Raw genomic sequence first — 57671 nt, forward strand, 5'->3', positions numbered from 1 at the left:
TATCGCTTCTGCCAGCGGCCACTGCTTCAGGTAGATTGCCCGTTGCAGCAGATCAGTACGCAGTGTTTTCCCTTCCGGCGATGCGGCAAACGCGGCATCGTCCAGTTGTGCTCTGGCGACAGGCAACTGTGCCAGCCGCAGGGCATTTTGCCCAACTTCACTGCGGCAACGCGGAGTAGGGGAGGCATCGCACGCTTTTTGCTGGGCAAGCAGATCTTCAACGGTTTTAACCGTTTTGACGTCTTCAGGAATAGCGGCGAGGCTACGCTTAAGCCTGGTGTCGCCAGGATGACGTTTCAGTTGATCCTCAAGCAACAGTCGTGCGCGGTCATCATGATTAAAATGGCGATAGGCTTCCGCCAGATATAATGTCAGCGGAATATTATCCGGCACCTGCTGATGAATATATTCAAATTCACGAATGGCGGTTGCTTCGTCGTTATTTTTCTGTGCTTTCAGCGCCTTATCGAGACGTGGATAAATAACAAAATGGCGATAGTCGCTAAGCCCCAGCTCTTCTGCGCTGGTGCTGATGTTGTCTGCGAGTGCGCTGGTACTCAATAAAGACGTTAGCAGCAACCCAGACCATCCGATGACGCGATTAAGGTTATTCTCCTTCATTTATTCGGACTCCAGTTCCGCAACCTGTTCTGTGGTTAAACCTGCTTTCAGTAATAATGAGTGCATTGAAACTTGTCGTTCGCGTTGAATTGTCAGTACACGATCGAGCGTTTCCGGGCTGATCACGCCTTCTGTAACCAAAAATTTGCCAAGTGGCAGATTACTGCGTTCATGGCGTAGCAACAGGACGTTAATCGCTGAACGGTTAATATGCCCGAGCGTGGTCAGTATTTCTGCGAACAAGAACTGATGCGGCACATATTGCCGCCAGATATCGTTAGCCTGTTGTTCCGTGAGCCAGTTGCGCTCAACCGCATTTTGCAACATTGCGCGGGGATCATGACCACGTCGGCGTGCATACCAGTGACGTAACCCGGTCACGATTTGTCCACGCAGGACGATAACGTAACGTACTTTGCGCCCAACCTTGCGCGTCAGGGCCGCCAGTGAAACCGGATCGATACCGTCTTCACTACCGACAATTAGCGTTTCATTTTCCAGGCGCAACGGCAACACCGCATAATGCAACGCCACAGAGGCAGGCATTTCCTCAATTAGCGAAGAAGGGATTTTCCAGGCATCAATGGATTCCCATGCCACGCCATTTTGTTCTGCCAGCGCCTGTGCCAGTTGTTCTGCGCTAATCAGCCCTTGCATCAGCATCGAGCCGCCCAAACGTAAACCTTCGACGCGATTACGTAGCGCTGTGTCCAGTTGTTCTTCGGTGATGACGTTATTTTCCAGCAAAATTTGACCCAGTGGGCGTAACGAACGTGTATCGCCTGTGACACTCGGGAAATCGTGCGTCGTTTTATCCCACGCGACTCGACGTGGATCACCGTGCTGAAGAACCTGTTTCAGCGCACGCCAGTTGGCCATAAAGTTAATCAGGTTGCCCCAGAACAGACGCAGGATGGAAAGCAGGCCCTGTGTCAAACCGTAGTAGCCGGTGACGAAAATCACCCGCTGCACGATGCGGTTAATCATCAAACCAAAGTTTAGCCACAGTAGCGTCATTAACCACGTGCTACCGCTAAAGATAGAAAGAAAATGCCACGCATCGGGCCATAAACTTTCGTACGCCAGCAACAGCAAAAGTTGAATCATCACCAGCATCGCGAAGAAGCTGACAAAGTTGCTTATTGCTCCTTTGCGGTCACGCCAGAGGAAGTAGTTCAGTGTCAGACTGGAGGTCCATTTGTGGGTTTTAAAGCCCTGGAAAACGATACCGATGATCCAGCGAGACTTTTGCCGTACCGCCGTCGAAAAGGTATCTGGGAAATATTCGCGTACGCAGATCATGTTTGACGTTCGCGCATGTTGTAAAAATTTACGCTGCTTGCGGGCTTTTACTTCGTCCACCACCGGAAAACGGACAAAAATCTCCGTCATTCCTTTCTCTTTCAGGCGGAAACCAATGTCGTAATCTTCGGTAAGACTTTGCACGTCAAAAGCGATCCCGTCACCATCAGCCAATAGTGCAGTAACTGCCCGACGGCTGAAACAGGTCCCGACGCCTGCGCTGGGTACCTGTCCGGCGAGAGCTTCACGCACCGTAACGTCTTTGCCGTGCAGCTCGGAAAATTCATCGATATAGGTCATGCTGGTGAAGTGCGTCCATTTACGCTCAAATGGATACACAGGGATCTGAATCAGATCTTTACGCTCAACCAGATAGTTAAACAGACGCAGTTCCATCGGCGAAATAACGTCTTCAGCGTCATGCAGAATAAAGCCGGCAAAGGCAAAATTAGCACTACGCTCAAATTGGGTGATGGCATCAAGCACATTATTCAGGCAGTCGGCTTTACTGGTAGGGCCAGGACGCGCACAAACCACCTTGTGCACGTTCGGAAAGCGAGCGCACACTTCGTCTACATCACGCTGGGTGTCGGGATCGTTGGGATAAGTACCAACAAAGATATGATAATTTTCGTAATCGAGCGTGGTTGCCGCCAGTTCGGCCATATTGCCGATGACGCCAGTTTCGTTCCACGCCGGAACCATAATCGCTAACGGTTTTTCGTCCGGTTTATACAGCTCGTGATAACTCATTCGCGGGTAGCGGCGATAAACACTCAGCTTGCGTTTAATGCGGCGCACCCAGTAGACGACATCAATGAAAAAATCGTCCAATCCGCTGATGAACATTATGACCGCTAACGTTATCGCGATTACTTTTAAGCCATAGAGCCAGGTAGCAAAAACATCAAGAAGCCAGTCCACACAACAACCTTACATCAACGTTGGTTATGATTGGGTGGCGTATATTAAGGTTTTTTATGGATTGTGACAGCTTTTTATCATTAATGGGTATGACAATTGCGGCACGTTATTTTTACACCGATTATAAAAGTTGCCGTTTGCGTAGAATGTAGACAAAAGTGTGGTGTCCAGGAAGGGGAGGTTAACATCATAGTGAGGAGTATCGGCGGCGACCGATCAAGCCATCATGTTGTGGAAGTGCCTGGAGGAGGTTGGCAGGGGAGAGCATTTTCCCCGTGCTGAACAAAAAGACGGCGTTGCTGTGGTTACAGGAAGACTAACTTCATTTCTCTTTATTTAAGTTTAATATTCAACCAGGAGATAAAGAATATTAAAATAATAAAGCAAAAAACAACCAACGAGACATTCCTGAAAAACATGTGCTCATAAAAAAGATAAAAAACGTACAAGAACGTGCACGCAACCTTCAGAACTTTTTTATGTTTAGAATTTTCTTTATCTTCAGAATTAAAATTACATAAAAAAATAAAACAAAATGAAAGCATGGCTGAAAACATCGTTAATAAAGCGCGATATGGTAATCCTGCATTAAAGGTTTCGACTCCTAATAATGCTGTCGATAGCGTTGCAATTATAACAGTAACTTTTATATTAGAGGTGATTGCAACGACAAAAAATAACAATGATATAAATAAGAAAGAATAAAATGCATAAATATTTGTTGATATATGTACTTTATGAGCAACAGTAAAATGGGTATAAATGGTTGTAACTGCGATGATAATTATTCTGTATAGCATGCATGCAAACAAACCAATCAGTAGCTTGTTTGCAAATTTATAAGGGGATTCGTTATTGGTGGACTGCATGGTTATTATGCTCTTGAGTTGTGTATTTTATTACTGAGGATTTTTAGGTGCAAAACAAGGAAAGATGTGTCATCAGTTTTCAAGCTCTATTTTGTTCTCCTTATGTATATAAGTTATTTATGTTTTCAATGATAATTACAGTAAAATATGAATTCTGTATATTAAAATATTTTCATACTCTTTCTTTTATATCCTCGATGAGCAATCGTCTGTAGATATAATGTTTAATCATTTCATCAAAGGAATAACTATTCATCAAATATCTGCACAACAAAAGCATGCCTGCATTCGCAATTTTTATCTCCCAGTAAACGTTACCAGTTGCGAGGGGAAATAACATAGATAAGCAAAATAAAGTCCAGTTAATTAAAAGTATATGTTTGAAAACCATTAACCCCATGCATTCGCCTTTTAATATTAACTTAAAAGAAACAAATGATACTATGAAGAAAATTAGCGTCGGTATATATAATGGTGCAGCCATAAATGGCATTGGAATATTAAAGTTAAATATTATGACTGCGTAAGGTAGTATAAATGAAATGTTCAACATCATAATTATCGTGATAAATATGGAGATGGATGTAAACGATGGGGTTAATATGTATTTCGATGATTTTTTAGAATAATGGCTTACAAGCAATAGTTTATTTTGCTTATCATTTTCATGATTTTTTTCAATGCCATCGATAAAGATAATTAATGAATGGAAAGCATTGCCAATTAACAGGTTTATAATTTTCATTGGATGATTATTGCGTATGTGTTAGATCTAATTAATATTCATTGGTTGAGTGTACGAAAATGCTGCCACGCAGGTTACGGTAGCACATCAGTCAGCTCGTATCTAAAGAACGAGTTATTTAGTACAAAAAACAGTATTATGTGATCGTTCCCTGTCAGACCTGATTTTTGGATTTAGTTGAAATTTATCCATTTAGCAATTTTTGTTTCATTCATTATATAGAATTACATTAGGGAGTAAGATTGATAATTCATTTTGATAATGTGATAGTTTGTCTTTATCTATTACTCTCTGAGATATATCGCAAAAATATAAGCTGAGCCAATATGCTCTTACATATGTGAAATATTCATATTTATTGCCTTCTAAAAATTTTTTCATTTTATCAAGATCATCAAAAATACTTTTTTTATTATAAATGTGCTCTCTTGATGATTTCACAATGTTTTTTAATTCGTTATAAGATTTATTGAATGACTCAGCCGTCTTACTGTTATTGTCTTCATAATTGATAAAAAGACACGATTCGATATCAGATAATAGAATTTCATCAAAGCTTTCTTCACGTTCACACAACTTCGTGATGTGTTCTACAATAGAATTACTTTGTAGGGACTCAACAATTGACACTAAAACAGGAGTGTGTAATAGTATTTTAAGAAATTTATTTTCAATATTCTTATACACATTCATTGCAAATTCATCATTACTCCCGTCCATAACATCAGCTATGGACCAAAATATAAACTCGGGGAGTTCATACCACATATCAAGGCTGATAATCTCACGGCAATTATCTTCTATCTGTTGAAATCTCTTACAATTATTCATATATTGTCCTTGATATTATTGTTGAATGTTATTGTCTGGAAATAAGAGTCGTTACCTTTTGAGATAATCACAATTCGCATAAAAAACTTTATAAATACTGGATTTTATAGTACATCCTGATGGTAATTATTTTTCTATTATTAAATTTATTGTATGGCATAAGATAAATCCGATGTGCTACAGCAGGGATTTTTTCTGTTAAAATATTTAGTTGCTTAGAGTAATCATCTTGTAGGGTAAACAAAATTGAATATAACTGGTATTTTGAGACTATAATCGCGAGCCAATTGGACAGTTCTTCGGTCGTGCAAAAAACGTTTATTCTGGCAGTTGCCATTTTTATTCCCTTTCGGATATTTTTTGTGAATGTTTACGTTATATACAGTGAACTCTTTTATATTATTAGTTGGGGTAGCGCTTCATGGTAGGTGATTGTAATTTTAATATGTGACTTATTAACTCAGTAAGTGAATATTAAATTTGCTTAGTGTGGTTAATGACTTTTAGTTGTATTTAATTATAAACTCTTGATATCGAATGAGCCATTTAATACAATGGTTAAAAATTCTGAAATGATGACTCGATGGCTTTTATTTATCTCTAAATTACCAAATGCTAATTTACTCCTGAATACGGAAGTCCGAAAGAAAGCAAATAAGACTACCATCAGAACAAAAAATAAAGAATTTATCACCAAAATAATAGTTAATTAAATAGCTATTATTGATGGATGTAAGTTCCTGTATAGGTCATAACTCCACGTATGTCTAGTTAAAACAGTTTGATCTCCGCTGGACAAAAATAAAAACTATCTAAAGTAGCCTGGCAGAGGATATGTGAATTGTATTTCTATCAACGTAAGTTTATGTTTGGATATGGTCACGTTTTTTAACCCAAAAGATGATAACGCCTCAATTATTTTATTTATGTAATATCTCTGAGCCCCAATTTACTTATGTCCATTTTATCAAAATAATTCCCCCTTACATATTTTTAAATTTTTGTTGAATAAAATCAAAATAACAACTCTCTGAGTTTAATATTTTAGCTGATTTGCTTTCGATTATTTTTGAATCTACAGAATCGGTAACTGATGCGAATAAAAAAACATCATTATTATTTTTGTTTATCTGTATTTTTAAACTCATAAGAACATCAATCATAATTTTATGAATATTATATTTAAAATCAAAAATTTCGTTGTCTTGTTGTAATAAGACCCGCGCATTATATAGAGAGTTATTTATATGGTTTATTATGCTATAATTTAATAGGTTATTTCCGTAACCCCAATCATCAGGCACCCATTTGGTACTGAATACCGCCTTTTCATACATACCAAATGATTTCCGAAATTCTTCAGGAGTGAGTATATTCCTGAATTCTGAAAATGGATCTCTTTCAAATAGAGTTTTGTCTTTCTTTTGTAAATATTCTAGTGTGTTCAAGGTAAGAAATACTCCCGACATGTCCTCGTCAATGACTAGACAGGCAGCGTAGATATTCTCATTAATTATATGTTCACAAATAGCCGTGTAATCATCAATTACTGCGTTTGTAAGACTAGATTTATAGCTATCATAAAAATTCAATTTTATCTCCTCAGAAAATACCTTAAAACATTAAGCTTAATTATAAATATTATTTAAAATATTTTTTGCGTGATTATGTGAATGTCACCGAAACAACTTAATATGTATGAAATAGCTAAAGCGAAATGGATGACGTGTTACTAAAAAACCATTCTGAAAAGGAAGTCTGAAAAAACGTGATAACGAAACTTCTACTCTCCATACTTCATCAGAAAAATAACTAAATTCAATATAGTTTTCATATAACCTCATTTCACGTAAGGTTCCGCTACCATAGGGGAGCGCAATAGTAATTTTTTCCTGAATTCCATGGTTTATATTTATCAATAACAATTCAAGAGATTCATCATAAGGTACATCTTCTGTCACAAATAATAGATAACGTCCATCGTCTAATAAAATTGCAGTTTCAAGATAATACGCAGAAATTATGATGCCTGTGTCTTTACCGTATATACATAATTTAGATTTAGATCTAAAACGGCCATTATCATCCATTTTTTGAATGAGTGATAGCGATATATAATTAACTTTTTTCCACATCTTTTTACTCAAGATAACTGGATGAGATTATGAAAACCTTAAATGAGAGAATTGCTGGTAATATGTTTTTATTTATGGCTCATATCTAAATAACTCTCGAATTTCAAAAATGGAATATTCTTCGGTTTCCAATAATTCACTAAGTTATTCCTTTGTTTGCGGGTAGATACTAACTGGAAGTGATATGTCAGGCATTGTAATTAAATTTAATAATTGCCTGTCTAAACTAATATAGAATATTTTAATCTAACGATTATATTTAGTTGGTGAAGTCGTTTGGGGGATATATTCATATCTTGTATATTACTCAAAGGCAGTTGCGCTACCGCCATACCCTGATAAAACTCACCATCTGCACGAAACGGATTCTACGCTTTTTCTCCCGACGAAATATCAAAATTTCAATTCGAATAATGTCCATTTCATTATCTGACCTATTAACTTCTCTCCGGCAGCACGATCACAAATCTTGTCCCCCGCACATCTGACGTTACCGCAACGGTGCCTTTGTGCGCGACAACAATAGATTTCACAATTGCCAGGCCAATACCGCTACCTTCGCCTTTACGTTGGCGGGATGGATCAACGCGATAGAAGCGGTCAAACAAACGTGGTAAGTGTTCGGGCGCAATCGGCGTACCGGGGTTTTCGACGGTGACTTGCACCTTGTGATCGACCGTCTGACAACATACTACAATTGCCTCTCCGGGCGGCGTATAACGCAGGGCGTTAGAAAGCAGGTTGCTTAACGCCCGACGCAGCATCAGCGGATCGCCTGCAACCTGACACTTGTCGCCAACAAAGAGCAGTTCCACGCCGCGATCTTCTGCTAACGCCTCGAAAAAATCGAACACTTTGCTGACTTCATCTGCCAGATTGAGCATTTTCTTTTCGGGGATTAACTGGTTGTTATCGGCCTGAGCGAGAAACAGCATATCGCTGACCATTTTCGCCATTCGCGTCAGCTCTTCCAGATTCGAATAGAGCACATCTTCCAGCTCCTTCTGACTGCGTGACTGGCTGAGGGCGATTTCCGTTTGTGTCACCAGATTAGTCATTGGCGTGCGAATTTCATGAGCGATATCCGCCGAAAAGTTGGACTGGCGGGTAAAGACATCTTCAATGCGCTCAATCATATGGTTGAACGACAGTACCAGTTGTTCCAGCTCAATTGGCACAGTTTGCGGGTCAAGGCGAACATCAAGATCTTTCGAGGTGATGTTTTGAATCTGACGGCTGACGTTGCGGATCGGCGCGTGGCCTTTATGTACGGCAAATAACACAATAAAAACAATCAACATACTGATGATTGACGCAGTCATAATCAGCTTATTCATCAGATCATTAATGTAATGAAGATGAAAATCGATCGACAGCGCGATGTAGAGCGTATAAGCCGGTTTACCCTCCACCATCGGCCCAACCGGCAGACTGATCATTCGCCAGTTACTGTGTTCCATATGCCCGTGGCCGTGACCCGGCATCGTAATCGTCGGGCCGGAGAGGAGATACACCTCGCCGCCCTGGGCGTCTTTATCGGGTATGGCATCTCGTGCAAACTCGCGGATATCTGGCGCGCCGGGGGAGCGGTACACCGTTTTACCGTGGCTATCTGCCAGAGAAATCAAGACGTTGGAATAACCACTGACAATGTCTTCCAGCGTCATTAAGCGTCGGCCTTGCGTTTCGTCAGGGTGATTGAGTATCCGTTCAAGAGTGGCGCTAATTTCTTGTAAATCATTAATATCCTGCTCGGCAAAATGCACTTTTACCGAGTGGATCATTATCCACGCAAAAGCGAAAAACGCCGCGATGGTGGCAAGGCTGATAAAAAAGGTCAGGCGGGTTGCCAGCGAAAACGGGCGCTGAAACGACTTACTGGCCATCCGGCACCTCAAGCATATAGCCCACGCCGCGTACGGTCTGAATTAGCTTCGGTTCAAAATCATTGTCGATTTTGCCGCGAAGCCGCTTCACCGCCACATCAATGGCGTTGGTATCGCTGTCAAAATTCATATCCCACACCTGTGAGGCGATAAGCGAGCGGGGCAGCACTTCGCCCTGATGGCGAAGGAAAAACTCCAACAGGGTAAACTCTTTACTGGTCAAAGTGATGCGCGTGCCGCTGCGGGTGACCTTACGGCTGACGAGATCGACCATCAGGTCGGCAACCTGAAACTGACTTTCGATAATCACCGTCGCCCCGCGCCGCAGTAACGTGCGCACCCGCGCCAGTAGTTCAGCAAAAGCAAACGGCTTCACCAGGTAGTCATCCGCCCCCAGTTCCAGCCCTTTGACGCGATGTTCAATGGTGCCAAGCGCGGTAAGCAACAGAATCGGCATCCCTTTATTGGCGGAACGCAACATGCGCACGATATCCCAGCCGTTCACGTCCGGCAGCATAATATCGAGGATTATCAGGTCGTAATCTCCGGTCATCGCCAGATGGTAGCCGTTCAGCCCGTTGTCGGCTAAATCGACCACAAAACCGGCCTCGGTTAACCCTTTGGTTAAGTATTCGCCGGTTTTCTTTTCATCTTCGACAATTAATAGTTTCATGTTACCTCCACGCGCTGCCTGGGCAATTCTAGAGGAGCGGGATCAGATGGCAATCGCTTATTGGCAAAATGACAATTTTGTCATTTTCCTGTCACCGGAAAATCAGAGCCTGGCGAGTAAAGTTGGCAGCATAAAATCACCAGAAATTATGTGCCTATGTCTCCTTGTAAACTTCTGCCATTTTGTGTGGCCCTTGCGCTAACCGGTTGTTCTCTGGCACCGGATTATCAGCGTCCGGTAATGCCCGTGCCGCAGCAGTTCTCACTTAGCCAGAACGGCCTGGTTAACGCTGTAGATAACTACCAGAACGTGGGATGGCGTACCTTTTTTGTCGATAATCAGGTGAAGACGCTGATTAGCGAGGCGCTGGTGAATAACCGGGATTTGCGCATGGCGGCCCTGAAAGTACAGGAAGCACGGGCGCAATATCGTCTGACCGATGCCGACCGCTACCCACAGCTCAATGGCGAGGGCAGCGGCAGCTGGAGCGGCAATCTTAAAGGCGATTCCGCCACAACGCGGGAGTTCTCGACTGGCCTTAACGCCAGCTTTGACCTCGATTTTTTCGGTCGTTTAAAAAATATGAGCGAAGCCGAGCGGCAAAATTATTTAGCCACTGAGGAAGCTCAGCGCGCGGTGCATATTCTGCTGGTTTCTAATGTTGCGCAAAGCTATTTCAATCAGCAACTGGCTTATGCGCAATTGCAAATAGCCGAAGAAACGCTGCGTAATTATCAGCAGTCATATGCGTTTGTCGAAAAACAACTGTTGACCGGTAGCAGCAATGTTCTGGCGCTGGAACAGGCTCGCGGGGTGATAGAAAGTACCCGCAGCGACATCGCTAAACGTCAGGGGGAACTGGCGCAGGCAAATAATGCATTGCAACTGTTGCTGGGGAGTTACGGCAAGCTGCCGCAAGCGCAGACAGCAAACAGCGACAGCCTGCAAAGCGTTAAATTACCGGCGGGGTTGTCGTCGCAAATCTTATTGCAGCGCCCGGATATTATGGAAGCTGAACACGCGTTAATAGCGGCTAATGCCAATATTGGCGCCGCACGTGCGGCATTTTTCCCGTCTATCAGCCTGACCAGCGGAATATCGACCGCCAGCAGCGATCTGTCATCATTATTTAATGCCAGCAGCGGGATGTGGAATTTTATTCCCAAAATTGAGATCCCCATTTTTAATGCCGGACGCAACCAGGCCAATCTGGATATCGCCGAAATTCGCCAGCAGCAGTCGGTGGTGAATTATGAACAGAAAATCCAGAATGCTTTTAAAGAAGTGGCCGATGCGCTGGCATTACGTCAAAGCCTGAACGATCAAATTAGCGCCCAGCAGCGTTATCTGGCGTCGCTGCAAATTACTCTGCAACGGGCGCGGGCATTATATCAACACGGCGCAGTAAGTTATCTGGAAGTGCTGGATGCCGAGCGTTCTTTATTTGCAACCCGACAAACCTTACTTGACCTGAATTATGCCCGTCAGGTTAACGAAGTTTCCTTATATGCCGCCTTAGGCGGCGGTTGACAGCAATATACTCGTCATACTTCAAGTTGCATGTGCTGCGTCTGCGTTCGCTCACCCCAGTCACTTACTTATGTAAGCTCCTGGGGATTCACTCGCTTGTCGCCTTCCTGCAACTCGAATTATTTAGAGTATGACTTTTAACTCAGGAGAGAATAAATGAAAAAAGCACTGCAAGTCGCAATGTTCAGTCTGTTTACCGTTATTGGCTTTAATGCCCAGGCTAACGAACATCATCATGAAACCATGAGCGAAGCACAACCACAGGTCATTAGCGCCACTGGCGTGGTAAAAGATGTTGATCTGGAAAGTAAAAAAATCACCATCCATCACGATCCGATTGCCGCTGTGAACTGGCCGGAGATGACCATGCGTTTTACCATCACCCCGCAGACGAAAATGAGTGAAATTAAAACCGGCGACAAAGTGGCGTTTAGTTTTGTCCAACAGGGCAACCTTTCTTTATTACAGGATATTAAAGTCAGCCAGTAACCCAGGTTTAATGAGATGAAAAAAATCGCGCTTATTATCGGCAGCATGATCGCGGGCGGTATTATTTCTGCGGCAGGTTTTAGTTGGTTTGCTCAGGCTGAATCGCCCGCAGAAAAAACGCCGAGCGCAGAACGTAAAATCTTATTCTGGTACGACCCGATGTATCCCAATACGCGGTTCGATAAACCGGGTAAATCGCCGTTTATGGATATGGATCTGGTGCCGAAATATGCCGATGAAGAAGAGAGTTCTGCGTCTGGTGTGCGCATTGACCCGACCCAGACGCAGAATCTGGGTGTGAAAACGGCTACCGTCACGCGCGGGCCGCTGACTTTTGCCCAGAGTTTCCCGGCGAATGTCAGTTACAACGAGTATCAGTTTGCCATTGTGCAGGCTCGCGCCGCCGGGTTTATCGATAAGGTTTATCCGCTTACCGTGGGCGATAAAGTGCAAAAGGGCACACCGCTTCTCGACCTGACTATTCCCGACTGGGTGGAAGCGCAGAGTGAGTATTTACTGCTGCGCGAAACCGGCGGTACGGCGACCCAGACTGAAGGCATTCTTGAGCGGCTGCGACTGGCGGGAATGCCGGAGGCTGATATTCGCCGCCTGATCGCCACGCAAAAAATCCAGACTCGCTTTACGCTCAAAGCGCCCATTGATGGCGTGATCACCGCGTTTGATCTGCGCGCGGGAATGAATATCGCCAAAGATAACGTGGTCGCGAAAATTCAGGGTATGGACCCGGTGTGGGTCACTGCCGCAATCCCGGAGTCTATCGCCTGGCTGGTGAAAGAGGCCTCGCAGTTTACGCTGACCGTTCCGGCGCGACCGGATAAAACGCTCACCATTCGCAAATGGACGCTGCTACCCGGCGTGGATGCTGCGACCCGCACGTTGCAACTGCGTCTGGAAGTCGACAATGCCGACGAGGCGCTAAAACCGGGAATGAACGCCTGGTTGCAACTCAACACTACCAGCGAGCCGATGCTGCTCATTCCTTCTCAGGCGCTGATTGATACCGGCAACGAACAGCGGGTGATTACCGTTGATGCCGACGGACGCTTTGTACCAAAACGCGTTGCTGTTTTTCAGGCATCGCAAGGTGTCACCGCGTTACGTTCTGGTCTGGCGGAAGGTGAAAAGGTGGTTTCCAGCGGCCTGTTCCTGATTGATTCCGAAGCCAATATTTCTGGCGCACTGGAGCGGATGCGCTCTGAAAGTGCTACCCATGCGCATTGAGGGAATAACCAATGATTGAATGGATTATTCGTCGCTCGGTGGCGAACAGTTTTCTGGTGCTGATGGGCGCGTTGTTTCTGAGCATCTGGGGCACCTGGACCATCATTAACACGCCAGTGGATGCGCTGCCGGATCTCTCTGATGTGCAGGTGATTATTAAAACCAGCTATCCCGGTCAGGCACCACAAATCGTTGAAAATCAGGTGACTTATCCGCTAACCACCACCATGTTGTCGGTGCCGGGCGCGAAGACTGTGCGCGGTTTCTCGCAGTTTGGCGACTCTTATGTGTATGTCATTTTTGAAGATGGCACCGATCCGTACTGGGCGCGCTCGCGGGTGCTGGAGTACCTCAATCAGGTACAGGGGAAGCTGCCAGCTGGAGTCAGCGCCGAGCTGGGGCCAGACGCCACGGGCGTTGGCTGGATCTATGAATACGCGCTGGTAGATCGTAGCGGTAAGCACGATCTGGCCGATTTACGCTCATTACAGGACTGGTTTCTCAAATATGAGCTAAAAACTATCCCTGACGTTGCGGAAGTAGCGTCGGTGGGCGGTGTGGTGAAAGAGTACCAGGTGGTCATCAATCCCCAGCGCCTGGCGCAATATGGCATCAGTCTCGCCGAAGTGAAAAGCGCGCTGGATGCCTCAAACCAGGAAGCGGGCGGTTCGTCGATTGAACTGGCGGAAGCAGAATATATGGTGCGCGCCAGCGGCTATCTGCAAACGCTAGACGACTTTAATCACATCGTTTTAAAAGCCAGTGAAAATGGCGTTCCCGTTTATCTGCGTGATGTTGCGCAGGTCCAGGTTGGCCCGGAAATGCGCCGGGGCATTGCCGAGCTAAACGGCGAAGGTGAAGTGGCGGGCGGGGTGGTGATCCTGCGCTCCGGCAAAAACGCCCGTGAAGTGATCGCCGCCGTGAAGGACAAACTGGAAACGCTGAAAAGTAGTCTGCCGGAAGGCGTGGAGATAGTGACAACATACGATCGTAGCCAGCTCATTGACCGCGCTATCGACAACCTCAGCGGCAAGCTGCTGGAAGAGTTTATTGTGGTGGCGGTAGTCTGCGCGCTGTTTCTCTGGCATGTGCGCTCGGCGCTGGTGGCGATTATTTCGTTACCGCTGGGGTTGTGTATTGCTTTTATTGTCATGCACTTTCAGGGACTGAACGCCAATATTATGTCGCTGGGCGGTATTGCGATTGCCGTCGGGGCGATGGTCGATGCCGCTATCGTCATGATCGAGAATGCGCATAAACGGCTGGAAGAGTGGCAGCACCAGCATCCTGACGCCACGCTGGATAATAAAACGCGCTGGCAGGTGATTACCGATGCATCTGTTGAAGTAGGGCCGGCGCTGTTTATCAGTTTGCTGATTATCACGTTGTCGTTTATCCCGATCTTCACGCTGGAAGGGCAGGAAGGACGGTTGTTTGGCCCGCTGGCGTTCACCAAAACCTATGCAATGGCAGGCGCGGCGCTGCTGGCGATCGTAGTGATCCCTATCCTGATGGGTTACTGGATCCGTGGCAAAATTCCGCCAGAAAGCAGTAACCCGCTCAATCGCTTTTTGATTCGTATTTATCATCCGCTGTTGCTGAAAGTACTGCACTGGCCGAAAACCACGCTGTTGGTGGCCGCGCTTTCGGTACTGACGGTTATCTGGCCGCTCAATAAAGTCGGCGGAGAATTTTTACCGCAGATCAATGAAGGCGACTTGTTGTATATGCCATCGACGCTGCCGGGGATTTCTGCAGCGGAGGCGGCGAGTATGCTGCAAAAAACCGACAAACTGATTATGAGCGTGCCGGAAGTAGCGCGGGTGTTTGGTAAAACCGGGAAAGCAGAAACCGCCACCGACTCCGCACCGCTGGAGATGGTAGAAACGACCATTCAGCTTAAGCCGCAGGATCAGTGGCGGCCAGGCATGACGATGGACAAAATTATTGAGGAACTGGATAACACCGTGCGGCTGCCGGGGCTGGCGAATCTGTGGGTGCCGCCAATTCGTAACCGTATCGATATGCTCTCGACCGGCATTAAAAGCCCCATCGGCATTAAAGTGTCTGGCAACGTGCTGGCGGATATAGATGCAATGGCGGAGCAAATTGAAGAGGTGGCGCGAACGGTGCCTGGCGTGGCTTCTGCCCTTGCCGAACGTCTGGAAGGCGGGCGCTATATCAACGTTGAGATTAACCGAGAAAAAGCCGCGCGTTACGGTATGACGGTGGCGGATGTGCAGTTGTTTGTGACCTCTGCGGTGGGTGGGGCGATGGTTGGCGAAACGGTAGAAGGGATTGCCCGTTATCCAATTAATCTGCGTTATCCGCAAAGCTGGCGTGATAGCCCGCAGGCGCTGCGCCAGTTGCCGATCCTGACGCCGATGAAGCAGCAAATCACCCTGGCGGACGTAGCCGATGTTAACGTCTCTGGTGGACCGTCGATGCTGAAAACCGAGAATGCGCGCCCGACGAGTTGGATTTATATCGACGCCCGCGATCGTGACATGGTGTCAGTGGTTCACGATCTGCAAAAAGCGATTGCCGAGAAAGTGCAGTTAAAACCGGGCACCAGCGTGGCATTCTCCGGGCAGTTTGAGTTGCTGGAGCGCGCCAACCATAAGCTGAAACTGATGGTGCCGATGACGCTGATGATCATCTTCGTGCTGTTGTATCTGGCGTTCCGTCGCGTGGGCGAAGCGTTGCTGATTATCAGCAGCGTACCGTTTGCGCTGGTGGGCGGCATCTGGTTGCTGTGGTGGATGGGCTTTCATCTTTCTGTGGCGACGGGCACCGGTTTTATTGCCCTCGCCGGCGTCGCCGCCGAATTTGGCGTGGTGATGCTGATGTATTTACGTCACGCCATAGAGGCAGATCCGTCGCTGGATAATCCGCAAACCTTTAGCGAGCAGAAGCTGGATGAGGCGTTATATCACGGGGCGGTATTGCGCGTGCGCCCGAAAGCGATGACGGTGGCGGTGATTATCGCGGGTCTGCTGCCGATTCTGTGGGGAACTGGGGCGGGGTCAGAAGTGATGAGCAGGATTGCCGCGCCGATGATTGGCGGGATGATCACCGCACCTTTACTGTCGCTGTTTATTATTCCGGCGGCGTATAAGTTGATGTGGCTGCACCGGCATCGTTCTTAGGCAAAATTGCCTGATGTGTTGCGCTTATCAGGCCTACAGCATGAGTCATAATTTATTGAATTGGCACGTTTCTGTAGGCCAGGTAAATCATTCACGCCTTATAGAACAATAAACAGAACGCGTTTTGTCAGCAATTTGAACAACGAGGGGATACCCGGTTTAACCGTGTGGATTGTGTCTTGCGACGATGGGCACTAAATGTTAAAAGGTGCCCCTCAATAAAAAAGACACACAGGGGAAAGGCGTGAAAAACGCGTCAAACGTATCGGAAGATTCCGCGTCGGATCAAGAACCGACACTTCATCGGGGATTACATAACCGTCATATTCAGTTGATTGCGCTGGGCGGCGCCATTGGTACTGGTCTGTTTCTTGGCATTGGCCCGGCGATTCAGATGGCGGGTCCGGCTGTGTTGCTGGGTTACGGCGTCGCCGGGATCATCGCTTTCCTGATTATGCGCCAGCTTGGCGAGATGGTGGTTGAGGAGCCAGTATCCGGTTCATTTGCTCACTTTGCCTATAAATACTGGGGACCGTTTGCGGGTTTCCTCTCTGGCTGGAACTACTGGGTGATGTTCGTGCTGGTAGGGATGGCAGAGCTGACCGCTGCAGGCATCTATATGCAGTACTGGTTCCCGGATGTACCGACCTGGGTCTGGGCTGCTGCCTTCTTTATTATCATCAACGCCGTTAACCTGGTGAACGTGCGCTTATATGGCGAAACTGAGTTCTGGTTTGCGCTGATTAAAGTGCTGGCGATCATCGGCATGATCGGCTTTGGCCTGTGGCTGCTGTTTTCTGGTCACGGCGGCGAAAAAGCCAGTATCGACAACCTCTGGCGTTACGGTGGTTTCTTTGCCACGGGCTGGAATGGACTGATTCTGTCGCTGGCGGTGATTATGTTCTCCTTCGGCGGTCTGGAACTGATTGGTATTACTGCTGCTGAAGCGCGCGCTCCAGAAAAAAGCATTCCGAAGGCAGTAAATCAGGTGGTTTATCGCATTCTGCTGTTTTATATCGGTTCGCTGGTGGTTTTACTGGCGCTTTACCCGTGGGTAGAAGTGAAATCTAACAGTAGCCCGTTTGTGATGATTTTCCATAATCTTGACAGCAATGTGGTGGCTTCAGCACTGAACTTCGTCATTTTGGTAGCATCGTTGTCAGTGTATAACAGCGGTGTTTACTCCAACAGCCGTATGCTGTTTGGCCTCTCTGTGCAGGGTAACGCACCGAAGTTCCTTACCCGTGTGAGTCATCGCGGCGTGCCGATCAACTCGCTAATGCTTTCCGGGGCGATTACCTCGCTGGTGGTGTTGATTAATTATCTGCTGCCGCAAAAAGCGTTTGGTCTGCTGATGGCGCTGGTGGTGGCAACGCTGTTGCTGAACTGGATTATGATTTGTCTGGCGCACTTGCGTTTTCGCGCGGCTATGCGTCGTCAGGCGCGAGAAACGCAGTTTAAGGCGCTGCTCTATCCGTTCGGTAACTATCTTTGCATTGCCTTCCTCGGCATGATTTTGCTGTTGATGTGTACAATGGATGATATGCGTCTGTCAGCGATTCTGCTGCCGGTGTGGATTGTGTTTCTGTTTGTGGCGTTTAAAACATTGCGTAGGAAAGTGAATTAAGCTGATGTGAGGCTGATTTGCCCGATGCGCAAGCCGCAAGCTTATCGGGCCTACAATCTGTAACGATTCTGTAGGCCGGATAAGGCGTTCACGCCGCATCCGACAAAACGATGTTGGCAATCTGAAGCCGCTCTCACCCATTCGATGAGAGCGGTTTTTTTCTGCTTACTGCTTAAATGTACCCGCCAGAGAGCGAATATCGTTGCTGGTGGGTGACTGATGAAGTCTCAGACCAAACTCTTCGACGATAGCAAATATATGGTCGAAAATGTCGGCCTGAATACTTTCATATTCCAGCCAGACTACGGTATTGGTGAACGCATATATTTCAAGCGGCAACCCGGTATCTCCCGGTGCAAGCTGACGCACCATTAAGGTCATATCCTTACGAATCCGTGGATGGTTGCGCAGATATTCATTCAGATAGGCGCGAAACGTCCCAATATTGGTCATCCGCCGCAGGTTTAATATCGACTCCGTCGAACCTTGCTGGCGATTCCAGTCGTTAATTTCCTGATGGCGACGGGTTAAATAAGGCTTTAGCAAATGCGCTTTATTCAGCCGCTGCATTTCGTCTTCATCAAGAAAACGAATACTGGTGACATCAATATTGATACTGCGTTTAATTCGTCGCCCGCCGGAAGCCGACATTCCGCTCCAGTTTTTAAAGGAGTCGGATACCAGCGACCAGGTAGGAATGGTGGTGATGGTATTGTCCCAGTTGCGCACTTTGACGGTGGTTAACCCGATATCAATCACCGAACCATCCGCACCGTATTTCGGCATCTCCAGCCAGTCGCCTAATTTCAGCATATCGTTCGCGGAAAGCTGAATACCTGCCACCAGACCAAGAATCGGATCTTTAAATACCAACATCAGCACGGCAGCCATGGCGCCAAGACCGCTGATCAGAATCGCTGGCGATTGACCAATCAGCAGCGAGATCATCAAAATGCCGACCAGAATTGCGCCGAGTAGTTTGATTCCCTGAAATATCCCTTTCAGCGGTAATTGTTTTGCAGCGGGGAATTTTTGCGCCAGATTTAAAATAACATCCAGCAAAGAGAAGACTGAAAGTAACGCATACATCATGATCCACAACTGCGCGCAGGTGGTCAAAATATCAGCCGCTTCGGTGCCTTTTTGCAGCCAGAATACCGCCTGAATGTTGACGATAATCCCCTGCAGGGTAAAAGCTAAACGGTGGAAGAGTTTATTCTGGGTAATAATTTGCAGCCATAACCGCGAACTGGCGATGGCGCGTTTTTCAAAGGTCCGCAGTACCACCCAGTGCAAAATAATATGCACCACGACAGCGGTCAGAAAAATAATGCCGAAAATCATCACCATCGAGGTGGTGTGATCGAGCTCAATACCCGCTAAATCTTCAACCTGGGATATTAAATCCTGCATAACGTCTCCTTTATACAACAGCAGCCTATGATGACGGTTGAAACAGGGTTATGCAAATCAGGAGAATCTGAGGGAGAATTTCCGACGAGGGGGATGATGGCAAATATAAAATTGCCTGATGCGCTACGCTTATCAGGCCTACGTTAATGAATTTGCACGAACTTGTCGGCCGGATAAGGCGATCACGCCGCATCCGGTATAAACAAAGCGCACTTTGCCAGCAATCTGAGCCGGGAGCAGTTCCCGGCTATCAGGAGAATTACACTTCAGTTAAGGTGATGCTTTGCGGCAGACGAGATTTTGGCAGGGTAGCGTTAAAATCTTCGACGCTGTGATGACCTACCGGAACCACCACCAGACTGGTGTAGCCTTTCTCTTTCAGACCAAATTCTTCGTCAAGAATAGCGGCGTCAAAACCTTCGATTGGCACCGCATCCAGACCCAGCGCCGCAACGCCCAGCAGGAAGTTGCCGACGTTGAGATAAACCTGTTTGGCCATCCACTGCGCATCATCGTGCAGATCTTTACGGTGCATATCGGCGAAGAACTTGCGACCTTTATCGTTCGCCGCTTTCGCTTCCGGTGTGGCAAAACGGCCATCGGCATCTTCCTGGTCCACAACCCGTTTCAGCCATGCATCATCCATGGCAGTTTTTGCGCAGAACACCACGACATGCGAGGCATCGAGCATTTTACGCTCGTTGAACACGTAATTACCGGCGGCGGATTTGGCGACACGTGCTTTACCTTCTTCCGTACTGGCAACGATAAAATGCCACGGTTGGGAGTTGGTGCTGGATGGACTGTATTGCAGCAGGGTTTTGATCTGCTCTGCTTGTTCGGGGGTAAGTTTTTTGCTGGCATCAAATGCCTTAGTGGAATGGCGCTTTAAGGCGACAGAAATGATATCCATAAAGACTCCTTGTGGAAGAAATTTTGCGTGCCAGCAGATTACAAGGATCGTGATGAAATGGTAAGCGAGAAAAATGCGCTATTGATTTACGGTTGAATCAGGGCGCAGTCGTTTTTGATCGCGTTTAGATAAGCCATCGACCACTAAATTCCATGAGTCGTTGATCAAATCAAGAAGTAACGCTTCAGTGATTTCATCGCCAGGGTACACCGAAATCCAGTGCTTTTTGTTCATGTGATAGCCCGGCCTAATGCTCGGGTATATTTGTTGATTCAACAGTGATTTTTGTGGATCGGACTTCAGATTGATAAAGGGGACGCCGCGCAGTTCTGACGACAGCATAAAAATCTTGCCGCCAATTTTAAACACATCAAACTCCGGGCCAAACGGCCAGCAAAGTTCGACAAACGGTAGCTCGAGAGCGATGCGTTTTGCCGTTTCGTGTAGTGATTGCTTATCCATAAACTTACCTTGTGCAGGAAGGAGAATAAGCAAATTATGCCGCGAAGTGAGCTGATAATCGACGTCTAATCTGCCAGCGAAAACCAGCGTCGCCAGATAAAGCGCAATACAAAATATTCAATGACGCCCAGCACCAAAAACCACAGACAAAACAATAAAGTGTAAAGCTGGCTAAGGTCTACTAAATGGAAGAGGGTTACCAGTTTTTGCGCCAGCGCCAGTCCCAGCGCAGGGGCCGGCAGCAGCAGGCTGGAGAGAAAAGCCATCAGCAAAATACCTGCCGCTGTGGTCAGCGTTTCTAAAGGGTGTTTCATCGTTTTGTTAAATCTTAGTTAAAATACTATTGTCCGGGATATCGCTGTGTAACGCAATTCCCTGCTTAGTCTCCGGCTTCAAATTTCACTCTTTTATGGTGACCAGTACAGAGGCGGAAATCGTTGGGCTGGATGCAGAAGTTCTGAATGTTTCTTTCTTCTGGATACAGTGAACTGATATAACAGATTAAAACATCATCAAAAGGGGGAAGGGCGTGCCGGAAATTAATCAATATGGACAGACGGTCGGCGATGCGCTACCGGACTGGCAAGGCGCAGCGGTTTTACCGCGTCGCTTACTGGAAGGTCATTGGTGTCGTCTGGAGCCGCTTGACGCGCAACGCCACGCAGGCGATCTGTTTGATGCCTATGCTCAGGCGCCGGATGAACGTGACTGGACGTGGCTTGCCAGTAATCGCCCGGCAAGTGTTGAAGCTACCGGGGAGTGGATCGCTGGAAAAGTGAATGACCCCTCCCTGGTCCCCTTCGCTGTGGTTGATAATCGTTCTGAACGAGCCGTTGGGTTGGTCTGTTTTATGGCGATTGAACGCGAGCATGGAACGGTTGAAATCGGCCATGTTACCTGGTCGCCACGCATGAAAAATAGTGTGCTCGGTACTGAAGCGATTTGGTTACTGCTGCAATGTGCCTTTGCGCATGGCTATCGGCGTGTGGAATGGAAATGTGATTCGCTCAATCTGGCGTCACGCCGCGCCGCCGAACGTTTAGGGTTTGTATTTGAAGGCCGTTTCCGACAGAAAATCGTGCGCAAAGGGCGTAACCGTGACAGCGACTGGTTATCGATGATTGATAGCGAATGGTCGCAATGTGACAAAGCGCTACAGGCCTGGCTGGCGGCGGAGAATTTTGACGAGCGGGGTGTGCAGAAAAAAAGTCTGGCTCAATTGCGGTTGAGTTAATGAATAGTAGAAAGTCCGAAACAGGAATTGCTGTATAAATAAACAGCTATTTTGCTAAGGAAGGGTAAGATAACTGCGGGTGCCTGAAGCTTTCCGGTTTCAGGATTACTCTGAGGTCTGGAAAGATGAAGCCCCAGGAGATATTTCTATCAACCCTGGGGCTGCCACTCCGAACCTCAACAACTCGGATGGTAGTCCCTTCTTCGCATGGAGGCAATATAAACATGCTGACGAAATATGCCCTTGTGGCAGTCATAGCACTGTGTTTAACGGTGCTGGGATTTACATTTCTGGTCGGAGACTCGTTGTGTGAGTTCACCGTAAAGGAACGTAATATTGAGTTCAAGGCTGTTCTCGCTTACGAACCGAAGAAGTAGCCGTTGTGCGGGGAGTCATCCCCGCATATCCGGTTGTCAGGTCAGGGTGGTCAGGCACCTGCTTTACACTTTCGCCCGCGGTCAGTGATGGCTGCGGGCGAATCGCACCAGATGTTGTCAATTAATCGTGTTGGCACAGTGTTACGACTATCTTTTCTTTTCTCTGCCAGTGCACAGCAAACTTCTCATCATCCCGACGAATGATGATCCGCTGTTTATCCCAGCTAATTATCTGATAATCCAGAAAACCTGGCGCGGCCTGCATTTTGTCTGCCTTAAACGCACTCTCTTTTGCAGAAAAAGCCAGGGTTAACGCCAGAGAAAAGGGTAAAGCGATATCAGCGAGCAGCTCGCGTTCCGCTGGTGTAACAATGCTATCTGCTAACTCTGTAGCCGTTTGCGCAGAGAAAATTTCTTCAATATCAACGCCAATTGGTTGACGTGATACCACAGCTAACGCCGTAGTCCCGCAGTGACTAATGCTGCCGAATAACCCCGCAGGCCATACTGGTTGGCGAAGCTTACCGATTGCGGGAACGTACTTAAAACCATACTCATGTAAAGCATGAACGGCGGCGATCCGCCCGGCTAAATGTTCTGTTTTACGTTTACGCCCGGCATGTTGTAGATGCGTGTAATGCGGCAGCCAGAGTAAATCCTGCTCGCAAAAACTCGCCGAATCAAACTCAACAAAATGCAGCGTATGTCCGGCAAAGGGGAGGGCGGTATGCGTAGTTTTCATGTCGACCATATTAGAGACTGATGACAAACGCAAAACCGCCTGATGCGCCACGCTTATCAGGCCTACGTGGTCCTGCAATATATTGAATTAGCAAACTTTTGTAGGCCGGATAAGGCGTTCACGCCGCATCCGGCATGAACGACGCGCACTTTGTCAACAATCTGACGTTAGTATCAGAAATGAGTATTAATGCTCATATACCACGTACGTCCCGGTTCGTTATAGGTATACGCGCCAGCCCCCGCGATATAGTTGGCTCCTGCCAAATCACCTGTGGTTTGGGCATTACCTGCACGCCACAAGCGTTTGTCGAACAGGTTGTCTACGCCGCCGGTCAGACTAACGTTTTTCGTCACGTCCCAGGTCGCACTCAGACCAACAATGCTGTAGGGGCTAACTTCTTTGGTTTCCGGTCCGACCGCTGGCTGGCCTTTATAGTTGTACTTCTTCGGTTGCTGTTTGCCGTACCAGGTGAAGGTTGTTTGCATCGACAAATCTTCCCGTGCCTGCCAGCTCAGCGTTGAGTTCAACGTATATTCCGGGATTATCGACAAACGATCGCCCGTGGTTTTGTTTTCACTCTTCAGCATATAAGTGATGTTGTTAGTCCACATCACTGTTTCGCTAACAGGGACGTTTAACGATCCTTCAAAGCCTTCAACCACCGCTTTCGGTACGTTATCCCATTGATAAAGATCGGTGCCTGCCGCGTTTTGCCCAACAGCCACATAGCCCGCTTCAATCTTATTGCGATAGTCGTTGCGGAACCAGGTCACACCTGCCAACCAGCCGTCGCGTTTAAACTCCAGACCAATCTCTTTGTTAATACTGGTTTCCGCTTTCAGGTCATCGTTACCCTGCAGATAGCAGCCGCCCGCGCTGGCGTAGCATCCCTGTCCTTTACTGTAGAGAATATAGTTTGGGTTAGTCTGGTACAGACTTGGTGCCTTGTAAGCTCGGGCGATCCCCATTTTGAGGGTAAAATCATCGCCTAAACCTTGCGACACGTTCAGTGCCGGACTCCAGTTATTGCCGACAATACTGTGATGATCAAAACGTAGTCCCGGCGTCACGATGGTGCTGTCGGTCAGCTCCATATTGTTTTCCGCAAACAGCGAGAATATTTCCGCTTTTGAATACGGACTACGGTCGGTAGAACTCACACCATCGATGGCTCCGCCTGTATTCTTTCCTGTCAGCGCCTGGGTGTTGGAACTGAGATCCTTCATTCGCTGCTGATTCCACTCTGTACCCAGCGTCAGCGTCTGGTTAACGAGGAAATCAATCGGCAGGTTGACTTCGCTGTGCAGCATCACATCATCGAGATCGATATCGACAAAATCCTGCGTCGCTTTTTCATTAAATTTCCCTTCGGTGCCGCCCGCAAGACCTTCCGGGATACGCGAGTTACGGGTGTGTTCGTACTGCACCCAGTTGCTGGTGGTTACGCCGTTATCCCAGCCGCCGTTCCAGGTCAGAGAGTAGTTCTGGCGATACAGACGGTTGGTTTCATCACCATATTTCGAACGTGTATAGGCGTCGGAGTTGGTGTTCTGGGTATCGCCTGCATACAGGTTGCCCTGGCGGCTGTAACCGGCTTCCAGTTCGAGCGATTGTAGTGGAGCGAAATCCCAGCGAACGACGCCGTTAATATCTTTGTTGATAACCCCTTCGCGTCCGGCAGGTAAGGTTGTGGCGTAGGTTCCGGCACGTGCGGACTGATGTCCCTGGTTAATATCCCACGCATCGGCCTGGGTTTTGTCGAGGTTGCCATATAAGCGGAAGCTGAATTCGTCACCCAACGGACCGGTCAGGCTGAAGTTGGTGCGTTTGGTCGCGCCTTCCTCTTTATGTTCTGGCGCATTGAAGTAAGCGTCCCAGGAACCGTGCCATTCGCCGTTGCCTTTTTTGGTGATGATGTTAACCACGCCGCCTGCTGCGCCGTTGCCATAACGGGCCGCCGCCGGGCCACGCAGAATTTCAATACGTTCAATCATTTCAGGCGGCACCCAGGAAGTATCACCACGGGTATCGCGCTCGCCACGCCAGCCCTGGCGCACAGAGTTACGGCTACTGACCGGTTTGCCGTCAATCAAAATCAGGGTGTTTTCTGGACCCATTCCGCGAATATCAATCTGGCGGTTGTTGCCGCGCTGACCGCTGGTGGAGTTACCGGTCAGGTTAACGCCGGGCATGGTACGGATGATTTCCGACACATCGCGAGCTACCGGGTTTTTGCGGATTTCATCTGCGGTGATGGTCGAAACGCCGGGCGCCTGCAAGTTCTGCTCGGCGGCGGTGACCACGATGGTGTCGTCGTGTGAAACGGCATTATCGCTTGTCTCTTCTGCCAGTGCTGGCAGGGCTACCCCATAAATCCCCAGATTGACCAACAAGGCCAGGGAATGAATCTTCTTGTTCATTGTTTTTTCCTGCATTTTTGCCACGAATTCCAACGGTCAAAATTGACGTAAGCTGGATTGATGTCGCCCACTACCGCGAAAGCCTTTGATCCTGAAAGGCACGCAGTGCAGTTGATTAATTAATGTTCGCGCTTGACATGGCGCGCCAATACGCTATTGCAAATGCAAATAGTTATCAATAGTATTATCAATATATTTCTGCAATCAATAAAAAAATTCACAATAAACATAAGGTTATGATGTGGCGGCGTTAAAGGTGGGAAGTGATAGCTGGTGGCTGTCGAAACATGGCCCGGAATGGCAACGTTTTGATGATAAAACTTATCAGGTGACTTTCTGGTGGCGTGATCCGCAAGGTTCTGAAGACCACTCGACGATAAAGCGCGTATGGGTCTACATCACTGGCGTGACCGATCACCATCAGAACAGCCAACCCCAGTCGATGCAGCGAATTGCAGGGACCGATGTCTGGCAGTGGACAACGCAACTCAATGCCAACTGGCGCGGCAGCTACTGCTTTATTCCCACCGAACGCGATGACATTTTTTCTGCACCATCCCCTGATCGCCTCGAATTACGCGAAGGATGGCAGCAATTATTACCTCAGGCGATAGCCGATCCGTTGAATCCGCAAAGCTGGAAAGGGGGGAGAGGGCACGCTGTTTCCGCACTCGAAATGCCGCAAGCGCTCCTGCAACCGGGTTGGGATTGCCCGCAAACGCCAGAAACGCCTGCTAAAGAAATTACCTGGAAAAGTGAACGTCTGGGAAATTCACGCCGTGTATGGATTTTTACCATCGGCGATGCAACAGCAGAAGAGCGTCCGCTGGCCGTTTTGCTCGATGGCGAATTTTGGGCGCAAAGTATGCCCGTCTGGCCTGCGCTGACTTCGCTGACCCATCGTCGGCAACTTCCTCCCGCCGTGTATGTGTTGATCGACGCCATCGACACCACGCACCGTGCCCACGAACTGCCGTGTAATGCGGATTTCTGGCTGGCAGTACAGCAAGAATTATTGCCACTGGTGAAAACCATCGCCCCTTTTAGCGATCGCGCCGATCGTACTGTTGTTGCCGGACAAAGCTTTGGGGGGCTTTCCGCGCTGTATGCCGGACTGCACTGGCCTGAACGTTTTGGCTGTGTGATAAGCCAATCGGGATCGTTCTGGTGGCCGCACCGGGGCGGGCCGCAAGAGGGCGTGTTACTTGAACAACTTAAAGCGGGTGAAGTTAGCGCCGAAGGTTTGCGTATTGTTCTGGAAGCGGGGATTCGCGAACCGCTGATCCTGCGGGCTAATCAGGCGCTGTATACGCAATTACAAGCTACAAAAGAATCCATTTTCTGGCGTCAGGTTGACGGCGGACATGATGCGCTTTGTTGGCGCGGCGGGCTGATGCAGGGGCTCATTGACCTCTGGCAACCGCTTTCCTATGACAGGAGTTGAATATGGCATTCAGTAATCCCTTTGATGACCCACAGGGGGCGTTTTACATTTTGCGCAACGCACAGGGGCAATTCAGCCTGTGGCCGCAATCGTGCGTATTACCAGCGGGCTGGGAGGTCGTTTGTGAACCTCAGTCGCAAGAATTCTGCCAGCAGTGGCTGGAAGCCCACTGGCGTACTCTGACGCCCGCGAATTTTACCCAGCCGCAGGAGGTGCAATGAGCCAGCATTTACCTTTAGTCGCCGCACAACCCGGCATCTGGATGGCAGAAAAACTGTCGGATTTACCCTCTGCCTGGAGCGTGGCGCATTACGTTGAGTTAACCGGAGATGTTGATGTGCCATTACTGGCCCGCGCGGTGGTTGCCGGGTTAGCGCAAGCAGATACGCTGAGGATGCGTTTTACGGAAGATAACGGCGAAGTCTGGCAATGGGTCGATGATGCGCAGACGTTCGAACTGCCAGAAATTATCGACCTGCGAACCAACATTGATCCGCACGGTACTGCGCGGGCATTAATGCAGGCGGATTTGCAACAAGATCTGCGCGTCGATAGTGGAAAACCACTGGTCTTTCATCAACTGATACAGGTGGAGGATAATCGTTGGTACTGGTATCAACGTTATCACCATTTGCTGGTCGATGGCTTCAGTTTCCCGGCCATTACCCGTCAGATAGCCAACATTTATTGCGCCTGGCTGCGTGGCGAACCTACGCCTGCGTCGCCGTTTACTTCTTTCACTGATGTAGTGGAAGAGTACCAGCAATATCGCGAAAGCGAAGCCTGGCAGCGTGATGCGACTTTCTGGGCGGATCAACGTCGTCAACTACCGCCGCCAGCGTCACTTTCGCCTGCACCTTTACCGGGGCGCAGTGCCTCGGCAGATATTCTGCGCCTGAAACTGGAATTTACCGACGGGGAATTCCGCCAACTGGCAGCGCAACTTCCGACCGTACAACGTACCGATTTAGCTCTCGCGCTGGCGGCATTGTGGCTGGGGCGATTGTGCAACCGCATGGACTATGCCGCCGGATTTATCTTTATGCGCCGTATGGGCTCGGCGGCGTTGACGGCTACCGGACCGGTGCTCAATGTTTTGCCATTGGGGATTCACATCGAAGCGCGAGAAACGTTGCCGCAACTGGCAACCCGCCTGGCGGCTCAACTGAAAAAAATGCGTCGTCATCAACGCTACGATGCCGAACAGATTGTCCGTGACAGCGGGCGAGCGGCAGGAGAGGAACCTCTGTTCGGTCCGGTACTCAATATCAAGGTGTTTGATTATCAACTGGATATTCCGGGCGTGCAGGCGCAAACCCACACTCTGGCAACCGGTCCGGTTAATGATCTTGAACTGGCCCTGTTCCCGGATGAAAACGGTGATTTGAGTATTGAGATCCTCGCCAATAAACAGCGTTACGATGAGCCAACGTTAATTCAGCACGCTGAACGCCTGAAAATGCTGATCGCCCAGTTCGCCGCGACCCCGGCGCTGTTGTGTGGTGATGTCGATATTATGCTGCCAGACGAATATGACCAGTTGGCGCAGATCAACGCCACTCAGGTTGAGATTCCAGAAACCACGCTGAGCGCGCTGGTGGCGGAACAAGCGGCAAAAACGCCGGATGCTCCGGCACTGGCAGATGCGCATTACCAGTTTAGCTATCGGGAAATGCGCGAACAGGTGGTGGCGCTGGCGAATTTACTGCGTGAGCGTGGCGTAAAACCTGGCGACAGTGTGGCAGTGGCGTTGCCGCGCTCGGTCTTTTTGACTTTGGCGCTGCACGCCATTGTTGAAGCAGGGGCCGCCTGGTTACCGCTGGATACGGGCTACCCGGACGATCGCCTGAAAATGATGCTGGAAGATGCGCGTCCGTCGCTGTTAATTACCACTGACGAGCAACTACCTCGTTTTCGCGATATCCCCAATTTAACCAGTCTTTGCTATAACGCCCCGCTTACCCCACAGGGCAGCGCGCCGCTGCAACTTTCACAACCGTACCACACGGCTTATATCATCTTCACCTCTGGCTCCACCGGCAGGCCGAAAGGCGTGATGGTCGGGCAGAAGGCCATCGTTAACCGCCTGTTATGGATGCAAAACCACTACTCGCTCACAGGCGAAGATGTCGTTGCTCAAAAAACACCGTGTAGTTTTGATGTCTCGGTATGGGAGTTTTTCTGGCCGTTTATTGCCGGGGCGAAACTGGTCATGGCCGCGCCGGAAGCGCACCGCGATCCTCTCGCTATGCAGCAATTCTTTGCCGAATATGGCGTAACGACCACGCACTTTGTTCCCTCAATGCTGGCGGCGTTTGTTGCTTCGCTGACGCCAGAAACCGCTCGCCAATGTTGCGCGACGTTGAAACAGGTGTTCTGTAGTGGTGAAGCGTTACCGACCGATTTATGCCGTGAATGGCAACAGTTAACCAACGCGCCATTACATAACCTGTATGGTCCGACGGAAGCGGCGGTAGATGTCAGTTGGCATCCGGCCTTTGGTGCTGAACTGGCGGCGGTACGCGGCAGCAGTGTGCCGATTGGTTATCCTGTGTGGAATACGGGTTTGCGTATTCTTGATGCGATGATGCATCCAGTGCCGCCGGGTGTGGCAGGTGACCTCTATCTCACCGGCATTCAACTGGCGCAGGGCTACCTTGGGCGCCCCGATCTGACAGCAAGCCGCTTTATTGCCGATCCGTTCGCTCCAGGTGAGCGGATGTACCGTACCGGGGACGTGGCGCGCTGGCTGGAAAATGGCGCGGTGGAGTACCTCGGGCGCAGTGACGATCAGCTAAAAATTCGCGGTCAGCGGATTGAACTGGGCGAAATCGACCGCGTGATGCAGGCGTTGCCAGATGTTGAACAGGCCGTTACCCACGCTTGTGTCATTAACCAGGCGGCAGCCACTGGTGGTGATGCGCGCCAGTTGGTAGGGTATCTGGTGTCGCAATCCGGTTTGCCGCTGGATATTCCGGCGTTGCAGGCGCAGCTTCGCGAAACGCTGCCGCCGCATATGGTGCCGGTAGTGCTGCTGCAACTTCCACAGTTGCCGCTTAGCGCTAATGGTAAGCTGGATCGCAAAGCGTTACCGTTGCCGGAACTGAAAGCACAAACGCCGGGACGTGCGCCGAAAGCGGGCAGTGAAACGATTATCGCCGGGGCGTTCTCGTCATTACTGGGTTGTGACGTGCAGGACGCTGATGCTGATTTCTTCGCTCTTGGCGGTCATTCACTACTGGCAATGAAACTGGCGGCACAGCTTAGCCGACAGTTTGCCCGTCAGGTGACGCCGGGGCAGGTGATGGTGGCGTCAACGGTGGCAAAACTGGCAACAGTTATTGATGGTGAAGAGGAGAGTGCCCACCGTCTGGGATTTGAAACGCTCCTGCCATTGCGTGAAAGCAAGGGGCCGACGCTGTTTTGTTTCCATCCGGCGTCCGGTTTTGCCTGGCAGTTTAGCGTGCTCTCGCGTTATCTCGATCCACAATGGTCGATTATTGGCATTCAGTCGCCGCGTCCCAATGGTCTCATGCAAACTGCGACGAATCTGGATGAAGTATGCGAAGGGCATCTTGCAACGTTGCTGCAACAACAGCCACACGGCCCTTATTACCTGCTGGGATATTCGTTGGGTGGCTCGCTGGCGCTGGGAATTGCGGCGCGGTTGCGTGCTCGTGGCGAACAGGTGGCATTTCTTGGCTTGCTGGATACCTGGCCGCCGGAAACGCAAAACTGGCACGAAAAAGAAGCTAACGGTCTGGACCCGGAGGTCCTGGCGGAAATTAACCGTGAGCGCGAGGCGTTTCTTGCCGCTCAGCAGGACTATGCCTCCACAGAACTGTTCACTACCATTGAAGGTAATTACGCGGATGCTGTGCGCCTGCTAACAACGGCCCATAGCGTACCATTTGATGGCAAAGCAACGTTGTTTGTTGCCGAGCGTACGGTTCAGGAAGGCGTGAATCCCGAACGTGTCTGGGCGCCGTGGATTGCAGAGTTGGATATTTATCCTCAGGACTGTGCACACGTTGATATTATCTCAGCAGTGGCGTTTGAAAAAATTGGTCCAATTATTCGCGCAGCGCTGAATAAATAATGTGATATTGCTTGCAAACCCATAATCATAATAAATGATTATGGGTTTTGTTATTTGTTAAATTTATAATTAAAGGGGTGTTTGTCTGGAAATATTCTTAATATTGCATTCAGTGAGAGGAATTTACAAAGTTCAGCTTCGGATAATTCTCACCAACTGATAAAGTGTGCGCCGTGGAGATTTACCCCTATTGGACTCATTTTCAGGTTATACCGCATGTCAACACTGAATATTAAGCAGGAAAGCGACTCTCATTTTTCCGATTATCATCTGACGCCGCCCAGTAATAATGAAATTGATTTACTGAATCTTATCGATGTTTTGTGGCACGCCAAAAAACAGGTTATTGCTGTAGTTTTTGCCTTTGCCTGTGCAGGCTTACTGGTTTCTTTTCTTTTGCCGCAAAAATGGACCAGCTCAGCGGTCATCACCCCCGCAGAACCCATTCAGTGGCAGGATCTGGAGAAAACCTTCATCAACCTGCGTGTCCTGGATCTTGATGTAAATATCGATCGCGGCGGTGTATTTAATCTTTTTGTTAAGAAATTTCAGTCAGTGAGTTTGTTAGAAGAGTATCTTCGTTCTTCTCCTTATGTCATGGATCAGTTAAAAGAGGCGAACATCGATGAACTCGACTTGCATCGGGCTATTGTCGCATTAAGCGAAAAAATGCAAGCCGTCGATGACAATGCCAGTAAGAAAAAAGATGAACCCAGTCTGTATACCTCCTGGACATTGAGTTTCACCGCACCAACTGCTGAGGAAGCGCAAACGGTGTTAGAGGGATATATCGACTATATTTCCGCTATTGTGGTGAAAGAATCGATAGAAAATGTGCGTAATAAACTGGAAATCAGAACGCAGTTTGAAAAAGAGAAACTGGCCCAGGATCGGATAAAAACCAGAAATCAGCTTGATGCAAATATTCAGCGCCTCAATTATTCACTGGATATAGCCAATGCTGCCGGAATAAAAAAACCCGTGTACAGCAATGGTCAGGCGGTAAAAGATGATCCCGATTTCTCTATTTCTCTCGGCGCTGATGGTATTGGACGTAAACTGGAAATTGAAAAGTCAGTCACCGATGTTGCGGAATTGAACGGTGAATTACGTAATCGTCAATATATTGTTGAGCAATTAACAAAAGCAAATGTTGATGACGTTAAATTCATTCCGTTTAAATATCAATTAAGCCCATCGTTGCCGGTGAAAAAAGACGGTCCGGGTAAGGCGATTATCGTGATTCTTTCTGCGTTAATCGGCGGTATGGTTGCTTGTGGCGGCGTGCTTTTACGTCACGCGATGGCATCCAGAAAACAGGATGCCATGATGGAAATGGAAGATCGGTTAGTTTAAATCATCGCGGTTGACGGTGCCGTTCGTCCGAGCGGCACCACTAATGGCGTACCAGCTACCGGATCATCAATAATCATGCAGCGCAGACCATAAATACGTTCAATCAGTTCAGCAGTGACAATCTCTTTCGGCGCTCCCTGAGCAACAATTTTCCCTTCCCGCAATGCAATCAAATGGCTGGCGTAACGACAGGCCTGATTAAGATCGTGCAGCACAGCCGCCAGCGTATAGCCTTTCTCGCGGTTCAGCTCGCTTAACAATTCCAGCAAATCAATCTGATGACTGATATCCAGCCAGGTCGTTGGTTCGTCAAGCAGCATAATCGCTGTTTCCTGGGCCAGCACCATCGCGATCCACGCTCGCTGGCGTTGCCCACCGGAGAGGGTATCAACGCTTTGATCCGCCAGATGAGTGATTCCCGTGGCCTGCATCGCTTTTGCGACTGCCTCTTCATCTTCTTTGCGCCAGCGGGTAAACAGCGGTTGATGCGGATACCGCCCACGCGCCACCAGCTCCTGCACGGTGATATCCCCCGGCGTGGTGGCGTTTTGCGCCAGCAGACCAATCCGGCGTGCGACCTCTTTACTGGCGTAATGTTGAATGTGCTCGCCATCCAGCCAGACATGCCCGTGAGCAGGCGTCATCAGGCGGCTTAAAGTACGCAGTAATGTGGATTTACCGCAGCCATTTGGCCCGATAATTGCTGTGAAGTGACCATCAGGAATTTCCACGGTTAAATTTTCCGCAACGGTATATTTGCCATATCCGAGGGTTAACTGTTCGCCGCGCAAACGGGCTACTGATTCGGTCATTTTTTGCGAGACTCCTGAATTAACAAGACGATAAGGTAAATACCGCCGAGGCTGACAGTGACAACGCCAACCGGAAGTTGATATGGCATAAACAGTTGCTGAGCGCAGAGATCTGCTGCCAGCAGTAACAGCGCACCGCACAGCGCCGCCTGGGTTAGTCCCCAGCGAGCGGTGCCGCTAATGCGTCGGGCAATGTGCGGCGCGACTAAAGCAATAAAGGAAATCGGTCCGGCAAGGGCCGTTGCCGCAGCGGTAAGCACCACCGCCACCAGCATCATTAACAGGCGCGAACGTTCGACGCTGACGCCCAGCGCACACGCGGTGTCATCGCCCATTTCCAGCAAGCGCATCCGGCGTACCAGTAAGGCGGCGGCAATTAACATCAATATGATGATGGGCGCGGAAGGTGAGGTTTTTGCCCACGTCAGGCCGTTGAGCGATCCGGCATTCCACAAACCTGCTGTTAACGCCGTTTCTAAAGATGCTTTCAGCAACAGCCAGGTATTAAAGGCCACCAGCATGGCGCGAACGCCGATACCGATAATAATCAATCGAAAGGTGTCGATACCGTTACGCCAGGCGAGCAGCCAGACCAGCAGCGAGGTGACAATGCCCCCCGCCATTGCTGCCAGCGCAATCGCTGTCAGGTCCTGACCAAACAGCACCATCGCCACCAGCACGCCGCTCCACGCTCCGGTGTTAAAGCCCATTACGTCAGGGCTGCCGAGTGGGTTACGCATCAGCGACTGAAAAATCGCGCCGCTGACGCCCAGCGCCGCACCAATCAACAGCGCCATCAGCACCCGCGGTAAACGCCATTCGGTGACCACCATCGTCATACTGCGCGGCGCATCGCCCATCAACGCGGCGAATACCTGCGAGGTTTCCAGCGTGACGGCACCGCTGCGTAATCCCCAGATGCCCGCCACAATACAGGCAGTTATCAACAGCAGACAGGTGATAAATAATCGGCGAGAGACGGTGATCATGCGCCACCTCGCGTTTTCCGTCGCACGAGGAAGATCAATACTGGCGCGCCAATAAAGCCACTGACTACGGAAACGCGCAGCTCGCCGGGCACAATCACACGCCCGATGATATCAGCGAACAGCAGCAGGGCAGGGGTTGCGAGCAGCGTGACGGGCAGCGACCAGCGATGATCGGCCCCCACCAGCCAGCGCGCCATGTGCGGCATCATCAGGCCAATAAAGGCAATCGGCCCTACCACCGCCGTCGCACTACCACAAAGCACGGTTATTGCCAGCAGGCCAATCAGCTGTGTGCGTGCCACGCGGCTGCCCAGCGCCGTCGCGGTGTCGCTGCCGAGGCTCAAACTGTTCAGCGCGCGGCTCAGTAATAATGCGGTTGCTCCGGCGATCAGTACCGGGATCAGCACCACTTTTAAGGTGTGTAAATTACGAATGTCCAGCGATCCAGCTTGCCAGAAACGCAATTGATCGTAGACGTCAGGGTTAAGCAGAGCGATGCCGCTGGTGAGTCCTTCCAGCACCGCCGCCAGCGCCACGCCCGCCAGAGTTAAACGTACCGGACTTAACTGCCCGCCGCCCTGGCTGCCGGTAAAGGCGACAATCAACGAGGCCACCAGCGCCCCGGCGAAGGCCATCGCCAGTTGTTCCTGAGCGGAAGAATAACCAAACAGCGCCGCGCCCAGCACAATGGCAAAGCTGGCACCGGCGTTTACGCCAAGCAAACCGGGATCGGCAAGTGGGTTTCGGGTGAGGGTTTGCATTAACGCTCCGGCAAGGCCAAGCGCGCCGCCCGCCAGTAAACCGGCAAGGGTGCGCGGCAGTCTGGCATCGAGCACAATGGTGCAGTCGGCGCTCTGGCAGGTGCCAGAGAGGGCCTCCAGCACTACGGAAGCGGGAAGCGATTTTGCCCCAATGAGCAGACTTAATGTCGTTGCGATAATCAGTAATAACAGTAATCCGGGCACGGCAATAGCGCGTGTCACGGCAACAGAACCAGACATACTAACTTCCATGATAATGAAATTAATTATCGTTATCGATCTTGTTTGGATATGTTAGCATGTGCAGCCTAAGAATAGGTATTTAAAATATTTGATGGCAAGGCATTGTAATGAATAAACAATCCTGGCTGCTTAACCTCAGCCTGTTGAAAACGCATCCGGCGTTTCGCGCAGTATTCCTCGCTCGTTTTATCTCAATTGTGTCTCTGGGTTTGCTCGGCGTGGCGGTACCGGTACAGATCCAGATGATGACGCATTCCACCTGGCAGGTGGGGCTTTCGGTGACGCTGACCGGCGGCGCGATGTTTGTTGGCCTGATGGTTGGCGGTGTGCTGGCGGATCGCTATGAGCGTAAAAAAGTGATTTTGCTGGCGCGCGGAACCTGTGGCATTGGTTTTATTGGTCTGTGCCTGAACGCGTTGCTGCCGGAGCCGTCTTTGCTGGCAATCTATTTACTCGGATTATGGGATGGCTTTTTCGCGTCACTTGGCGTTACTGCGCTACTGGCGGCGACACCTGCACTGGTAGGGCGTGAAAACTTAATGCAGGCCGGGGCGATCACCATGTTGACCGTGCGTCTGGGGTCGGTGATTTCGCCCATGATTGGCGGTTTATTGCTGGCGACCGGAGGCGTGGCCTGGAACTATGGGCTGGCAGCGGCAGGAACGTTTATTACCTTGCTGCCGTTGTTAAGCCTTCCTGCACTGCCACCGCCACCGCAGCCGCGTGAACATCCGGTGAAATCATTGTTGGCAGGATTTCGTTTTCTGCTCGCCAGCCCGCTGGTAGGCGGTATTGCGCTGCTGGGGGGATTGTTAACGATGGCGAGTGCGGTGCGGGTACTGTATCCGGCGCTGGCTGACAACTGGCAGATGTCGGCGGCGCAGATTGGTTTTCTCTATGCGGCAATTCCGCTTGGTGCGGCTATTGGCGCGTTAACCAGCGGGAAACTGGCGCATAGTGCACGGCCAGGGTTATTGATGTTGATCTCCACGTTGGGAGCGTTCCTCGCCATTGGTCTGTTTGGCCTGATGCCGATGTGGATTTTAGGCGTGGTTTGTCTGGCGCTGTTCGGCTGGCTGAGCGCGGTTAGTTCGTTGCTGCAATACACAATGCTGCAAACGCAAACCCCGGAGGCGATGTTAGGGCGGATTAACGGTTTGTGGACGGCGCAGAATGTGACGGGCGATGCGATTGGCGCGGCGTTGTTGGGCGGTCTGGGGGCGATGATGACGCCGGTGGCCTCCGCAAGCGCGAGCGGTTTTGGTTTGTTGATTATCGGCGTGTTGTTGTTGCTGGTGCTGGTGGAGTTACGCCGTTTTCGCCAGACGCCGCCGCAAGCGGCAGCGTCTGAAAGCTAATCATTAAAACAGCGTCTTAAGTCGTTCCAGCACTTGCATAGCGCTGTAGTAATCCAGGCGGAATGTCTCAGTTCCCAGCGTGTAAACCTGCTTGTTCTGTACTGCAGGCAGGTGCGCGAGCAGCGGATTGGCATAAATGGCATCAGCGTCTTTCTGATCGCCTGCGAACAGGAATAGTGACTCGCCATTTAATCCCGCCGCCAGATTTTCTCCGCCAAGCTGAACAATATCATGGCGTTTACCCTGGCTTTGGCTGGCGTTTACCCCTGCGGGCAACTTCGCCAGCGTAAAGCCAAGCTGTTCCAGCATTTGCCCTTGTGCCGATTCCGGCGTCCAGAGATTGGCGCTGTGCGCGGCTGCGGTGTAGACAATGGCAGTGACTGGCTGCGGTGGTAATTTTATTTGCTCTTTCGCCGCCGCCAGTTGCTTATCAAACTGCGCAATTCTCTCCGCTGCTTGTTTCTCATGCCCGGTAATTTCGCCAAGCTGTGTTAACAGCGACTGCCAGCTTTTGTCGTCGTAATTGATGATTAACGTTGGCGCAATGGTGGAAAGCTGATCGTACAACGCCAGTGCCGAATCACCGCCGGTTGCGCTGATTAAAATCAGATCCGGCATTTGCGCGGCAACGGCTTCGGCGTTCGGTTCGCCGATATAGAGACGTTGCAGTTTGCGTTCCTTCGCCACCTCGCTCCACTGGCGTAAAAAGCCCTGGCCATCTGCTACGCGGTTATTTGGCGTGGTTGCGCCGCTGGCAATCACTGGGGCATCAATCGCCAGCAGTGAACCTGTCAGCGTAACGCTGGTAGAGACAATACGCTGTGGCTGGCTTTCCAGGGTATGGCTGCCGCGGCTGTCAGTCACCTGACGCGGCCAGTCGGCGGCCTGCACTGCGGATATTCCTGAAAGCAAAAGTCCTGTTAAGAAAAGGGTCTTACGGTAGAGCGGGGCGAGTCTCACAAATCAGCTTCCTGTTATTAGTGAAGTTAATGCTTCTCATTTTCATTGTAACTACAAACAGATGCAAGCCCGAGTCACAGATTGTGTTGCGGCAAGAGTTGACATAGTGCCCGTTTGCTTTTAGGTTAGCGACCGAAAATATAAATGATAATCATTATTAAAGCCTTTATCATTTTGTGGAGGATGATATGGATACGTCACTGGCTGAGGAAGTACAGCAGACCATGGCAACACTTGCGCCAAATCGCTTTTTCTTTATGTCGCCGTACCGCAGTTTTACGACGTCAGGATGTTTCGCCCGCTTCGATGAACCCGCAGTGAACGGGGATTCGCCCGACAGTCCCTTCCAGCAGAAACTCGCTGCGCTGTTTGCCGATGCCAAATCGCAGGGCATCAAAAATCCGCTGCTGGTTGGGGCGATTCCCTTCGATCCTCGTCAACCCTCATCGCTGTATATTCCTGAGTCCTGGCAGCCTTTTTCTCGTAAAGAAAAACAAACCTCCGCGCGCCGTTTTACTCGCAGTCAGTCGCTGAATGTGGTGGAGCGTCAGGCAATTCCAGAACAAACCACGTTTGAACAAATGGTTGCCCGTGCTGCAAAGCTTACTGCCACGCCACAAGTCGACAAAGTGGTGCTATCACGGCTGATTGATATCACCACCGATGCCGCCATCGATAGCGGCGTATTGCTGGAACGGTTGATTGCGCAAAACCCGGTTAGTTACAACTTCCATGTGCCGTTGGCAGATGGCGGCGTCCTGCTCGGAGCCAGCCCGGAACTGCTGTTACGTAAAGACGGCGAGCGTTTTAGCTCCATCCCGTTAGCCGGTTCTGCGCGTCGTCAGCCGGATGAAGTTCTCGATCGCGAAGCGGGTAATCGCCTGCTGGCGTCAGAAAAAGATCGCCATGAACACGAGCTGGTGACTCAGGCGATGAAAGAAGTGTTGCGTGAACGCAGTAGCGAATTACAAGTTCCATCTTTCCCACAACTGATTACCACGCCAACGTTGTGGCATCTTGCAACGCCGTTTGAGGGCAAAGCGAATTCGCAAGAAAACGCACTGACGCTGGCGTGTCTGTTGCATCCGACTCCTGCTCTGAGTGGTTTTCCTCATCAGGCTGCAACTCAAGTGATTGCCGAGCTGGAACCATTCGACCGGGGACTGTTTGGCGGCATTGTCGGCTGGTGTGACAGCGAAGGTAACGGCGAGTGGGTCGTGACCATCCGCTGCGCGAAACTGCAGGAAAACAAGGTCCGTCTGTTTGCCGGAGCAGGGATTGTGCCTGCGTCATCGCCGCTGGGCGAGTGGCGAGAAACGGGCGTCAAACTTTCTACCATGTTGAACGTTTTTGGGCTGCATTAAGGAGCGAGGATGAGCATTCCATTTACCCGCTGGCCGGAAGAATTTGCCCGTCGTTATCGGGAAAAAGGCTACTGGCAGGATTTGCCGCTGACCGACATTCTGACCCGCCATGCCGCAAGCGACAGTATCGCGGTCATCGATGGTGAGCGCCAGCTGAGTTACCGCCAGTTGAATCAGGCGGCAAATAATCTTGCTTGTCGTCTACGTCGTCAGGGAATTAAATCCGGTGAAACCGCGCTGGTACAGTTGGGTAATGTTGCTGAACTGTACATTACCTTTTTCGCCCTGCTGAAACTGGGCGTTGCGCCAGTGCTGGCGTTGTTCAGCCATCAGCGTAGTGAACTGAACGCCTATGCCAGCCAGATTGAACCCGCATTGCTGATTGCCGATCGCCAACATGCGCTGTTTAGCGGGAATGATTTCCTCAATACATTTGTTGCAGAGCATTCCTCCATTCGCGTGGTGCAACTGCACAACGACAGCGGTGAGCATAATTTGCAGGATGCGATTAACCATCCGGCAGAGGATTTTACTGCCACACCGTCACCTGCCGATGAAGTGGCCTATTTCCAGCTTTCCGGCGGTACTACTGGCACGCCGAAGCTGATCCCGCGTACTCATAACGACTATTACTACAGCGTGCGCCGTAGCGTCGAGATTTGTCAGTTCACGCAACAGACACGCTACCTGTGCGCGATCCCGGCAGCTCACAACTACGCCATGAGTTCACCGGGATCGCTGGGTGTCTTTCTTGCCGGGGGAACGGTCGTTCTGGCAGCCGATCCCAGCGCTACGCTCTGTTTTCCACTAATTGCAAAACACCAGGTTAACGTTACTGCGCTGGTGCCGCCGGCTGTCAGCCTGTGGTTACAGGCGCTGGCGGAAGGTGAAAACCGGACGCAGCTTGCCTCGCTGAAACTGTTACAGGTCGGCGGCGCTCGTCTTTCTGCCACGCTGGCGGCGCGTATTCCGACAGAGATTGGTTGCCAGTTGCAGCAAGTGTTCGGCATGGCGGAAGGACTGGTGAATTACACCCGCCTCGATGATAGCGCGGAGAAAATTATTCATACCCAGGGCTACCCAATGTGCCCGGACGATGAAGTGTGGGTTGCTGACGCTGACGGAAATCCGCTGCCGCAAGGGGAAGTGGGACGCCTGATGACGCGCGGGCCGTATACCTTCCGCGGCTATTACAAAAGCCCACAGCACAATGCCAGCGCCTTTGATGCCAACGGTTTTTATTGCTCCGGCGATCTGATCTCTATTGATCCAGACGGTTACATCACCGTGCAGGGGCGTGAGAAAGATCAGATCAACCGTGGCGGCGAGAAGATCGCTGCCGAAGAGATCGAAAACCTGTTACTGCGCCATCCGGCGGTGATCTACGCCGCACTGGTGAGCATGGAAGACGAGCTGATGGGCGAAAAAAGCTGTGCTTATCTGGTGGTGAAAGAACCGCTGCGCGCAGTGCAGGTGCGTCGCTTTCTGCGTGAACAGGGTATCGCAGAATTTAAATTACCGGATCGCGTGGAGTGTGTGGATTCACTTCCGCTGACGGCGGTCGGGAAAGTCGATAAAAAACAATTACGTCAGTGGCTGGCGTCACGCGCACCAGCCTGAAGGAGAGAACACGATGGCTATTCCAAAATTACAGGCTTACGCACTGCCGGAGTCTCACGATATTCCGAAGAATAAAGTTGACTGGGCCTTTGAACCACAACGTGCCGCGTTGTTAATCCATGATATGCAGGATTATTTTGTCAGCTTTTGGGGCGAAAATTGCCCGATGATGGAGCAGGTGATCGCTAACATTGCCGCGCTGCGTGACTACTGCAAACAGAACAATATTCCGGTTTATTACACCGCCCAACCGAAAGAACAGAGCGATGAAGATCGGGCATTACTGAATGATATGTGGGGGCCGGGCCTGACCCGTTCGCCAGAACAGCAAAAAGTGGTGGAGCGCCTGACGCCAGACGCCGATGATACGGTGCTGGTGAAGTGGCGCTACAGCGCGTTTCATCGCTCTCCGCTGGAACAAATGCTCAAAGAGAGTGGGCGTAACCAACTAATTATTACCGGGGTATATGCACATATTGGCTGCATGACCACCGCAACCGACGCATTTATGCGCGATATTAAACCGTTTATGGTGGCGGATGCGCTGGCCGATTTCAGCCGTGACGAGCATTTGATGTCGCTGAAATATGTGGCCGGACGTTCTGGCCGGGTGGTGATGACTGAAGAACTCTTGCCAGCACCTATCCCCGCCAGCAAAGAGGCGCTGCGTGAGGTGATCCTGCCGTTGCTGGACGAGTCTGATGAACCGTTCGATGACGACAACCTTATCGACTACGGTCTGGATTCGGTGCGTATGATGTCACTGGCGGCACGTTGGCGCAAAGTGCACGGCGATATCGATTTTGTCATGCTGGCGAAAAATCCGACCATTGACGCCTGGTGGAAACTGCTCTCCCGCGAGGTGAAATAATGGATTTCAGCGGCAAAAATGTCTGGGTAACCGGCGCAGGTAAAGGTATCGGCTACGCCACGGCGCTGGCGTTTGTTGAGGCGGGAGCGAAAGTTACAGGTTTTGATCAAGCGTTCGCTCAGGAGCAATATCCCTTTGCGACCGAAGTGATGGATGTTGCCGATGCTGCGCAGGTGGCGCAGGTATGTCAGCGACTGTTAGCTGAAACGGAGCGACTGGACGTGCTGGTCAATGCGGCGGGAATTTTGCGCATGGGCGCGACAGACCAACTGAGCAAAGAGGACTGGCAGCAGACTTTTGCGGTCAACGTCGGCGGCGCATTTAACCTGTTCCAGCAAACCATGAACCAGTTTCGCCGTCAGCGGGGCGGGGCGATTGTCACCGTAGCGTCCGATGCCGCACACACGCCGCGTATTGGTATGAGTGCTTACGGTGCGTCAAAAGCGGCGCTGAAAAGCCTGGCGCTGAGCGTCGGGCTGGAACTGGCAGGTAGCGGCGTGCGCTGTAATGTGGTTTCGCCGGGCTCCACCGACACCGATATGCAACGCATGCTATGGGTGAGTGATGACGCCGAAGAGCAGCGTATTCGCGGCTTTGGTGAGCAGTTTAAACTCGGCATTCCGCTGGGGAAAATTGCCCGCCCACAGGAGATTGCCAATACGATTTTGTTCCTCGCCTCTGATCTCGCCAGCCATATCACCCTACAGGATATCGTGGTGGATGGCGGCTCGACGTTGGGAGCATAACGGTGATCTGGAAACGCCATTTAACACTCGATGAGCTGAACGCCACCAGCGATAACACAATGGTGGCGCATCTGGGAATTGTGTATACCCGTCTGGGCGATGATGTGCTGGAGGCTGAAATGCCGGTTGATATGCGTACTCATCAACCGTTTGGTCTGTTGCATGGTGGTGCGTCGGCGGCGCTGGCGGAAACGCTGGGATCGATGGCCGGATTTATGATGACTCGCGACGGGCAATGTGTGGTAGGCACGGAACTTAACGCCACACATCATCGTCCGGTGTCTGAGGGCAAGGTGCGCGGCGTCTGCCAGCCGCTGCATCTTGGGCGGCAAAACCAGAGTTGGGAAATCGTCGTTTTCGATGAACAGGGGCGGCGTTGTTGCACCTGTCGACTGGGAACGGCGGTATTGGGATGAACCCGACAAAGTTGAATGATATTGCTGTAAAACTCGGTTAACGGAGTGATCGAGTTAACATTGTTAAGTTAAATATTGGTTTCAGTTCCGATTTGTATAGTTGCCGTGTTGTTAAATTGTACAAAGATGTTATAGAAACAAAATGTAACATCTCTATGGACACGCACACGGATAACAATTATGAACAAGTCAGGGAAATACCTCGTCTGGACAGTGCTCTCTGTAATGGGGGCATTTGCGCTGGGATACATTGCTTTAAATCGTGGGGAACAGATCAACGCACTGTGGATTGTGGTGGCGTCGGTCTGTATCTATCTGATCGCTTACCGTTTTTATGGTCTGTATATCGCCAAAAATGTGCTGGCGGTTGACCCGACGCGTATGACGCCCGCGGTGCGCCATAACGACGGGTTGGACTATGTGCCGACGGACAAGAAAGTGCTGTTCGGTCACCATTTTGCGGCCATCGCCGGAGCAGGCCCTCTGGTGGGGCCGGTACTGGCGGCGCAAATGGGCTACCTGCCGGGGATGATCTGGCTGCTTGCCGGGGTGGTGCTTGCCGGAGCGGTACAGGATTTCATGGTGCTGTTTGTTTCCACGCGCCGTGACGGTCGCTCGCTGGGTGAGCTGGTCAAAGAAGAGATGGGGCCAACCGCCGGGGTGATTGCGCTGGTAGCCTGCTTTATGATCATGGTCATCATCCTTGCTGTGCTGGCGATGATTGTGGTGAAAGCCCTGACGCATAGCCCGTGGGGAACATACACTGTTGCGTTCACCATTCCGCTGGCGCTGTTTATGGGGATCTACCTGCGCTATCTGCGTCCGGGTCGCATTGGCGAAGTATCGGTCATCGGTCTGGTGTTCCTGATTTTCGCTATTATCTCTGGTGGCTGGGTGGCGGAAAGCCCGACCTGGGCGCCGTACTTTGACTTTACCGGCGTGCAGTTGACCTGGATGCTGGTGGGCTACGGTTTTGTGGCGGCGGTGTTACCCGTGTGGTTGCTGCTGGCTCCGCGTGACTACCTCTCTACCTTCCTGAAAATCGGGACTATCGTCGGTCTGGCTGTAGGCATTTTGATTATGCGCCCGACGCTGACCATGCCTGCGTTGACCAAATTTGTCGATGGTACTGGCCCGGTATGGACAGGTAATTTGTTCCCGTTCCTGTTTATCACTATCGCCTGTGGTGCGGTATCTGGTTTCCATGCGCTGATCTCTTCCGGCACCACGCCGAAGATGCTGGCGAATGAAGGGCAGGCGTGCTTTATCGGCTACGGCGGGATGTTAATGGAATCCTTCGTGGCGATTATGGCGCTGGTTTCCGCCTGTATCATCGATCCGGGCGTGTATTTCGCCATGAACAGCCCGATGGCGGTGCTGGCTCCGGCGGGTACGGCGGATGTGGTGGCTTCTGCTGCGCAGGTGGTGAGTAGCTGGGGCTTTGCGATTACCCCGGATACGCTAAACCAGATTGCCAGCGAAGTGGGTGAACAGTCGATCATTTCCCGTGCGGGCGGTGCGCCGACGCTGGCGGTGGGGATGGCCTACATTCTGCACGGTGCGCTGGGCGGTATGATGGATGTGGCGTTCTGGTATCACTTCGCCATTCTGTTTGAAGCACTGTTTATTTTGACGGCGGTAGATGCCGGTACGCGTGCTGCGCGCTTTATGTTGCAGGATCTGCTGGGCGTGGTTTCTCCGGGCCTGAAACGGACCGATTCACTGCCAGCTAACCTGTTGGCAACGGCGCTGTGCGTACTGGCGTGGGGCTACTTCTTGCATCAGGGCGTGGTCGATCCGCTGGGCGGTATTAACACTCTGTGGCCGCTGTTTGGTATTGCCAACCAGATGCTGGCGGGTATGGCGCTGATGCTTTGTGCCGTGGTGTTGTTCAAGATGAAACGTCAACGTTACGCCTGGGTAGCGCTGGTGCCAACGGCCTGGCTGCTGATTTGTACCCTGACCGCAGGCTGGCAGAAAGCGTTTAGCCCGGATGCGAAAGTCGGCTTCCTGGCGATTGCTAACAAGTTCCAGGCAATGATCGACAGCGGCAATATTCCGTCGCAGTACACCGAATCACAACTGGCGCAACTGGTGTTCAACAACCGTCTCGATGCCGGGTTAACCATCTTCTTTATGGTAGTCGTGGTGGTTCTGGCGCTGTTCTCGATTAAGACGGCACTGGCGGCATTAAAAGAGTCGAAGCCGACGGCGAAAGAAACGCCGTATGAGCCGATGCCGGAAAATGTCGAGGAGATCGTGGCGCAGGCAAAAGGCGCGCACTAAAGTCAGTGTGAGGGGGGAATGTGCCGAGTGTGTTCCCCTCACGCTTAGCATTTCCAGGCCGGATAAGGCGTTCACGCCGCATCCGGCACTCTCTCAGCAACCTGATTACCGGAGGTATTGATGTTTGATTCACTGGCAAAAGCCGGAAAATATTTAGGTCAGGCGGCGAAGCTGATGATTGGTATGCCTGATTACGACAACTATGTTGAACATATGCGGGTTAACCATCCTGATCAAACACCGATGACCTACGAGGAGTTTTTCCGTGAGCGGCAGGACGCGCGCTACGGTGGAAAAGGCGGCGCGCGCTGCTGTTAAATCTGCATGTCAGGCTTTAAACGATTCCACTTTTTCTAACGCTGCACGCAACGTATCAGGTGTCAGCGTGACGGGTAGATAATGAATGGATTCCACCGGACGCAAGGTGTGGGCAATCACTTTGTCGATCTCCGCCTGATTATTGATATCCACTTCCAGCTCCGCCAGCGTAGTCGGCAGATGAAAACGCTTATACGCCCCGGTTAATTGCGCCAGCACATCATCCTGACCCAGCAAGGCGCTTTGCACCAGAATTCCGTAAGCGACTTTGGTGCCGTGGAGAAATTTCTCAGTTTGCGGCAGTACAGTCAGACCGTTATGCACGGCATGGGCCGCCGCCACTCGCGTAAAACGATCGCCCAGACCACCGACCATTCCGCCTCCGGCGATAATCGCATCCACCACATCGCAAAATGATTGTGTTAGTTGCTGATTTTGCTGATCGGCAAGCGCCTGCTCGCTACTGTTTAACAAAACGTCGCGAATGGTCTGCGCGTTATTGATCCCCAGCCGCACGGTTAGCGGCAAGTTATCTGGTTGCGGGGCCAGCACCACCGCTTCATACCATTTCGCCAGTGTGTCACCAATCCCCGCCAACAGATATTCTTGCGGTGCTTTGAGGATAATCTCCGGTTCCACCAGCAGCATAAAATTGGCGTCGTCGAAAATCTCATAATGCAGCGCCTGTCCGGCATCGTTATACCAGACAGAGAGCGGTGTCCAGGCGGCGCAGGTCGCGGCGATCGTCGGAACGGCAACAAACGGCAGACCGAGACGACGGGCGAGGGCTTTCGCGGTGTCGAGCAGTGCGCCGCCGCCGACGCCAATCACTACGCTGCGATCGTCACCGGACTCTGCTGCCAGCAGTTGCACATTGCTTTCGCTGCAATGACCGCGAAACAAAATATGCTTTGCCCCTGGCTGTTCAAATGCAGGCGGAAGTTTGGCTTGCGCCGCAGCAATGGCGCGCTCGCCGTAGATCCACACCGCGCGAGAAAGCTGTTCATTGGTGAAAAAATCATGCAGGCGATTCAGACTTCCGGGATGAGAAAAGTAGTTAGCCGGGCCGACGACCACGCGGATAGGATTGTGAGGCATGTTGTGTTGTCCTTATTGTTTTATTTAGACATCTAAACGTCTTGATTGCCAAATACTAGCATCGTGTTATAGTGCCTTCAACACACAACTTCGTCAGGCACAATAAAAATGACAAATAACCCTCTGATTCCACAAAGCAAACTTCCACAACTTGGCACCACTATTTTCACCCAGATGAGCGCGCTGGCGCAGCAGTGCCAGGCGATTAACCTGTCACAAGGCTTTCCCGATTTTGATGGTCCGCGCTATTTGCAGGAACGGCTGGCGTACCATGTTTCTCAGGGCGCAAACCAGTACGCGCCCATGACTGGCGTGCAGGTATTACGCGAGGCAATTGCTCAGAAAACGGAACGGCTGTATGGCTATCAACCGGATGCCGACAGCGATATCACCGTAACGGCAGGGGCGACGGAGGCGTTATACGCGGCGATAACCGCATTGGTGCGCAATGGCGACGAAGTGATTTGTTTTGATCCCAGCTATGACAGTTACGCGCCAGCTATTGCTCTATCGGGGGGAATAGTGAAACGCATTGCGCTACAACCGCTGCATTTTCGTGTTGACTGGCAAGAATTTGCTGAGCTACTGAGCGAGCGCACCCGGCTGGTGATCCTCAATACGCCGCATAATCCCAGCGCCACGGTCTGGCAGCAGGCTGATTTAGCCGCTTTGTGGCAGGCAATTGCCGGGCACGAGATTTTTGTCATTAGCGATGAAGTTTACGAGCATATCAACTTTTCACAGCAGGGCCATGCCAGTGTGCTGGCGCATCCGCAACTGCGTGAGCGGGCGGTGGCGGTGTCATCGTTTGGCAAGACCTATCATATGACCGGCTGGAAAGTGGGTTATTGCGTTGCGCCAGCCCCCATCAGCGCTGAGATCCAAAAAGTGCATCAGTATCTGACCTTTTCGGTGAATACCCCGGCGCAACTGGCACTTGCCGATATGCTACGCGCAGAACCAGAACATTATCTTGCGTTACCTGAATTTTATCGCCAGAAGCGCGATATTCTGGTGAACGCCTTAAGCGAAAGCAGGCTGGAGATTTTACCCTGCGAAGGTACTTACTTTTTACTGGTAGATTACAGCGCCGTTTCTACAATGGATGATGTTGAGTTTTGCCAGTGGTTGACGCGGGAGCATGGCGTGGCGGCGATTCCGCTATCGGTATTTTGCGCCGATCCCTTCCCACATAAACTGATTCGTCTCTGTTTTGCCAAGAAGGAGTCGACGTTGCTGGCGGCGGCTGATCGTCTGCGTCGGTTGTAGTTATTTGACGGTCCAGGCGCGGGAATATTGACGGTCGGCGAACAATTCGTGCAGGCCGTTGATTTGCTTCAGACGCAACACTTCATCGCTATCCATACCCAATTCTTTGCTGATTTTATTATCATCCCACCCCAACTGGCTCAGTTCGCGAACGATCTCTGACATTGCTGTGATTTGATGGCGACCACGGGCGCGGTTATGGCGAATAGTTGCGGCAATACGTTCATGACGATCGCCCTCCAGGCAGGTTACAGGTAGATAGCCTTTTAAGCGTAATGTCAATGTTGAAGCGCTTTTGCCAATTTCATGGCGGTGAAAACCATCAACAATTTCAAGTGCATTGGCATGGGTGTTAGTTACCACAATGGGCTGCGTAAACCCGTCAATTTCAATGGATTTTTGCAGCAGCCGTTTCTCAGGCGGCGCTACGTTATTTGGGTTGTAATCATTCGGAACAAGTTGGGTATTTTTAACCCATAGAACACAATCAACCGGTTCTTCCCGGAAAGGGCTAACTTTATGAATCGCCATTCGGATCTCATTAATGGCTTTAATGCGAGCTTCTTCCGATAAGCTGGCGAGAAATTGGGTTAAATCCTGCGTTAATCGTTGTTGCATAGTATTCCCCATTCCTGACGTTTTCCTTTTATCCGTTCGTTATAACGCTGATAATTTTTCGCTTTTGTTGGACTAAAAGATAATGCCCGACACCAGTAATCATTATTGAGCAACACCTTGCATATCCGTCGCCAGGAGGGGATATCTTTTGAGCCTGTATCCCCTTGTTGGGTCTGCGGAATTTCGATGCCTTTTTTCTGATACCAATGCAAATAAACGGCAATTTTATTACGGTAATGTTCAGCCGTTTTCTCAGGCATGCTGCTGAGCAGCAACAGTGCATAATCTTGCCAGTCCAGGTGTTCTGGCTTGAGGATCTTCCTGTGGCCGTAGAATTTATTGTCGTGACCGGCGTAGACCCCTCCGCTTTTAACGCCGCTGACCCGTGTGCACATAGCCCCCCAGCGTTCTGGTTCGATAACGTGATACAGCCATAAACCTTGTCGTTGCTCCGGGCCAAACGGTTCGCAAATCCGCATATGCCGCAGAGGGACGCCTGCCTGATACATTAAGTTATACAAGGCATTACATTTGCAGGAGGTCTTCGCATACCAGGTCCAGATATCGGCCACTTTCCAGTCGTAGATGGGGTAAACGTACCAACTGTGTCCGCCTGGCGCAGCAGTAGTCCAGGGCTTATCGTCGGCAAAACGCTGTTTATTTAAACTGGCGATGGCGACAAAACGGTTATAGGACTCATCAGCGCGGATGCCGATCATCATCGCTGCCGGACGTTTTTGCGAAAACCAATCGGCAAATTCACGCACGAATTGTTCGAAAGTCATTCCGGGTTGATAAAACGAGAAAAATTCAGGATCGGTTATTGCGTCTTCTGGTGGCTGACGCACCCATTCAATACCCGGTTCCCAACATTGCCATTCTGGTTGATATTGGGAAAGAGAATTTTGCGTTGTTAATGGCAGCGCTACCCAGTAAAACGCTTCAGTGACGTCGGCATATTGTTTCCGTAGAGACTGGACATAGTCGATGGTGTAGGTAAACTGCGCTTCCCAATCGATGAATAAAATATAAATTTTTTTATTGAGTTTTCTCGCCAGTTCCGCGGTCAGATGGAGCATTAAACCAGAATCTTTACCGCCAGAAAAAGACACGCATACGCGAGGCAGGGTATTGAGTGTCCAGGTGATACGGTCTTGCGCTGCTTCCAGAATATTGAGCGGGAGAGGAATTTTATATATGGACATCTGAATATGCGCCCTGAACGTGATATGTCAATCAGTGAGATGGTCTACTCATTATAAAGTAAATAAAAAACAAGGAAGAATATTTTTATATTCATTGAATGAATTTTCAATGGTAAGATACTATAGTAAAAATATATATATTATAAACTGTCATTCAAGCGATCAATAAAACGAGAGAATCCAAGGTTATTTAAAGATGATTTATTATAAGAGATATAAAGTGTGTTTGATGGTAAAGTTTGTTCGAGTTTTATTTGTTTCAATTGCAGGGTTTTATGATAACAGAGATATAATTCGTAAGGTACAATTCCAAGTAAATCCGTAACTGCAATAGTATTGATTATGGTAAACAGAGATTCGCTACGAAACGATATTTTACGGTTTGCCATGATAGCTTCTATTTCCATTTGAAAATCCTCCAGACCAGAGAATTTTGATGTCAGGAAAGTAAATTCTTCATCAAGAATTTGAGCATGGGTACTGTGATCAGTTATTCTTGGGTGATTATTGCTACAAATAAGCGTATTACGAATTGATTGAAATGGCATGCAAATTACAGAGCGGCTGATAACGGGAGTTAGCGTCACCACCAAATCTGCCTTGCGGTAACTTAATAAATCTTCAGCGCTTTCTGTTGACATCATGATGTCATGGTGCTCAATGTCGACGTCATTATCATGGCGCAGGCAACTGATCAAAAGGCTACTATTGGCTGATGAGATAATTTGAGGGCCGTAGATTATAAATTTTTTCTTTAATTCAGATTTATTGACTATATTTATTGTCTGTTCCAGACCTTTAAGGTTTTTTTCCAGATGGTAATGTAGATTTAAACCTGTTGTTGTTGGCGCAATACCTTTTCCAGAACGAATAAATAAAGGATCATTAAATTGCGTACGTAATCGCTGTAATGACTGACTAACTGCAGAGGGCGTTATATATAGCGATTCTGCTGCTTTACTAATACTGAGATGTTGATAAATACACTCAAATATGACGAGCAAATTCAAATCGAATTTCTTTAAATCATACAGATTAGCCATGACGCACTCCATTCATGCTTTTATCATAATATTCATCAAGTCAATAGTATGGCTTTATGTATTATTTTCTTTACTTAATTTATCGTTAAGTTTTTCTAAAATAGCATAGTTGGTTTTTTGTTTGTGATCAATCCTTGCGATTTTAAGGATAACTGAAAACAATGAATATATTTCAGTTATCCATGATTTGCAGTTATTTATTTTCCATGATTATATTTAATGTTTTTTGATCGGGTAATCCGACCGCCTGCTGTAATGTGTTCTCCGGGCTCATGTAATAGATAGCAGGCGTGACGTTTGCGCCCAACTCATCCATGAGTTGTTCATTGGCGCTCAGGATTTTCATTTGCTCGGGGCTTACGTTTGCCGGGACCTTGAGTTTAACATTGCCAACCGACGATTCGTAATCATGCCACGCCCTGGCGGGATCTTTTGCTGCGAGGATTGCCGCGGCAGTGGCCGGGCTTTCTGGTTTTATCACGCCGACCAGCAGAGTTCGAAGCTGAACTTTACCTGATTCTACCCACGGGCGCGCTTGCTGCCAGAACTGTTTGCAATATGGGCAGAACGGATCGGCGAAGACGTAGACTACAACGGGAGCGTCCTTTTTACCGTCGAGGAGCCAGTGGGATTGTTCCATTCGCTGCCACATTTCGCGTCCGGCTGGCGCATAAATTTCTTTTTCGATAAGGGTGTTGCTCAGATTTTCGCCTTTTTCGTCATACATATAACCGGAGATGGCATGCTTGCCGTCGGGAGTCAGATAGATAGTAACTCCCATGTCCTGATACTTTCCGAGATAACCTTTCATCCCCCCTGGCGCGTCAAATGATTTGATGATTGTAATGCCTTGTTTTTCAATTGATTTTACAGGCGCGGGAAGTTCCTCTGCGAAAGCGGTTCCGGGAAGTAAGGTCAGTAAAAGTATCTTTTTTAACATTAATTTGTCCTTTTCAGTCAGTGCAAAAACGGCGTAAAAGGCATAACCTATCACTGTCATAGGCGAGAGCTTAGTCCAGATGATTGCCCTTTGTGTATGAGGGTGTTGTAATCCTTGCCGTTGCTGCATTTATCAGAGCAACACTTTAGCCTGTTGAACAGGCGCTGAAGATACCAAAGGGTAGCTCAGATTACGCGGTCACCTGGAAAGGGGGCCCTGGTTGCTTTTATCGCCTGTGGCGGTGCAAAGTTCACAAAGTTGTCTTGAGGTGGTTGTAAGGTAAAACTTATCGATTTGATAATGGAAACACATTAGCTGAATCGAATGAATTGCGTTACCTTAATCCCATCGAAAACACGGAGGAAGTATAGATGTCCTTGATTAACACCAAAATTAAACCTTTTAAAAACCAGGCATTCAAAAACGGCGAATTCATCGAAATCACCGAGAAAGACACCGAAGGCCGCTGGAGCGTCTTCTTCTTCTACCCGGCTGACTTTACTTTCGTATGCCCGACCGAACTGGGCGACGTTGCTGACCACTACGAAGAACTGCAGAAACTGGGCGTAGATGTATACGCAGTATCTACCGATACTCACTTCACCCACAAAGCATGGCACAGCAGCTCTGAAACCATCGCTAAAATCAAATATGCGATGATCGGCGACCCGACTGGCGCCCTGACCCGTAACTTCGACAACATGCGTGAAGAAGAAGGTCTGGCTGACCGTGCAACCTTCGTTGTTGACCCGCAGGGTATCATCCAGGCTATCGAAGTTACCGCTGAAGGCATTGGCCGTGACGCGTCTGACCTGCTGCGCAAAATCAAAGCAGCTCAGTATGTTGCTTCTCACCCAGGTGAAGTTTGCCCGGCTAAATGGAAAGAAGGTGAAGCAACTCTGGCTCCATCTCTGGACCTAGTTGGTAAAATCTAAATTTCCTTCGTCTTTCACGCCACCAACTCCGGCGTGAAAGAGCTGGAAATTCACCAGAATACGGGTGCTGCGGCACCCGATTTTCTTCTCAACATCATGATGCAAGCTGCATCCAGGTAGCCGAATGAGGCCGCTTGCATGATGATGTTTAAAGCCCAGGAGATAAACATGCTCGACACAAATATGAAAACTCAACTCAAGGCGTACCTTGAGAAATTGACCAGGCCTGTTGAGTTGATTGCCACGCTGGATGACAGCGCAAAATCGGCAGAAATCAAGGAACTGTTGGCTGAAATCGCTGAACTGTCAGACAAAGTCACCTTTAAAGAAGATAACAGCTTGCCGGTGCGTAAGCCGTCTTTCCTGATCACTAACCCAGGTTCTAACCAGGGGCCGCGTTTTGCAGGTTCCCCGCTGGGTCACGAGTTCACCTCGCTGGTACTGGCGCTGCTGTGGACCGGTGGTCATCCGTCGAAAGAAGCGCAGTCTCTGCTGGAGCAGATTCGCGATATTGATGGTGATTTTGAATTCGAAACTTATTACTCGCTCTCCTGCCACAACTGCCCGGACGTGGTACAAGCGCTGAACCTGATGAGCGTATTGAATCCGCGCATTAAGCACACGGCGATTGATGGTGGTACGTTCCAGAACGAAATCACCGATCGTAACGTGATGGGCGTTCCGGCTGTGTTCGTGAATGGTAAAGAGTTTGGTCAGGGCCGTATGACGCTGACTGAAATCGTGGCGAAGATTGATACTGGCGCAGAAAAACGTGCGGCAGAAGAGCTGAACAAACGCGACGCTTACGATGTGTTGATCGTCGGCTCCGGCCCGGCGGGCGCAGCAGCAGCGATTTACTCCGCGCGTAAAGGCATTCGCACGGGTCTGATGGGCGAACGTTTCGGCGGTCAGATCCTCGATACTGTGGATATCGAAAACTATATCTCTGTGCCGAAAACCGAAGGCCAGAAACTGGCTGGCGCCCTGAAAGTCCACGTTGATGAATACGATGTGGATGTCATTGACAGCCAGAGTGCCAGCAAGCTGATTCCGGCGGCTGTTGAAGGCGGTCTGCATCAGATTGAAACTGCGTCCGGCGCGGTGCTGAAAGCACGCAGCATTATCGTGGCGACCGGCGCGAAATGGCGTAACATGAACGTTCCGGGTGAAGAACAGTATCGCACTAAAGGTGTAACTTACTGCCCGCACTGTGACGGTCCGCTGTTTAAAGGTAAACGTGTGGCGGTGATTGGTGGCGGTAACTCTGGCGTGGAAGCGGCAATTGACTTGGCGGGTATTGTTGAACACGTAACCCTGCTTGAGTTTGCGCCAGAAATGAAAGCCGACCAGGTATTGCAGGACAAACTGCGTAGTCTGAAAAACGTCGACATCATTCTGAATGCGCAAACCACCGAAGTGAAAGGCGACGGTAGCAAGGTCGTTGGTCTGGAATACCGTGATCGCGTAAGCGGCGATATTCACAACATCGAACTGGCCGGTATTTTCGTCCAGATTGGTCTGCTGCCGAACACCAACTGGCTGGAAGGCGCAGTCGAACGTAACCGCATGGGTGAGATAATCATCGATGCGAAATGCGAAACTAACGTCAAAGGCGTATTCGCTGCTGGTGACTGTACAACTGTTCCGTACAAGCAGATCATCATCGCCACTGGCGAAGGTGCTAAAGCCTCTCTGAGTGCTTTTGATTACCTGATTCGCACTAAAACAGCATAAAAAGAAGTAAGATTCACCTGCAATTGTTTAGCCGCCAGGGTCAAACCGGGCGGCTTTTTTATTGCTCATAAAAAAGCCCCGCCGGGATGGCTCCGGGCAGGGCTCGATACAGATTCTGCGTAATTAGCGCACGACCAATACCGGCAGATTCGCATGGCGGATTACGCTGGAGGCGTTAGATCCTAGCAGATGGGTCGAAATAGACGGGTTGCGTGAACCGATAACCACGACATCCGCGTCGAGTTCTTTCGCTAACTCGTTCACTTCGTCCCGAACACTACCAAAACGAACATGTTGTTTAATACGGGAAGGATCGATGCTGAAGTGGCTGGTCATCGTTTGCAGACGCTCTTCTGCTTCATGTTGCAGATGCTCTTCAAAACGACGAACATCAGCGGCAAAACGGTGCAAACTCAGGCTGGCGGAGCCTGGTAATACGTGAAGTAGATGGATAACCCCATCTTTTTGGGCGAGGAATTCAGCGTGACGAACGGCTTTGTCACTTAATTCCATTTCAAATACATCCACTGGCATAATGATTGTTTTGTACATAAGCATTCTCTCCTTGTTTTTGCATGAATACATAACAACACATTATTGATTATGAATCTATCATTTGCGGAGTTGATTTGATTTTAATTAAATATCGATTCTGGAAATGAATAAAGTCAGGTGCTACCAGCGTTGTTCAAGGTACAGCACTGCGGCGACAATAATCGCTGCTATGAATATATAAAATGCTGTAATACCGAGAGCTTCGCTCATAATGGCTTCCACAGGTGATAACCTGTTCAGATTAGAACTTCGCAATAAAGAGCAAAATGATAAATCTGGTTGATATTTGAGCGGAAAGAGGATGCAGGTGCATCCTCTGAGCAAAGCGAGTAACGCTTGTGCAGATGGGATTAAAGCAGGTAGTCGCCAGCAGCTTCTGGCTGATATTCGAGTTCCAGTACTTCAAGGTGGGTTGCGGTACCGCCCGGAAGTTCCCAGTGAATGGTGTCGCCAACGCGTAATCCCAGCAGTGCGGCGCCAACCGGAGCCATAACGGAAAGCTGAGTATTGCTGTCGGTCATTTTTGCCGGATACACCAGCGTGCGCACACGGACTTCGCCATCGCTAAGATTGCGGAATTTCACCCGGCTGTTCATCGTTACCACGTTGTGTGGCATCTCTTCTGGCGAACACATTTGGGCGCGATCCAACTCTGCGTTTAACGCGTCGGCGATTGGCAAACCCGCATAAGCAGGTTGTTCCAGCAGAATATCGATGCGTTCGGCATCCAGGTCGTTAATGATGATAGTTGGTCTGGACATTTTTACTCCATGTCGTCGGTACTGCGAGTGTCGCAGATAAACATACCCAAAAGAAAACCCTCACCGTCAGGCGGCGAGGGTTTAACTCACATGATGATACTGACTGTTGCCCACACTTTGAAGTGATTTACGTCACATTCAGGGAATTCCTCATTGTCAGCCTGTTGTATGAATCTTAATCAAGTCTTTACCTGAGGGATAAATCCTCGTGATGAATTAATTCTCCGTGGGCTTGACCTTAATAGCCGACTTTATCGAGCACAAATGTTTGACCGCAGTTGCCCGGGTGCGGTTGTGGCAAGAATGAACTTGCAGAAAGTGGCGCGTTGATGGCGTCAGCTTTTAGTGAAATCTGGATTTCAGTCAGATATGCCGGGTTGCCCTGGCAAGTTAGCTTGAACGCTTTAACGTTCTCTTTACCCCAGCTTTTGGCGATGGCAGCTTCAAAAGCGCTGCGGTTCACCGTTTTACCGTAGTTATCGGCAAGAAATTGTCCGGCATCGCTCTCTTTGATCTCTTTATTCAGACGCACCATCGTACCGAAGTAAGTGTCCGGGTCAAAACCAAAACAGGCGCCATGTTTAGCGTATTCATAACGTTCCAGACAAGAACGCCCGCCAGCGCCAGGCATAACTTTACTCAGCTCAGCCGCAGTTTCCTGTGATATCCCTGTTTCTGGTGAAGAACACATCCGACTGGCGCGCGCTTCTGGCAAGTTGGGGATTGGACGGGTGGCGCAGCCAAAGCGCATCCAGCGACGTTCATCAACGCCGCGCGCTGCGACAGACTTAGGCAATCCAGGCCACAGGCCGTGTACGGTCAGGAAATCGGCTTTGTTGGCCGTTTCGGTTTGCAGGCGACATTCATCTCGTTCGTTACGATTTCGATCGTGCTGGCTTTGGCAAAATCCGGTTTGCCATGAGAGCGCCAGTACATAGCGATCAAAATCGCCGTACTGTTTGGCCTGTAAGTCTGCGGCATTGCCTGAAGAGAAGGGGAGCAGAGAAGCCGCCAGTAAAGCGGTGTTACGGCAGAATGTTTTCATAATGGAGGTGAAACTCATACATACACTGAATACTATCTATTAAATCATAAAAAAGCCCGCCAGGTGGGTTTACCTGGCGGACCTGTTGATTTATTCAGCGATTGACGAACGTATTAGTTCCACATAGCCAGAATCGGCCAGCCAACCAGCAACAGCATTGAGATGTAGATCACCCCGAAGATAGCGCCAAGACGCCAGTAATCTTTCGACTTCACATAGCCGCAGCCGTAAATAATGACGCCAGGACCTGTCGCGTACGGTGTCAGGCAGCCCATGATACCGATAGACAGCACCAGCAGGATACACAGTTGTTCCATTGGTACGCCCGGAATACCTTTACCTACTGCCAGAATTACCGGCAGCATGGTAGCGGTATGTGCAGACAGGCTGGCAAACAGATAGTGCGCGAAGTAGAACACCAGTACGAGGACGATTACTGTAGCATTCGGTGAGAAGCCTTCCAGGTGCGTACTCATGGTGCTGGCGAACCAGTCGATAAAGCCAGAACGAGTTAAACCGTTAGCCATAACGACCAGCGTTGCCAGATTGACCAGCGTGTTCCATGCGCTGTTATAGCGAGTAATGTCTTTCCACGGCACAACATGTAGCGCCAACATCAGTGAAACTGCCAACAGGCCAACCGCAGTGGCGTTAATCACTTCACTGCCAAACACCCACAAACCTAAGCTGAGAATGACAAGGCCAATCAGCGTCCACTCTCTGCGAGTCAGGCGACCCATCGTTTTCAGCTCGTCACCTGCCCAGGTTGCCACTTCTTCACTGTGCGTGATTTCTGGTTTGTACAGTACGTAGGAAAGCCACGGCGCAATGATGAGTAAGATAACGCCAACCGGTAGAAAGCAGAGGAACCACTGCAACCAGCTAATCTGGATGCCGGCTATTTTGCTGACGAACTCCAGACCCAGCACGTTCGGTGCCGCGCCGGTAACAAACATGGAGGAACTCAGACTGGTACTGATGACCATCATCCACATTAAATAGCCGCCAATACGACGTGCGGAAGGATCGTTCGGGAATGATTTAAACAGTGGTGGCAGGTTTTTTATGACCGGGAAAACGGTCCCACCAGTACGTGCAGTGTTTGACGGTGTAAACGGCGCCAGCAGAATGTCGATAATGACAATCGCATAACCCAATGTCAGCGTGCGTTTCCCCATGAATTTCACCAGAAACAGGGCGATACGACGCCCTAATCCAGAAACTTCATACCCTAGTGC

The 57671-nt window shown here is 49.9% G+C and carries 49 protein-coding genes and 1 pseudogene (2 of these 50 cut by a window edge); 23 read left to right on the forward strand and 27 right to left on the reverse strand.

Annotated elements, in window-relative coordinates; translation table 11 throughout:
* Positions 1–621, reverse strand: the 5' portion of a protein-coding gene (locus tag PS053_RS20535) for a phage receptor (RefSeq protein WP_256879035.1). 2352 nt of this gene lie to the left of the window's left edge; the window shows 621 of its 2973 coding nt (coding positions 1–621); the start codon lies at positions 619–621; its stop codon lies off the left edge, out of view.
* Positions 608–2847: pseudogene (nfrB, locus tag PS053_RS20540) on the reverse strand (cyclic di-3',5'-guanylate-activated glycosyltransferase NfrB). The gene PS053_RS20535 and the pseudogene nfrB overlap by 14 nt, the downstream one beginning before the upstream one ends.
* Before the next feature lie 543 nt (positions 2848–3390).
* Here nfrB and PS053_RS20545 point away from each other — a divergent pair.
* The gene (locus PS053_RS20545; protein ID WP_059275095.1) at positions 3391–3552 is read left to right on the forward strand and encodes a hypothetical protein; all 162 of its coding nucleotides are present in this window, start codon (positions 3391–3393) and stop codon (positions 3550–3552) included.
* A gap of 1116 nt (positions 3553–4668) precedes the next feature.
* On the opposite strand, the gene PS053_RS20550 is transcribed toward PS053_RS20545, so the two are convergent.
* From PS053_RS20550 to cusR, 5 genes are all read right to left on the reverse strand, one after another.
* Positions 4669–5292: an aminopeptidase gene (locus PS053_RS20550; protein ID WP_256921744.1), complete on the reverse strand. Its 624-nt coding sequence runs from the start codon at positions 5290–5292 to the stop codon at positions 4669–4671.
* Between the two features lie 983 nt (positions 5293–6275).
* Positions 6276–6884 (reverse strand): DUF4303 domain-containing protein, encoded by a 609-nt coding sequence (locus tag PS053_RS20555; protein ID WP_059214581.1) that lies wholly within the window; start codon positions 6882–6884, stop codon positions 6276–6278.
* 84 nt (positions 6885–6968) lie between these two features.
* On the reverse strand, positions 6969–7427 hold the full coding sequence (locus tag PS053_RS20560) for a hypothetical protein (protein WP_139821459.1): 459 nt from the start codon (positions 7425–7427) through the stop codon (positions 6969–6971).
* 437 nt (positions 7428–7864) lie between these two features.
* A complete protein-coding gene (locus PS053_RS20565; protein WP_208625495.1) occupies positions 7865–9313 on the reverse strand; it encodes a Cu(+)/Ag(+) sensor histidine kinase in 1449 nt (482 codons plus the stop codon).
* Positions 9303–9986 (reverse strand): copper response regulator transcription factor CusR, encoded by a 684-nt coding sequence (cusR, locus tag PS053_RS20570; protein ID WP_000770956.1) that lies wholly within the window; start codon positions 9984–9986, stop codon positions 9303–9305. The genes PS053_RS20565 and cusR overlap by 11 nt, the downstream gene beginning before the upstream one ends.
* Positions 9987–10142: 156 nt before the next feature.
* On the opposite strand from cusR, the gene cusC reads away from it, so the two are divergent.
* From cusC to pheP, 5 genes are all read left to right on the forward strand, one after another.
* Positions 10143–11516, forward strand: a complete 1374-nt coding sequence (cusC, locus tag PS053_RS20575; RefSeq protein ID WP_204628700.1) for an efflux transporter outer membrane subunit — start codon at positions 10143–10145, stop codon at positions 11514–11516.
* A 156-nt stretch (positions 11517–11672) separates the two neighbouring features.
* Positions 11673–12005 carry a Cu(+)/Ag(+) efflux RND transporter periplasmic metallochaperone CusF gene (gene cusF / locus PS053_RS20580; RefSeq protein ID WP_000709867.1) on the forward strand — a complete coding sequence of 111 codons (333 nt, stop codon included), beginning with the start codon at positions 11673–11675 and terminating at the stop codon, positions 12003–12005.
* A gap of 15 nt (positions 12006–12020) precedes the next feature.
* Complete coding sequence (gene cusB, locus PS053_RS20585) at positions 12021–13247, forward strand: Cu(+)/Ag(+) efflux RND transporter periplasmic adaptor subunit CusB (RefSeq protein ID WP_059216642.1); 1227 nt, start codon at positions 12021–12023, stop codon at positions 13245–13247.
* 11 nt (positions 13248–13258) lie between these two features.
* Complete coding sequence (cusA, locus tag PS053_RS20590; RefSeq protein WP_256879125.1) at positions 13259–16396, forward strand: Cu(+)/Ag(+) efflux RND transporter permease subunit CusA; 3138 nt, start codon at positions 13259–13261, stop codon at positions 16394–16396.
* 244 nt (positions 16397–16640) lie between these two features.
* Positions 16641–18023 (forward strand): phenylalanine transporter, encoded by a 1383-nt coding sequence (gene pheP, locus PS053_RS20595; RefSeq protein WP_002430232.1) that lies wholly within the window; start codon positions 16641–16643, stop codon positions 18021–18023.
* A 165-nt stretch (positions 18024–18188) separates the two neighbouring features.
* Here pheP and ybdG read toward each other — a convergent pair whose 3' ends face one another.
* From ybdG to PS053_RS20615, 4 genes are all read right to left on the reverse strand, one after another.
* Positions 18189–19436 (reverse strand): mechanosensitive ion channel YbdG, encoded by a 1248-nt coding sequence (gene ybdG, locus PS053_RS20600; protein WP_059250393.1) that lies wholly within the window; start codon positions 19434–19436, stop codon positions 18189–18191.
* 259 nt (positions 19437–19695) lie between these two features.
* Entirely contained in the window at positions 19696–20349 is a 654-nt protein-coding gene (gene nfsB / locus PS053_RS20605) for an oxygen-insensitive NAD(P)H nitroreductase (protein ID WP_000351486.1), read from the reverse strand.
* A 78-nt stretch (positions 20350–20427) separates the two neighbouring features.
* Positions 20428–20811 (reverse strand): MmcQ/YjbR family DNA-binding protein, encoded by a 384-nt coding sequence (locus PS053_RS20610; protein ID WP_000360934.1) that lies wholly within the window; start codon positions 20809–20811, stop codon positions 20428–20430.
* A 65-nt stretch (positions 20812–20876) separates the two neighbouring features.
* Positions 20877–21125, reverse strand: a complete 249-nt coding sequence (locus PS053_RS20615; RefSeq protein WP_000682532.1) for a DUF1158 family protein — start codon at positions 21123–21125, stop codon at positions 20877–20879.
* Positions 21126–21340: 215 nt separating this feature from the next.
* Here PS053_RS20615 and PS053_RS20620 point away from each other — a divergent pair, with 215 nt between their 5' ends.
* Entirely contained in the window at positions 21341–22045 is a 705-nt protein-coding gene (locus PS053_RS20620) for a GNAT family N-acetyltransferase (RefSeq protein ID WP_059214587.1), read from the forward strand.
* A 224-nt stretch (positions 22046–22269) separates the two neighbouring features.
* Positions 22270–22422 (forward strand): type I toxin-antitoxin system toxin HokE, encoded by a 153-nt coding sequence (gene hokE / locus PS053_RS20625; protein WP_000956461.1) that lies wholly within the window; start codon positions 22270–22272, stop codon positions 22420–22422.
* Between the two features lie 121 nt (positions 22423–22543).
* On the opposite strand, the gene entD is transcribed toward hokE, so the two are convergent.
* Together entD and fepA are read right to left on the reverse strand one after the other, a co-directional pair.
* Positions 22544–23164 carry an enterobactin synthase subunit EntD gene (entD, locus tag PS053_RS20630; RefSeq protein WP_077870970.1) on the reverse strand — a complete coding sequence of 207 codons (621 nt, stop codon included), beginning with the start codon at positions 23162–23164 and terminating at the stop codon, positions 22544–22546.
* Positions 23165–23337: 173 nt separating this feature from the next.
* Positions 23338–25587, reverse strand: coding sequence for a siderophore enterobactin receptor FepA (gene fepA / locus PS053_RS20635; RefSeq protein ID WP_256879124.1), 2250 nt, complete (start codon positions 25585–25587; stop codon positions 23338–23340).
* 241 nt (positions 25588–25828) lie between these two features.
* Here fepA and fes point away from each other — a divergent pair, with 241 nt between their 5' ends.
* From fes to wzz(fepE), 4 genes are all read left to right on the forward strand, one after another.
* Positions 25829–27031, forward strand: coding sequence for an enterochelin esterase (fes, locus tag PS053_RS20640; RefSeq protein WP_256879123.1), 1203 nt, complete (start codon positions 25829–25831; stop codon positions 27029–27031).
* 2 nt (positions 27032–27033) lie between these two features.
* Positions 27034–27252 carry an MbtH family protein gene (locus tag PS053_RS20645; RefSeq protein WP_000885799.1) on the forward strand — a complete coding sequence of 73 codons (219 nt, stop codon included), beginning with the start codon at positions 27034–27036 and terminating at the stop codon, positions 27250–27252.
* Positions 27249–31130 (forward strand): enterobactin non-ribosomal peptide synthetase EntF, encoded by a 3882-nt coding sequence (gene entF, locus PS053_RS20650; protein ID WP_256879122.1) that lies wholly within the window; start codon positions 27249–27251, stop codon positions 31128–31130. The genes PS053_RS20645 and entF overlap by 4 nt, the downstream gene beginning before the upstream one ends.
* 216 nt (positions 31131–31346) lie before the next feature.
* Positions 31347–32486 (forward strand): LPS O-antigen length regulator Wzz(fepE), encoded by a 1140-nt coding sequence (gene wzz(fepE) / locus PS053_RS20655; RefSeq protein WP_256879121.1) that lies wholly within the window; start codon positions 31347–31349, stop codon positions 32484–32486.
* On the opposite strand, the gene fepC is transcribed toward wzz(fepE), so the two are convergent.
* Genes fepC through fepD form a run of 3 tightly spaced genes read right to left on the reverse strand, consistent with a single transcriptional unit; the run spans position 32483 to position 35288 of the window.
* On the reverse strand, positions 32483–33298 hold the full coding sequence (gene fepC, locus PS053_RS20660; RefSeq protein ID WP_000140636.1) for an iron-enterobactin ABC transporter ATP-binding protein: 816 nt from the start codon (positions 33296–33298) through the stop codon (positions 32483–32485). The genes wzz(fepE) and fepC overlap by 4 nt on opposite strands.
* Positions 33295–34287: an iron-enterobactin ABC transporter permease gene (gene fepG, locus PS053_RS20665; RefSeq protein WP_000633882.1), complete on the reverse strand. Its 993-nt coding sequence runs from the start codon at positions 34285–34287 to the stop codon at positions 33295–33297. Before fepG ends, fepC begins: the two co-directional genes overlap by 4 nt.
* Entirely contained in the window at positions 34284–35288 is a 1005-nt protein-coding gene (gene fepD / locus PS053_RS20670; RefSeq protein WP_256879120.1) for a Fe(3+)-siderophore ABC transporter permease, read from the reverse strand. The genes fepG and fepD overlap by 4 nt, the downstream gene beginning before the upstream one ends.
* A 110-nt stretch (positions 35289–35398) precedes the next feature.
* Between fepD and entS the strand changes: the two genes are divergently transcribed.
* Positions 35399–36649 carry an enterobactin transporter EntS gene (entS, locus tag PS053_RS20675; RefSeq protein WP_001041799.1) on the forward strand — a complete coding sequence of 417 codons (1251 nt, stop codon included), beginning with the start codon at positions 35399–35401 and terminating at the stop codon, positions 36647–36649.
* A gap of 3 nt (positions 36650–36652) precedes the next feature.
* On the opposite strand, the gene fepB is transcribed toward entS, so the two are convergent.
* Entirely contained in the window at positions 36653–37609 is a 957-nt protein-coding gene (gene fepB / locus PS053_RS20680) for a Fe2+-enterobactin ABC transporter substrate-binding protein (protein ID WP_256879119.1), read from the reverse strand.
* Positions 37610–37797: 188 nt separating this feature from the next.
* Here fepB and entC point away from each other — a divergent pair, with 188 nt between their 5' ends.
* From entC to PS053_RS20715, 7 genes are all read left to right on the forward strand, one after another.
* Positions 37798–38973 (forward strand): isochorismate synthase EntC, encoded by a 1176-nt coding sequence (gene entC / locus PS053_RS20685; protein ID WP_256879118.1) that lies wholly within the window; start codon positions 37798–37800, stop codon positions 38971–38973.
* A 9-nt stretch (positions 38974–38982) separates the two neighbouring features.
* A complete protein-coding gene (gene entE, locus PS053_RS20690) occupies positions 38983–40593 on the forward strand; it encodes a (2,3-dihydroxybenzoyl)adenylate synthase EntE (protein WP_000026830.1) in 1611 nt (536 codons plus the stop codon).
* 13 nt (positions 40594–40606) lie between these two features.
* Positions 40607–41464, forward strand: a complete 858-nt coding sequence (gene entB / locus PS053_RS20695) for an enterobactin biosynthesis bifunctional isochorismatase/aryl carrier protein EntB (RefSeq protein ID WP_025237416.1) — start codon at positions 40607–40609, stop codon at positions 41462–41464.
* A complete protein-coding gene (gene entA, locus PS053_RS20700) occupies positions 41464–42210 on the forward strand; it encodes a 2,3-dihydro-2,3-dihydroxybenzoate dehydrogenase EntA (protein WP_000347632.1) in 747 nt (248 codons plus the stop codon). Before entB ends, entA begins: the two co-directional genes overlap by 1 nt.
* Before the next feature lie 2 nt (positions 42211–42212).
* Positions 42213–42626 (forward strand): proofreading thioesterase EntH, encoded by a 414-nt coding sequence (gene entH, locus PS053_RS20705; RefSeq protein ID WP_000637939.1) that lies wholly within the window; start codon positions 42213–42215, stop codon positions 42624–42626.
* A gap of 180 nt (positions 42627–42806) precedes the next feature.
* A complete protein-coding gene (cstA, locus tag PS053_RS20710) occupies positions 42807–44912 on the forward strand; it encodes a pyruvate/proton symporter CstA (RefSeq protein ID WP_059250413.1) in 2106 nt (701 codons plus the stop codon).
* 120 nt (positions 44913–45032) lie between these two features.
* Positions 45033–45230 carry a YbdD/YjiX family protein gene (locus tag PS053_RS20715; RefSeq protein WP_000460431.1) on the forward strand — a complete coding sequence of 66 codons (198 nt, stop codon included), beginning with the start codon at positions 45033–45035 and terminating at the stop codon, positions 45228–45230.
* Positions 45231–45239: 9 nt separating this feature from the next.
* Here PS053_RS20715 and hcxA read toward each other — a convergent pair whose 3' ends face one another.
* A complete protein-coding gene (hcxA, locus tag PS053_RS20720; protein WP_273774361.1) occupies positions 45240–46328 on the reverse strand; it encodes a hydroxycarboxylate dehydrogenase HcxA in 1089 nt (362 codons plus the stop codon).
* Between the two features lie 108 nt (positions 46329–46436).
* Here hcxA and ybdL point away from each other — a divergent pair, with 108 nt between their 5' ends.
* Positions 46437–47597, forward strand: coding sequence for a methionine-oxo-acid transaminase (gene ybdL, locus PS053_RS20725; RefSeq protein ID WP_256879117.1), 1161 nt, complete (start codon positions 46437–46439; stop codon positions 47595–47597).
* Here the strand turns inward: ybdL and PS053_RS20730 are convergent, their stop codons facing one another.
* The 4 genes from PS053_RS20730 to dsbG form a co-directional block, all read right to left on the reverse strand.
* Positions 47598–48227, reverse strand: coding sequence for an IbrB-like domain-containing protein (locus PS053_RS20730; protein WP_000528563.1), 630 nt, complete (start codon positions 48225–48227; stop codon positions 47598–47600).
* On the reverse strand, positions 48200–49420 hold the full coding sequence (locus PS053_RS20735; protein WP_059218885.1) for a phosphoadenosine phosphosulfate reductase: 1221 nt from the start codon (positions 49418–49420) through the stop codon (positions 48200–48202). Before PS053_RS20735 ends, PS053_RS20730 begins: the two co-directional genes overlap by 28 nt.
* 140 nt (positions 49421–49560) lie before the next feature.
* Positions 49561–50463, reverse strand: a complete 903-nt coding sequence (gene citR, locus PS053_RS20740) for a DNA-binding transcriptional repressor CitR (RefSeq protein ID WP_059218886.1) — start codon at positions 50461–50463, stop codon at positions 49561–49563.
* 193 nt (positions 50464–50656) lie between these two features.
* On the reverse strand, positions 50657–51403 hold the full coding sequence (gene dsbG / locus PS053_RS20745) for a thiol:disulfide interchange protein DsbG (protein WP_256879127.1): 747 nt from the start codon (positions 51401–51403) through the stop codon (positions 50657–50659).
* A gap of 371 nt (positions 51404–51774) precedes the next feature.
* Between dsbG and ahpC the strand changes: the two genes are divergently transcribed.
* Positions 51775–52338 carry an alkyl hydroperoxide reductase subunit C gene (gene ahpC / locus PS053_RS20750; RefSeq protein WP_000052798.1) on the forward strand — a complete coding sequence of 188 codons (564 nt, stop codon included), beginning with the start codon at positions 51775–51777 and terminating at the stop codon, positions 52336–52338.
* Between the two features lie 168 nt (positions 52339–52506).
* Complete coding sequence (gene ahpF / locus PS053_RS20755; RefSeq protein ID WP_010342352.1) at positions 52507–54072, forward strand: alkyl hydroperoxide reductase subunit F; 1566 nt, start codon at positions 52507–52509, stop codon at positions 54070–54072.
* Between the two features lie 123 nt (positions 54073–54195).
* On the opposite strand, the gene uspG is transcribed toward ahpF, so the two are convergent.
* From uspG to citT, 5 genes are all read right to left on the reverse strand, one after another.
* Entirely contained in the window at positions 54196–54624 is a 429-nt protein-coding gene (uspG, locus tag PS053_RS20760) for a universal stress protein UspG (protein WP_256879116.1), read from the reverse strand.
* Positions 54625–54747: 123 nt separating this feature from the next.
* Positions 54748–54837 (reverse strand): small membrane protein YldA, encoded by a 90-nt coding sequence (yldA, locus tag PS053_RS20765; RefSeq protein WP_001287361.1) that lies wholly within the window; start codon positions 54835–54837, stop codon positions 54748–54750.
* A gap of 140 nt (positions 54838–54977) precedes the next feature.
* On the reverse strand, positions 54978–55388 hold the full coding sequence (gene rnk / locus PS053_RS20770; RefSeq protein ID WP_000089735.1) for a nucleoside diphosphate kinase regulator: 411 nt from the start codon (positions 55386–55388) through the stop codon (positions 54978–54980).
* A gap of 238 nt (positions 55389–55626) precedes the next feature.
* Positions 55627–56433: a ribonuclease I gene (gene rna, locus PS053_RS20775; RefSeq protein WP_044717285.1), complete on the reverse strand. Its 807-nt coding sequence runs from the start codon at positions 56431–56433 to the stop codon at positions 55627–55629.
* Positions 56434–56546: 113 nt separating this feature from the next.
* A protein-coding gene (citT, locus tag PS053_RS20780; RefSeq protein ID WP_000050330.1) for a citrate/succinate antiporter CitT crosses the window boundary here: on the reverse strand, positions 56547–57671 show its 3' portion. The gene runs 339 nt beyond the window's last position; 1125 of the gene's 1464 nt are visible here — the last part of the coding sequence; its start codon lies beyond the right edge, outside the window; the stop codon is at positions 56547–56549.

The sequence above is a fragment of the Escherichia albertii genome (assembly GCF_028622335.1).
GTDB classification, from domain to species: Bacteria; Pseudomonadota; Gammaproteobacteria; order Enterobacterales; family Enterobacteriaceae; genus Escherichia; species Escherichia albertii.

Coding starts and splice junctions, on each gene's coding strand:
- PS053_RS20545 (WP_059275095.1), top strand. CDS start 3,391: ATGGCTGAAAACATCGTTAATAAAGCGCGATATGGTAATCCTGCATTA.
- PS053_RS20550 (WP_256921744.1), bottom strand. CDS start 5,292: ATGAATAATTGTAAGAGATTTCAACAGATAGAAGATAATTGCCGTGAG.
- PS053_RS20560 (WP_139821459.1), bottom strand. CDS start 7,427: ATGTGGAAAAAAGTTAATTATATATCGCTATCACTCATTCAAAAAATG.
- PS053_RS20565 (WP_208625495.1), bottom strand. CDS start 9,313: ATGGCCAGTAAGTCGTTTCAGCGCCCGTTTTCGCTGGCAACCCGCCTG.
- cusR (WP_000770956.1), bottom strand. CDS start 9,986: ATGAAACTATTAATTGTCGAAGATGAAAAGAAAACCGGCGAATACTTA.
- cusC (WP_204628700.1), top strand. CDS start 10,143: ATGTCTCCTTGTAAACTTCTGCCATTTTGTGTGGCCCTTGCGCTAACC.
- cusF (WP_000709867.1), top strand. CDS start 11,673: ATGAAAAAAGCACTGCAAGTCGCAATGTTCAGTCTGTTTACCGTTATT.
- cusB (WP_059216642.1), top strand. CDS start 12,021: ATGAAAAAAATCGCGCTTATTATCGGCAGCATGATCGCGGGCGGTATT.
- cusA (WP_256879125.1), top strand. CDS start 13,259: ATGATTGAATGGATTATTCGTCGCTCGGTGGCGAACAGTTTTCTGGTG.
- ybdG (WP_059250393.1), bottom strand. CDS start 19,436: ATGCAGGATTTAATATCCCAGGTTGAAGATTTAGCGGGTATTGAGCTC.
- nfsB (WP_000351486.1), bottom strand. CDS start 20,349: ATGGATATCATTTCTGTCGCCTTAAAGCGCCATTCCACTAAGGCATTT.
- PS053_RS20610 (WP_000360934.1), bottom strand. CDS start 20,811: ATGGATAAGCAATCACTACACGAAACGGCAAAACGCATCGCTCTCGAG.
- PS053_RS20615 (WP_000682532.1), bottom strand. CDS start 21,125: ATGAAACACCCTTTAGAAACGCTGACCACAGCGGCAGGTATTTTGCTG.
- hokE (WP_000956461.1), top strand. CDS start 22,270: ATGCTGACGAAATATGCCCTTGTGGCAGTCATAGCACTGTGTTTAACG.
- entD (WP_077870970.1), bottom strand. CDS start 23,164: ATGAAAACTACGCATACCGCCCTCCCCTTTGCCGGACATACGCTGCAT.
- fepA (WP_256879124.1), bottom strand. CDS start 25,587: ATGAACAAGAAGATTCATTCCCTGGCCTTGTTGGTCAATCTGGGGATT.
- PS053_RS20645 (WP_000885799.1), top strand. CDS start 27,034: ATGGCATTCAGTAATCCCTTTGATGACCCACAGGGGGCGTTTTACATT.
- entF (WP_256879122.1), top strand. CDS start 27,249: ATGAGCCAGCATTTACCTTTAGTCGCCGCACAACCCGGCATCTGGATG.
- fepC (WP_000140636.1), bottom strand. CDS start 33,298: ATGACCGAATCAGTAGCCCGTTTGCGCGGCGAACAGTTAACCCTCGGA.
- fepG (WP_000633882.1), bottom strand. CDS start 34,287: ATGATCACCGTCTCTCGCCGATTATTTATCACCTGTCTGCTGTTGATA.
- fepD (WP_256879120.1), bottom strand. CDS start 35,288: ATGTCTGGTTCTGTTGCCGTGACACGCGCTATTGCCGTGCCCGGATTA.
- entS (WP_001041799.1), top strand. CDS start 35,399: ATGAATAAACAATCCTGGCTGCTTAACCTCAGCCTGTTGAAAACGCAT.
- entC (WP_256879118.1), top strand. CDS start 37,798: ATGGATACGTCACTGGCTGAGGAAGTACAGCAGACCATGGCAACACTT.
- entE (WP_000026830.1), top strand. CDS start 38,983: ATGAGCATTCCATTTACCCGCTGGCCGGAAGAATTTGCCCGTCGTTAT.
- entB (WP_025237416.1), top strand. CDS start 40,607: ATGGCTATTCCAAAATTACAGGCTTACGCACTGCCGGAGTCTCACGAT.
- entA (WP_000347632.1), top strand. CDS start 41,464: ATGGATTTCAGCGGCAAAAATGTCTGGGTAACCGGCGCAGGTAAAGGT.
- cstA (WP_059250413.1), top strand. CDS start 42,807: ATGAACAAGTCAGGGAAATACCTCGTCTGGACAGTGCTCTCTGTAATG.
- PS053_RS20715 (WP_000460431.1), top strand. CDS start 45,033: ATGTTTGATTCACTGGCAAAAGCCGGAAAATATTTAGGTCAGGCGGCG.
- hcxA (WP_273774361.1), bottom strand. CDS start 46,328: ATGCCTCACAATCCTATCCGCGTGGTCGTCGGCCCGGCTAACTACTTT.
- ybdL (WP_256879117.1), top strand. CDS start 46,437: ATGACAAATAACCCTCTGATTCCACAAAGCAAACTTCCACAACTTGGC.
- PS053_RS20730 (WP_000528563.1), bottom strand. CDS start 48,227: ATGGGGAATACTATGCAACAACGATTAACGCAGGATTTAACCCAATTT.
- PS053_RS20735 (WP_059218885.1), bottom strand. CDS start 49,420: ATGTCCATATATAAAATTCCTCTCCCGCTCAATATTCTGGAAGCAGCG.
- citR (WP_059218886.1), bottom strand. CDS start 50,463: ATGGCTAATCTGTATGATTTAAAGAAATTCGATTTGAATTTGCTCGTC.
- dsbG (WP_256879127.1), bottom strand. CDS start 51,403: ATGTTAAAAAAGATACTTTTACTGACCTTACTTCCCGGAACCGCTTTC.
- ahpC (WP_000052798.1), top strand. CDS start 51,775: ATGTCCTTGATTAACACCAAAATTAAACCTTTTAAAAACCAGGCATTC.
- ahpF (WP_010342352.1), top strand. CDS start 52,507: ATGCTCGACACAAATATGAAAACTCAACTCAAGGCGTACCTTGAGAAA.
- uspG (WP_256879116.1), bottom strand. CDS start 54,624: ATGTACAAAACAATCATTATGCCAGTGGATGTATTTGAAATGGAATTA.
- yldA (WP_001287361.1), bottom strand. CDS start 54,837: ATGAGCGAAGCTCTCGGTATTACAGCATTTTATATATTCATAGCAGCG.
- rnk (WP_000089735.1), bottom strand. CDS start 55,388: ATGTCCAGACCAACTATCATCATTAACGACCTGGATGCCGAACGCATC.
- rna (WP_044717285.1), bottom strand. CDS start 56,433: ATGAAAACATTCTGCCGTAACACCGCTTTACTGGCGGCTTCTCTGCTC.